Genomic DNA, 56,164 nt, shown 5'->3' on the forward strand with positions numbered 1-56,164 from the left:
GGACGCCGTCGCCCAGCTTGGGGGTGCCCTCGAAGGCGGTCAGCACGGGCACGTCCATCACCTGGACGCGCAGCATGCGACCGGTCGACGTGACCGCGCCGATCTCCCCGCGGGCGGTGGCCCGCACCGCCGAGACCAGGGCGTCGTGCTTGATCCGCCGCGGCGGGTCCACCAGCGGCGCCTGGGAGGGGGTGCGGGCGAGCTGGCCCGAGGTGGACAGGAAGACCCAGCACGGGTCGTCGGCGATCTCGAGGGAGAGCCCGCCCCCCGGGGCCTTCCCCGGGGCGGGGGCCGCCGCCGCGGCGACCGGCGCCGGCAGCGCCTCCGACTCGAGCAGCTCGGTGCGCCGGTCGTCGCCGTGGACCTCGGCGATCTCCGCGAGCTCCGCCGAGACCAGGGCCCGCAGCCGGGAGTCGGAGGCGAGGGTCTCCTCGAGCTCGGCGATCTCCCGGCGCAGCTCCTCCTGCTCCTTCTCGAGCTCGATCCGCGAGTACTTGGTCAGCTGGCGCAGGCGCAGCTCGAGGATGTGGTCGGCCTGCACGCGGCTGAGGTCGTAGACGGCCATGAGCCGTTCCCGGGCCACGGCCGTCTCGTCGGACGAGCGGATGATCTGGATGACCTCGTCGATGTCGACGATGGCCACGAGCAGGCCCTCGACCAGGTGCAGCCGGTCGCGCCGCCTGCCCAGGCGGAACCCGGTGCGCCGCCGGACCACCGACAGCCGGTGCTCCACGTACACCCGCAGCAGCTCGAGCAGGCCCATGGTGCGGGGCCGTCCGTCCACGAGCGCCACGTTGTTGATCCCGAAGGAGTCCTCCATGGGCGTGTACTTGTACAGCTGCTGCAGGACCGCCTGCGGGTTGAAGCCGTTCTTGACCTCGATGACGAGGCGCATGCCGTTCTTGCGGTCGGTCAGGTCCACGACGTCGGAGACGCCCTGCAGCTTCTTGGCCTGCGCCGCCTCCTTGATCTTCTCGGTGACCTTCTCGGGCCCCACCATGTAGGGCAGCTGGGTGACGACGATGCCCTGCTTGCGCGGGGAGACCTGCTCGATCGAGACCTTCGCGCGGGTCTTGAACGAGCCCCGCCCGGTCCGGTAGGCGTCCCGGATCCCGTCGAGGCCCACGATCCGCCCGCCCGAGGGCAGGTCCGGGCCGGGGACGAAGCGCATGAGCTCCTCGAGCGTGGCCTCGGGGTGCTCCACGAGGTGGCGGGCGCCCGCCACGACCTCCCGCAGGTTGTGCGGGGCCATGTTCGTGGCCATCCCCACCGCGATCCCGGAGGAGCCGTTGACCAGCAGGTTCGGGAACGCCGCGGGCAGCACGCCCGGCTGGGTGAACTGGTTGTCGTAGTTGGGCACGAAGTCGACGACGTCCTCGTCGAGGTCGGCCGTGAGCGCCAGGGCGGCCGGGGCCATCCGGGCCTCGGTGTAGCGGGAGGCCGCGGGGCCGTCGTCGAGGGAGCCGAAGTTGCCGTGCCCGTCCACGAGCGGCAGGCGCATCGCGAAGGACTGGGCGAGGCGGACCATCGCGTCGTAGATCGCGGAGTCGCCGTGCGGATGCAGCTTGCCCATCACCTCCCCGACGACGCGCGCGCTCTTGACGTGACCGCGGTCGGGGCGCAGGCCCATCTGGTTCATCATGAACAGGATGCGGCGCTGGACGGGCTTGAGCCCGTCCCGGGCGTCGGGCAGGGCGCGGGAGTAGATGACGGAGTACGAGTACTCGAGGAAGCTCGTCTCCATCTCGGAGGTCACGTCGATGTCGACGATGTTCTCCCGGAAGTCGGCGGGCAGCTCGTCCTCGGCGGACGGACGGGAGGGCGCACGGCGGCGAGCCATCACAGCGGGGGGTCCTTCGGTCGTGGGTCGGTCCGGTGCGGCCCCCGCGGCTCGGCGTTGCAGAACGTCGGGGGACGCACCGGGACGCACCGTTGACGGTGCGGGTTTGTCTACTAGCCTGAAGTCTATGGTTCCAGAGACCGCGGACACGGACGAAGCCGGACAGTACCCCGAGTACTGGGAGGCCGACGTGATCCTGCGCGACGGCGCCACGGCGCAGCTGCGCCCCATCTCCCCGGAGGACCGGGACGCGCTCCTGGCCTTCCACCGGTCGCAGTCCGAGAACTCCATCTACCTGCGCTTCTTCTCCTACAAGCCGACGCTCTCCGCCCGCGAGCTGGACCGGTTCACCCGCGTGGACCACCGGGACCGCGTCTGCTTCGTGCTGCTGCTGGGCGAGCAGATCATCGGGGTCGGCCGCTACGACCGCACGGACGACCCGCAGGACGCCGAGGTCGCGTTCATGATCTCCGACGCCCACCAGGGGCGGGGGATCGGCTCGATCCTGCTCGAGCACCTCGCCGCCGCCGCGCGGGAGAACGGGATCGACCACTTCTCCGCGGAGGTCCTGCCCGAGAACCGCAAGATGCTCCGCGTGTTCGCCGAGGCCGGCTACGAGCTCACCCGCAAGTTCGACGACGGCGTGGTGGTGGTGGGCTTCGACATCGACCCGACCGAGAAGTCGCTGGCCGTGATGGCCGCGCGGGAGCACCGGGCCGAGGCCCTGTCCATGGCCGACCTCCTCTCCCCGTCCTCCATCGCCGTGATCGGGGCGTCGCGGGACCCCGGCCACGCCGGGCACGCGCTGGTCGAGCACCTCGTCGCCTCCGGGTTCGCCGGCCGGCTCAGCGGCGTGAGCCCCACGCCGTTCGAGCGGGAGGGGATGACCCACGCCACCTCCATCGGCGAGGTCCCCGAGCGCGTGGACCTCGCCGTGATCGCCGTGCCCGTGGACCAGGTCGTCGACGTCGTGGACCAGTGCGGCGCTGCGGGCGTGCGCGCCGTCGTGGTGGTCACGGGCGGCTACGCCGAGGCCGGCGCGGCGGGCCGGGCCCGGCAGACCGAGCTCGTCCGCCGTGCCCGCTCGCACGGGATGCGCGTGGTCGGCCCCGCGAGCCTCGGGCTCTACAACACGGCCCCGGAGTCCCGCTTCAACGCCTCGATCCTGCCGACGGTGCCGCGCGAGGGCCCCCTGGGACTGTTCAGCCAGTCGGGGGCCATCGGCATGATGCTCAACGCCGCCGCGCTGCGCCACAACGTGGGGGTCTCCACCTACCTCTCCGCCGGCAACCGCGCGGACGTCTCCGGCAACGACATGATGCAGTACTGGGAGGACGACGCCGCGACCCGCGCGTGCGGGCTCTACCTGCAGTCCGTGGGCAACCCCCGCAAGTTCTCCCGCATCGCCCGCCGGCTGTCCCTGAACAAGCCCGTGATCGTGGCCAAGAGCGAGGTCACCGGGCTGCGGCTGCCGCCCGGCCACACCGGGCGCACCACCCAGGCGCCGCCGGGGGCCCTGGACGCGATGTTCCGCCAGGCCGGGGTGATCCGCGCGGACACGAGCGAGCACCTGATGGACGTGGCCGGGATCCTCGCCGGCCAGCCCCTGCCCGCGGGCGGCCGCACGGCCCTCGTCTCGAACGCGCTGGCCCTGGGCCAGCTCATGGAGGACCGCTGCATGCAGCTGGGGCTGGAGGTCGCGGTGACCCAGGCGGGGGTCCGGACCACGGACGGCGGGCAGGAGGCCCTCGGGCAGCTGCGGGCGGCCGTCGACAGCTGCCTCGGCGCCGAGGGCGTCGACACCGCCGTGGTCACGCTGATGCCGGTCCCGGACACCACGCCGGAGGCCGTGGCCGAGCTCGTGGGCCGCGTGGGGCGCGAGCACGGCAAGACCGTGGTGGTCGTCTTCACGGGCAGCACCGAGCCGGGTGCGGTCTCCGCCCTGCACCACGCCGACGACGGCCTGGACGTGCCCTGCTTCGACTCCCCGGGCGCGGCCCTGCGCGCGCTCGCCAAGGTGGTGGACTACACCCGCTGGCGCGCCCAGGACCAGGGCCGGCACGCCGAGCCGAAGGGCATCGACGCGGAGGCGGCCGAGACCTTCGTGGAGACGGTGCTGCCCGGGGTCTCCGGCGACGAGCTGCGGGAGCTGGACGCCGACCAGGCGCGGACGCTGCTGGCGACCTACGGCATCGGCCTGCTGCCCAGCGAGCGGTTCACGGATCCCGCGGACGCGCCGGCCGCCGCGGAGCGGCTCGGCTACCCGGTGGCCCTGAAGACCACGGACCCCAACCTCCGGCACCGCCTGGACCTGGGCGGCGTGCAGCTCAACATCCAGGACGACGGGCAGCTGCGCACGGCCATCGAGACCATGCACCGCGCGCTCGCCCCCTTCGGCACCTTCGACCTCGAGGTGCAGTCCATGGCGCCCACCGGCCAGGCCGTGGTGCTCCGGGCCATCGAGGACCCCCTCATCGGCCCCGTGCTCTCGTTCGGGATGGCGGGGGACGCCGTGAACCTCCTCGAGGACTGGGCCCACCGGGTCCCGCCGCTGACCGACCAGGACGTGCGGCGGATGGTCCGCGAGCCCAAGGCCTCCCGCAAGCTGTTCGGCCACCAGGGGGTGCCGGCCGCGGACGTGGACCGGCTGGAGGACCTCGTCTCCCGGGTGGCGCTGCTCAAGGACCGGCACCCGGAGATCGCCCGCGTGGAGCTGAACCCGGTGCTCGTCTCCAGCGGCTCCCTGACCGTGCTCGGGGCCTCGGTCGGGATCGGCAACGCCCGGCAGCGGACGGACAGCGCGCGCCGGGCCATGCGCAGCTAGGCGGGTCCGGACCTCGTGGCGGACACCATAGCCGGCCGGTACACCCTCATCGACCCCATCGCGCGCGGCGGCAGCGGGTCCGTGTGGCGGGCCTGGGACGGCCGGCTCCAGCAGCTGTGCGCGGCCAAGGTGCTGCGCCAGCGCGACTCAGCGGACCTGCTGCGCTTCGCGCGGGAGCAGTCGGTGAAGCTGGAGCACCCGCACGTGCTCGCCCCGTACGGGTGGGCCGCGGAGGACGCGCACGTGGTCATCGCGATGCCGCTCGTCCACGGGGGGACCCTGGAGTCCGCGCTGCTGGACAACGGGGCGGCCTCGGCGGAGCTCACGGAGGAGGTCCTGGCCCAGCTGCTCCAGGCGCTGCAGTTCGTGCACGCCCAGGGCTGGGTGCACCGGGACGTGAAGCCGGGCAACCTCATGCTGGACAGCACCGGGACCGGCCGGCCCCACGTCCTCCTCTCCGACTTCGGCATCGCCGTGCGCGTCCAGGACGCCCGGCTGACCCGGACGGGCACGGTGGTGGGCACCCCCGGCTACCTGCCCCCGGAGGCGTACGCGCTCACCGACCCGAGCCCCGCGCAGGACCTCTACGCCGCGGGGATCACCGCGCTGCGGATGCTGGACCCCTCGCTGGAGCCCCAGGAGAGCCTCGGGCCCAACGACGCGCGGGCGGTGGTGGGGGAGCAGGGCGACCTCGCGGAGCACCTCGCGGCGCTGCTCACCCCGGACCCCGCGCTGCGCCGGGACGCGGCCGTGGCCGTGCTGCACGAGCTCACCGCGGGCGCGGCACGGCGGCGCTTCGACCCGGCGCGCACGCGGGACGGGGAGCCGTTCGAGGTCTTCGACGTCCTCGACCCCCTGCCCGAGCCGTGGGCGAGCCGGGTGCTGACCGGATGGGACGGCACGGACGCCCCGGAGCGTCCGGCGGACCCGGCCGGTGCGGGGCCCGGCGCCGGAGCGGCCGGAACGCGGGGGGAGCGCACCGGCGACCCGTTCCCGGACGGACCGGACACGGTGGACACCGGTGCCGCCGGCGCCGATGCCGATGCCTCGGGGGCCAGGGCGGCCGGCGCCGCGGTCGGCGGTACCGCTCTTCCCGGCGCCGGGCGTGCCGGCAACGGGAGTACCGGCACCGGGAAGGACGGCTCCGCGGCGACCGGCTCCGGGGGGAACGGCTCCGGGGGGAACGACGCCGGGGAGAGCGACAGCGGGCCGAGCAGCACCGGGGCGAACGGCGGCAGGCCGGGTGGGACGGGAGCGGCCGACCCGGAAGTACCGGGCGGGACCGAGCCCGGGCACGGCGGGCCCGGGCGGTCCCGACCGGGCGGATCCGGGCGGGACACGCCGGGGCCCGCCGACGCCGGAGCACCCGTCCCGGTCCCGCATCGGGACGGAGCGGGCCACCGGCCGGCCGGGGGGCGGCGGACGAGGGCGTTCACGCCGACGGCGCGGCCCGGGCGCCGGCGCCGCAACAGCGCCGTGACGGGCGTGTTCGTGGTCCTGGTGGGGATGACGGCGCTGCTGAGCGGCTACCTGCTGCTCGACCCGCTGGGCTCCGCGGAGCAGGTCCCCGCTCCCGGTCCGACGCCCACGGCCACCCGCAGCGCGCCGACACCCCCCGGCCCGGCGCCGGAGGAGACCCCCGTGGTGCTGGAACGGGTCTGCGAGGACCAGGGCGGCGGGGAGGAGCGATGCTACTTCCGCGTGCCCTGAGGGCCCGTGTTGGGCGCGGGCGCGCGCGTGGGGGAAAATGTCCTCCATGACGTATTCAGGTGAGCGCGGCCAGCGGCTGGTCGAGGACATCAACAAGGCCGGCTTCTATCCGCAACTGGTGATCGACGTGGTCCAGGACTCCCTGGACGGCCGGTCCCCGGTGTCCCACCTCGTGCAGCTGGAGACCCACATCGACCGGACGGAGGTGCACCGCCACACCACCGTGCTGGTGCTCGCCGAGGACGTGCTCCACGTGACGCACGTGGACGACGAGGAGTTCGACGAGAGCGGCCGTGACGTGGTGGCCCGCGTCTCCACCGAGACGGTGGGGATCTCGCAGATCCGCTCCGTGACGCTCAGCTACTCCTACTACCAGCCGGCCAACTACCGGCCGGACAGCCCCATCTCCGAGGTGACCCTCGCCATCGCGTGGACGGGCACCCTGCACGTGGACCTGGCGCCCGCGCTGTGCGAGGACCCCCAGTGCCAGGCCGACCACGGCTACACCGGCACCGCGGCCCGCGAGGACATCGTGCTGCGGATCAGCGCGGAGGCCGACGGCCCGGCCGCTGTCGAGGGGGCGCGGGAGTTCGCGCGCACGCTGCGCCGGGCCAACCTCTCCCCCCTGACTGACGGCGCGCAGATCGCCCAGCCGGCCCACGGCCGCACGCCCGCCCTGCGGCGGACGGCCGCGGCCACCCCGCGCACCCGGTTCACCGACCGGTTCACCGGCCGGGACGGCGGCGCCGCCCGATGAGGGCGGTGCAGGAGGTCCTCCCCGCGCTGCCCGCCGACCTGCCGGGCCCGCCCCGCTACGGCAGCCGATCGGTCGCGGAGGTCATGTCCTCGGCCGCGGCGTCCCTGGGCGTGCCCGGCTTCCGGGACGTGCTGGGCCTGCCCGCCGCCCGCCGGGTCGTCGTCGTCATGGTGGACGGGCTGGGGCGTGCGCAGCTGCGGGCCCGCGCCGGGCACGCCCCCGTGCTGGCCGGCGCCCGGAGCCTGTCCACCCTGGACGCCGCGTTCCCCACGACGACGGCGGCCTCACTGGCGTCCCTCGGCACCGGCGCAGCCCCAGGAGCGCACGGACTGGTGGGCTACGACGTGCTGGACCCCGCCCGGGACCGGGTCGTGAACCAGCTCGGGGGCTGGGACGCCGCCGTGGACCCGCGCACGTGGCAGCCGCTGCCCACGGTGTTCGAGCGCGCCGCCGAGCACCTCGACGTGATCACGGTCAGCCGGGGCAAGTTCGCCGGCTCCGGGCTCACCGAGGCCGCCCTGCGCGGAGGCCGGTTCGTCGCCGCGGAGGGACCGGCGGCGCGCGTCGGCACCGCGCTCGACCAGCTCGCCGCGGGCCGGGACGCCCTCATGTACTTCTACTGGGACGAGCTCGACCGCACCGGGCACGCGCGGGGCTGGGAGTCCTGGGAGTGGACGGCCCAGCTCGAGGAGCTCGACGGGGCCCTGCGCCGGCTGGTCGCCCGGGTCCCGGCCGGCACCACCGTGCTGGTGACCGGTGACCACGGCATGGTGGACGTCCCCCGGGACGCCCGCGTCGACTTCTCCGGGCTGCCGGGTCTGCTGGACGGCGTCCGGCACACGGCGGGGGAGCCGCGGGCGGTGCAGCTGCACCTGGAGCAGGACGCCACGGCCGGGGACGTCAGGGCGCTCGTGGCCGCCTGGCGCGAGCAGTTCGGCTCCCGGGTGTGGCTGCTCTCCCGGGAGGCCGCCCTCGAGGCCGGCTACTTCGGGCCGCCGGAGCTCGTGCGCGAGGCGGTGCGCGGGCGGATCGGCGACCTCCTGGTGCTGGCGCGGGACCCGATCGCACTGTTCGACCTGGGCCGGCTCCGGCCCAGCGTCCTGTCCATGGTGGGTCAGCACGGTTCGCTCACCCGCGCCGAGCGGGAGGTCCCGCTGCTGCGCCTGGCCTGACCGCCCGCCGGCGGGCCGGGCCCGGTCGCTCCGTGCTCAGGGCGGCGCCGGGGTCTCCCCGCTCAGGGCGCCGCCGGGGTCTCCCCGCCGGCCTCGTCGGCGGTTCCGTCCTCGACGGATCCCTCCCCGGCGGCGGCGGGTTCGGCGCGCTCCTCCTCGACGGGGTCCTCCTCGTCCGGACCCTCTTCGGCCGGGCCTTCCTCGGCCGGGCCTTCCTCGTCCTCCGCGGGCCTCTCGGGCGACGCGGGTCCGGGCTCGGGCGGGGCCGGCTGCGGCGCGGGAGGAGCGGGTGCCGGGGCGGGCACCACCGGCTGCGGCGGGACGGGCGCGGGGACGACGGGCTCGGGCGCGACCGGGGCGGGAGGCACGGGCGCCGGCGCGGGGACCACGGGGGCCGGCGGCACCGGCTCCGGGGCGGGCGGCGGCGGGGCGGGGGCCTCGGGCGAGGGGCTCGGCGTCGGGGAGGGTGTGGGGGAGGGCGTGCGGGTGCGGGTGGGCGTCGGCGAGGCGGTGGCCGACGGGGACGTGGTCATCGAGGGGGCGGGGATGAACTCCGCCTGCTGACCGCTGCCGAAGAGACTGCGCCCCACCCCGCCCAGGTAGAGCGCCCCGACGCCGGCGAGCACCACGAGCACGACCGCGCCCAGGACCAGCCCGGCGACGAACCGCCCCGGTCCGGAGCCCTGGACGAGCTCGGCCGGTCCCGCCGGCGCGGCGGAGGCGCCGGGGGTGGCGGCCTCCGCGGTGGCGGCGTCGCGCTCGTCGTCCCCGAAGAGATCGTCCTCGATGGAATTGCCCATGTCGTGCTGCCCCTGACGTGGTGTCGTCCGTCCGGGCCGAGCGCGGGATGGGGGAGCGCGCGGACCCGGAGGAACGGCGCGGAGCCGTCCCCTGCTGCGTGCACTCTAACCCGTGCCGGGCCGCGGGTGCCGGACGGCACGCATCGGGGCTCAGTCGGGGGAGCTGCCGAAGACGATCTCGTCCCAGCTGGGCACCGAGGACCGCGCGGAGCGCCGTGCCTTCGCCGTCTTGTTGCGCGGACGGGGCCGTTCCGGTGCGGACTCCTCCTCGGCGGTGGAGTCCTCGGCGCCCTCTCGCGCGGCCGGAGCGGTGCTGTCGGCGGGGTCCTCGCCCGGCGGGTCCTCGGACGGGGACGTCCCGATTCCGGAGGCCCCGGTCCGGGGCGTCACCGGTCCGGGCGTCTCGGTTCCGGAGGGGCCAGTCCCGTCGGTCCCGGACGCCTCGGCACCGGAGGAGTCCGCGGCGGGCGCGGCCCCGTCGTCGCGCCCGGTGCGCTCCGGCCCGGGCTGCCGCGCCCGCTCCGGGGAGCTCGCGGGCGCGCCGTCCCGGGCGGGGGGCTCCTCGGCGGGCTCGGCCGGCGCGCCGGTGGCATCCTCCGCCCACTGCGCGTCCGGGCCGCCGGCGGGCGCCCCGGCCCGGCCCGGGGCGGGCTCCGGGGCGGCGTCGGGCTCGGGGAACTGCGTGGCGGGCTGGAAGGGCCGGTCGAAGACGGAGCTGTCCTCGGGGGCGGCGAGCGGGCGCGGCCGCCGCTCCACGTGGCCCATGCCACGGCCCAGGATCTCGGCGAGGGCGTCGTCCCCGTCGGCGTCCTCGCCGATGCGCTGCCCGCGGCGGGCCTGCAGCACGTCGAGCAGGTCGTCGGCCTCCACGGCCGAGCGGCGCAGTTGCGTGAGCTCGGGGTCGAGGCCGCCGTCCAGGACGCCGAGCCCCGTGCCGAGGGGCGTGTCCGGGGGGCCGGGCTCGGTGAGGGACTCCGCCCACGGGTTCGCCGGCCGCACGCTCTGGTTCGCGGGGTTGTACAGCCACTCGGCCAGCGGCTCGTCGTGGGCGGGGGCGGCCGAGGGATCCACCACCGAGAACCGGGCGACCACCGCCCACAGGTGGTCCTCCCGCTGCCACGAGTCCCACTCGAGGGAGGAGGGGTCCACGCCGAGGTCGGCGGCCCGGTGGGCGACGGCACGGCCGAGGGTGAGGGGCTCGCCCTCGAAGACGGAGTGGTAGCCGCGGTGGGCGGAGCGGTCCTCGATCTGGACCTTCTGCGCCTCGGCCGCGACGTGGGCCCGCTCGGCGAGGATCGGCCACTCGTAGCGGCGGACGCGCGCGGACTCCCAGCCGCTCTCGGCCACGATCTCCTCGACCGTGGCCCCGGCGCGGAACCGGGCCTGGATCTCGCGGGGCCCGAACTGGCCCGTGCCGCGCTGGCGGGCGCCGGGCAGGCGCCGGGCGCGCTGGACGGCCAGGCGCAGCTCCTGGTCGATCCGCAACAGGTGGCGGGTGCCTGCCTCGTCCTCGACGACCAGGTGCTCACCGTCGTCGTGCACACCTGCCAGGCGCAACTGCTCCATGCTGTCATTCCTCCGGGATGGTTCTCGGGTGCGCTCGGGGTCGTCGAGCGGGCGCTGCGGGGCGGGTCCGTCGGTCGCGGCCGACGTGCCGGCCCGGTCCCGCCCCCCAATCCTACTGGCCGTCGCACGACCCCGGCCGGAGGCCGTCCGCGGAGGACCTCCGCCGCGTGTTCGCGGGCCCGTGCAGGTTGGATTTTTGCCCCCGGATGGTGAACAATCTACGCGACACAGAGCCCGGTGGGCGGCGGCGAGCCGTGCCCGAGCCCGCCCTCGGACCGCATGGGAGCGAAGACCCGACATGGCCACTGATTACGACGCGCCGCGCAAGCAGGACGACGAGCTCAAGGAGGACTCGATCGAGGAGCTGCAGACGCGTCGCAGCGACCCGCAGTCCGGCGCCGTGGACGAGGACGAGGCCGCCGCGGCGGAGAGCTTCGAGCTGCCGGGCGCGGACCTCTCCAACGAGGAGCTGTCCGTCGTCGTGCTGCCGGCCCAGGAGGACGAGTTCACCTGCGGCTCCTGCTTCCTGGTGCGCCACCGCTCCCAGATCGCCGAGGAGCGCAACGGCGTCAAGCACTGCGTCGAGTGCGTGGGCTGAGCCCCGCCGGTCCGGGCTCGTCCGAGCAGCGCGGAGAACCCCGCCGCGACGTCCGTCGCGGCGGGGTTCTTCCGTGTCCCGGCCGTGCTCACGGGCGCCCGGACAGCACCTCGACGACGCGCTCGGGGTGCCGGGTGGAGGTGAGCCAGTAGGGGGTGGGGTCGACGGGGTCGGTGATCCGGATCCGCACCACCGGCCCCACGGACGCCCGGAAGTTCATGTAGGCCCGTCCGTCGAGCTCGGGCCCCCGGACCAGGCGGACGTCGTCGCCGCGGAAGGCCTCGGCCTCGCCCACGAACCGGCGCTCGATGCGGGCCCGGCCGACCTGCAGGAACTCGTCGGTCACGACGATCCTGGTGCTGGAGGCGACGAGGGCCACGGCGGTGCCGCCGCCGACCACGAGGGCCGCGGCGCCGGCCACCCAGAGGTCGATGGGGGCGAGCGCGATCAGGGCGACGAGGCCCGCGAAGAGCACGAGGAGCCACATCCACCACGCGGGGGTGAGCTTCTCCTCGTAGAGGATCTCGGCGCCGGGCCGCTCGGAGGAGGGCCGGCGGGGGCCGTCGGCCGGGGACGCACTGGAGGAAGCAGGGTCGGACATGGCTCTAGCGTCTCACGACCGCGCCCGTGGTCCGGCGCGTTAGAGTGGGGCACTGTGAACGACCAGTCGACAGGCCACCGGCCGCCGTCGGGCCACGGGCGCCCGCTCAGCATCGCGCTGCAGGCCCTCGACCCGGACCTCCCGCCGCCCGTGTACGCCAAGCCCGGGGACGCCGGCGCGGACCTGCGCTCCCGCGAGGACGTGGTCCTCGGCCCCGGGCAGCGGGCCCTCGTGCCCACGGGCGTGGCGATCGCGCTGCCCGAGGGGTACGCGGGATTCGTGCACCCCCGCTCGGGTCTGGCCGCCCGGCACGGCATCACGGTGGTCAACGCCCCGGGCACCGTCGACTCCGGCTACCGCGGCGAGATCATGGTCACCCTGCTCAACACGGACGGCACCGAGTCCTTCACGGTCCGCCGCGGGGACCGCATCGCCCAGCTCGTCGTCCAGCGCGTCGAGCAGGCCGTCTTCGAGGTCGTCGACGTCCTGCCCGGCTCGGCCCGCGGCGGCACGGGCTTCGGCTCGAGCGGCACCGCCTGACCCCGAGCCGCCCCCCACGAGCTCACGCCACGAGCCGGCCCGCGGGCCGGCGGAGGAGAACGAGAACATGTTCGGTCGCAAGAAGAAGCAGCCCCCGGCGCAGGACGCCGCCCCGCAGCCGCCGGAGGCCGTCCCGAGCGCCGAGGACGCCGCGGCGGCGCGGCGCCGGGAGCCGCAGGGCCCCCTCGACGTCTCGCAGATCGACGGCCGCGACGGCTACCTCGACCTCGGTGCCGTGCTCGTGCGCCCGCGCTCCGGGCTGGGCGTGCGGCTCGAGGTCGACGAGCGCACGCAGCGCCCCCGCGCGGTCGCCCTGGACCTCGGGAGCGGGTCCGTCCAGGTCCAGGCGTTCGCCGCGCCCCGCTCCGAGGGGCTGTGGGACGAGGTCCGCCGCGAGCTGGTGCAGTCGCTGCGCACGGGCAACGGCGAGCCGACGGTCGAGGAGGGCCCGTTCGGGCTCCAGGTCGTCGCCCGCTTCCCCGCCACGGCCTCCGACGGCACCCAGGGCTTCCGCCTCGCCCGCTTCGTGGGCGTCGACGGGCCGCGCTGGTTCGTGCGCGCGGTCTTCACGGGCACCGCCGCGGTGACCGCCGAGTCGGCCGCCGCCCTCGACGAGGTCGTGCGCGAGCTCGTGGTGGTGCGCGGCGACCGCCCCATGCCGCCCCGGGAGCTGCTGACGCTGGTCGTCCCCGAGGACGCGGTGCGCCGCCCCGCCCCGGGGACGGAGCGGGACGCGGAGCAGGAGCCGGACCGGGAGCCCGTCCGGCCGCCGCGGCGCGGCCCCGAGATCACCGAGATCGGCTGAGCCATGACGAGGACGGGGAACGGGCTCACCCGGCCGGCGCCGGGCACCGGAGCCATCGACGTGGTCGCCGAGGCGCCGGTCTGCGCGGGGGACCTCGATCCCTCGACCGCGGCCGGGGGACGCCGCCGGGTGATGGCGACCGGCCTCGTGGTGGAGGTCACCGTGCCGCCGGTGACGGGCGCGCAGAACTTCACCGCGCTGCTCGTGCCGGACTGCCCCCGGGCGGAGGGGGAGCAGGACCCGGCGGCCCCCCGGCCCCTGCGCCTCGTGTGGCACGGCCAACGCAGCGTGCCGGGCGTCACCGCGGGGACGCGGCTGCGCTGCGCGGGCGTGGTCAGCTTCCGGGACGGGCGTCCCTCGATGTTCAACCCGCGCTACGAGATCATCGCGAAGCAGGTCAGCCGATGACGGGCACCCAGGAGCCCGGGAGCACGGCGGGCGGGCCCGGGCGCGACGACGTGGAGCGCTCGATGGCCGCCTACGCCGCGCGCTCGGGCATGCGGCGCAAGGACAACGGCCAGCTCGACGTGCTGCACGCCGTCGGCGGCTGGCGCGGACTCGCCGAGACGATCCTGCCGGGCTTCGTGTTCCTCGCCGTGCTGCTCGTCGGCAACACGCTCGGGGTGGCGCTCATCGCGTCCCTGGGCGCGGCCGCGCTCTTCACCGTGCTGCGCCTCGTCCAGCGCCAGAGCCTCGTGCAGGCCGTCTCCGGCTTCGTGGGGGTGGGCGTCTGCGCGCTGTTCGCGCGCGCCACCGGCGAGGCGCTGGACTACTACGTCCCCGGCTTCTGGATCAACGCGGCCTGGTTCGGCGGGCTCGGGCTGTCCCTGCTCGCCCGCTGGCCGCTGCTCGGCGTCTTCTACGGCTACATCCGCGGGGAGGGCACCCAGTGGCGGGAGGTCCCGGTGCGCCGCCGCGCGTACCAGGTGGCCACGGTCATGCTCATGGCCATGTTCGCCGCCCGCCTGCTCGTGCAGGTGCCCCTGTACCTCGCGGAGAACCTCACCGGGCTCGGCGTGGCGCGCCTGGTCATGGGCGTGCCCCTGTACGCGCTGACCCTGTGGCTCGCGTGGCTCGTGTCCCGGCCCCCGGAGCAGATCGCCGCCGAGGAGCAGGACACCCCCTGAGCCCGTCCGCCGGGCTCAGTCCCGGTGGGGCTCGTGCCGGCCCGCGGTGGTGAACATCGCGCGCAGCTGCGCCTCGCCCTCCGTGGTGGAGACGAAGAAGAGCTGGTCGGCGCCCTCGACCACGTCGTCCCCCGAGGGGGTGATGGGCACGCCGTCGCGCAGGATGGCCACGAGCGCCACGTCCGGCGGCCACGGCACCTGGGAGACCATCGTGGCGATGATCGGGTGCTCGTGGGGCACCGTGTAGGCCGAGAGGGTGGCCCCGCCCGTCTGCAGGGTCAGCAGCCGCACCACGTCGCCGACCTCGACGGCCTCCTCCACGAGCGCGGTCATCAGCCGCGGCGTGGACACGGCCACGTCCACGCCCCAGGCGTCGTCGAAGAGCCACTCGTTCTTGGGGTTGTTGACCCGGCCCACCGTGCGGGGCACGCCGAACTCGCTGCGCGCCAGGAGCGAGACCACGAGGTTCGCCTTATCGTCGCCCGTGGCGGCGACGACGACGTCCGTGTCCTCGAGCCCGCCCTCCCGCAGGGTGGAGAGCTCGCAGGCGTCCCCGATGATCCACTGGGCGCCGCGCAGGTCCGAGCGGCCGATCACCTCGGGCTTCTCGTCGAAGATCACGACCTCGTGCTGGTGGGAGAGCAGCTCCCGGGCGATCGAGGCGCCCACGGCGCCCGCGCCCACGATGACCACGCGCATCAGGCTCCTCCCCGCGAGGTGTCGTCGGATCCGGGCGCGTCCTCGGACTCCCGGCGCAGGGAGTTGGCGAAGTCGAGCACGTCCGGTCCGGGCCGGCGGGACAGCACGCGGGACACGGCCTCGACGTCGTCGGTGCGCATCATGGCGTGCACCACGTCCCCCTGCTGGTAGCTCATGTCCGGACCGGGCAGGACGCCCTCCCCGAAGCGGGTCACGAACGCGATCCGCACCCCCGTGGCCTCCTCGATGGCGTCCAGGTGCAGGCCGGACCAGGAGTCGTCCAGGGACAGCTCGCCCAGCTGCAGCCGTCCCGAGGCCTCGCGGAAGTCGGCCGTGATGGTCTGCTCGGGCAGGATCCGGCGCAGCGCCTGGTCGGCGCTCCAGCGCACGGCGGCGACGGTGGGGATCCCCAGCCGCTGGTAGAACTCCGCCCGGGAGGGGTCGTAGATGCGGGCCACGACGTGGCGGACCTTGAACGTCTCGCGCGCCACCCGGGCCGCGATGATGTTGGAGTTGTCCCCGCTCGAGACGGCCGCGAAGGCGTAGGCCTCCTCGATCCCGGCCCGGCGCAGCACCTCCTGGTCGAAGCCGAGGCCGGTGACCTTCTTGCCCTCGAAGGACTTGCGCAGCCTCCGGAAGGCGCGGTCGTCCTGGTCGATCACCGCCACGGTGTGCCCGGAGTCCTCGAGGGTGTGGGCGACCATCACGCCGACGCGCCCCACCCCCATGATCACGAAATGCGCCATGCCCCTCAGCCTAGGTCACGCCCGGGCGCGCGGCGGGCAGCCGGTGCGGCGGACAATCGGTGCGGGACGGACTACCGTGGGGAGCCGTGCAGAGCATTCCCCGGGCCGTGCGGCGCGCACTCGTCGGCAAGCCCATCCACAACGAGCGGTTTGTCGACGCCGTGCTGCCCAAGCGCACGGCGCTGCCGGTCTTCTCGGCGGACGCCCTCTCCTCGGTGGCCTACGCCCCGGACGAGATCATCCTCACGCTCGCGCTCGCGGGGACCACGGCCGTGGCGGTCTCCCCCTGGGTGGGCCTGGCCGTGCTGGTGGTGCTCGCCGTGGTGATCACCGCCTACCGGCAGAACGTGCGCGCCTACCCCTCCGGCGGCGGCGACTACGAGATCGTCTCCAAGAACCTCGGCCGCACCGCGGGGGTGGGCGTGGGCGCGGCTCTGATGGCCGACTACTCCCTCGTCGTGGCGGTGTCCATGGCCACCGCCGCGCAGTACGTCTCCGCGGCGCTGCCCGCGCTCATCGGCTGGCGGGTGGAGCTGGCCGTGGCCGGGATCCTGTTCGTGGGCCTGCTCAACCTCCGCGGCCTGAAGTTCATGGGCCGGGCCGCGGCCGTGCCCACCTACTTCTTCCTCGCCGTCCTGGCCGCGCTGCTGCTCGTGGGCCTGGGCCAGGACCTCACCGGCTCCCTCGGCGACGCCCCCAGCGCGGACCGGGAGGTCCTGCCCGCCGCGGGCTTCGACGCCGGGCTGGCCGGTCTGGCGGGCGCCCTGGTGGTGCTGCGGGCCTTCTCCTCCGGGGCCGTGGCGCTGACCGGCGTGGAGACCATCACCAACTCGGTGCCGTACTTCCGCAAGCCCCGCGCGGCCAACGCGGCGGCCACGCTGGGGGTGCTCGGCGCCCTCGCGGCGGCCCTGCTGGCCGGCGTGATGTACCTCGCGGACCGCACGGACGTGGTGGTCGTGGGCGACCCGGAGGAGCAGCTGCTAGTGGACGGCCGGCTCCCCGGGCCCGACTTCTTCCAGGACCCCGTGCTGGGCCAGCTCGCCAAGACCGTCTTCGGCACCGACTCCCTGTGGTTCTTCGTGCTCGTCGCCGCGACCGTGGGCGTGCTGGTTCTCGCCGCGAACACCGCCTTCTCCGGCTTCCCCACGCTCGCCTCCCGGCTGGCGCGGGACGCCTTCCTGCCCCGGCAGCTGCAGGCGCGCGGGGACCGCTTCGCGTTCACCAACGGCATCCTGCTGCTGCTGCTCGTCGCCGTGGTCCTCACCGTGGCGTTCGGGGCCAACGTCAACAGCCTCATCCAGCTCTACATCGTGGGCGTGTTCGTCTCCTTCACGCTCACGCAGGCCGGCATGGTGCGGCACTGGGCGCGGGTGCGGCGGATGCGCCCGCACCCGGGGGTCCGCCGCGAGCTGTTCGTCCGCCGGGCCGTGGCCCTGGTCGCCTTCGTCCTGTGCGCGGCGGTGCTCGTGGTCGTGCTCGTGACGAAGCTCACGCAGGGCGCGTGGATCACCATCGTGGCCATCGCCGTCCTCAGCGCGGTCATGGCGGGCGTCCGCCGGCACTACGACGCCGTGGACGCCGAGCTCGCGCTGCAGCCCGACTCCCCGGTCCGGGCCCTGCCCTCGCGGGTGCACGCCATCATCTACGTCTCCTCCGTGCGCAAGCCGCTCATGCGCGCCCTGGCCTACGCCCGGGCGTCCCGGCCCTCGACCCTCGAGGCCGTCGTCGTGGACACGAACGCCTCGGCCACCGCCCGGATCCTCGCCGAGTGGCAGCGCCTCGAGATCCCGGTGCCCGTCACGGTCCTGCACGCGCCCTACCGGGACACCATCGGCCCGGTCCTCGACCACGTGCGCGGGGTGCGCCGCAAGTCCCCCCGGGACCTGGTCGTGGTGTACCTGCCCGAGTACGTGGTGCGGCACCGGTGGGAGCGGCTGCTGCACAACCAGGCCATCCGGCCGCTGCGGGCCCGCCTGCACCAGGAGCGCGGGGTCATGACGGCCTCCGTGCCCTGGCACCTGTCCTCCGCCTCCGGCGAGGACACGGGCCCCGAGTCCGCCCCCGAGCAGAGAGCGTCCCAGCCGTGATCCCGTCCCGCCCCCCGGTCCCCGCCGGGTCCACAGAATCCGCAGGGTCCGCCGAGCCCGCCGAGCTCGAGCTGCGCCTGGGCCCCGTGGCCCACGGCGGGCACACCGTGGCCCGCACCGGCGAGGGCCGCGTGGTCTTCGTCCGCCACGGCCTGCCCGGCGAGCTGGTCCGCGTCCGCCTCACCGACAGCGGCCCCGCGGCCCGGTTCTGGCGGGGCGACGTCGTGGCCGTCCTCGAGGGGGACCCCGGCCGGCGGACCGAGCACGTGTGGGCCCCGGCCGACCCCCTGCTGACCTGGCGGCGCGGGGAGCCGCCCGTGGGCGGCGCGGAGTTCGGCCACGCCGAGCTGCCGGCCCAGCGCGCCCTCAAGGCCGCCGTGGTCACCGAGCAGCTCTCCCGTCTGGCCGGGCTCGAGGCCCGGGTCACCGTCGAGGCCATGCCGGGGGAGGACCCGCAGGGCCGCGGCTGGCGCACTCGCGCGCACTTCGCCGTCGACCCCGCGGGCCGGATCGGGATGCACCCCCACCGCAGCGCCGCCGTGGTGCCGGTGGACTCCTTCCCGCTCGTCGTCCCCGCCATCGACGGGCTGCGGCTCGGGCGGCTCGACCTGCGCGGGGCGGAGCGGGTCGACGTCGCGGCCCCCGCCGACGGCGGGACGCCGCTGGTGCACCTGAGCCTCGCCCCCGGGGCCGACCGGGAGCGGCTGCGCCACGAGCTGGCGCGCCTCACCGCGGACCGGGACGTCTCCGTCACCGCCCGCGCCGATGGTCAGCGGCGGCCCGAGACCTGGGCGGGACGGCCGTCCGTCGTCGAGCACGCGGGCCCGCACCGCTGGGAGGTCTCCGCGGAGGGGTTCTGGCAGATCCACCGGGCCGCCCCCGGGCTGCTGCACGGTGCGGTGCCCGCGGCCGCCGGGGCCCGCCCGGGGGAGCACGCCCTCGACCTCTACGCGGGTGCGGGCCTGTTCACGGCCGCGCTCGCGGACGCCGTGGGGGAGACGGGCACCGTCCTGGCGGTCGAGGGCTCGCCCGTCACCAGCGCGGACGCCCGGCGCACCCTCGCCGGCCGGCCGGGGGTGCGGGTGGAGCGCGGGAGCGTCGACAAGGTGCTGGCCCGGACGTGGCCGGAGGCGGCACCCGCGCGCGGCCGGCGCCGCCCGGCCCGGGGCGGCGCCGTGCCCCGCCCCGACGTCGTGGTCCTGGACCCGCCCCGGGCTGGCGCCGGGCGGGCCGTCGTGGACCGGCTCGTGGCGCTCGCGCCGCGCCGGATCGCGTACCTCGCGTGCGACCCGGCCACGCTGGCCCGGGACCTCGGCCGGTTCCGCCGCGCCGGGTGGCACGTGCGGGAGGTGCGCGCGTTCGACATGTACCCGAACACCCACCACGTCGAGACGCTGGCGGTCCTCGAGCCCTGACGGCCGCCGCCCGCTGCGTGACGGCGGCCTCCGGGGAGGTTCGGGGTCACGGGGCTCACACGGGCTACACTGACAGTGACTGTTCACGGGAGAACGCCCGGCCATGTGCCGGTGTCCTCCCGCGGGCGTTTCCATGACGGTGGCGAGAGGAGTTCCACGCATATGAGCACGGTGGACAGCTTCGGGGCCAAGGGCGTTCTCGACGTCAAAGGCACCGAGTACGAGATTTTCCGACTGAACACGCTGGAGGGCGCGCAGAAGCTCCCGTACAGCCTGAAGGTTCTGCTCGAGAACCTGTTGCGCACCGAGGACGGCGCCAACATCACCTCCGAGCACATCGAGGCCCTGGCCAACTGGGATCCCACGGCCGAGCCCAGCATCGAGATCCAGTTCACCCCGGGCCGGGTGATCATGCAGGACTTCACCGGTGTGCCCTGCATCGTGGACCTCGCGACCATGCGCGAGGCCATCGCGGACCTCGGCGGCGATCCCGCCCGCGTGAACCCGCTCGCCCCGGCCGAGCTCGTGATCGACCACTCCGTGCAGATCGACTCCTTCGGGACCTCGGACTCCATCGGGATCAACATGGACATCGAGTACGAGCGCAACGGGGAGCGCTACCAGTTCCTGCGCTGGGGCCAGACCGCGTTCGACGACTTCAAGGTCGTGCCCCCGGGCATGGGCATCGTCCACCAGGTCAACATCGAGAACCTCGCCCGCGTGGTCATGACCCGCGAGGTCGACGGCGCGCTGCGCGCCTACCCGGACACCTGCGTGGGCACCGACTCGCACACGACCATGGAGAACGGCCTGGGCGTGCTCGGCTGGGGCGTGGGCGGCATCGAGGCCGAGGCCGCGATGCTCGGCCAGCCCATCTCCATGCTCATCCCGCGCGTGGTCGGCTTCAAGCTGACCGGCCAGATCCCGGCCGGCGCCACCGCCACCGACGTGGTGCTGACCATCACCGAGATGCTCCGCGACCACGGCGTGGTCGGCAAGTTCGTCGAGTTCTACGGCGAGGGCGTCGGAGCCGTGCCCCTGGCCAACCGCGCCACCATCGGCAACATGAGCCCCGAGTTCGGCTCCACCGCCGCGATCTTCCCGATCGACGACGTCACCCTGGAGTACCTGCGCCTGACCGGGCGCTCCGACGAGCAGATCGACCTCGTCGAGGCGTACGTCAAGGAACAGGGCATGTGGCACGACCCCTCCGAGGAGATCACCTTCTCGGAGTACCTCGAGCTGGACCTCTCCACCGTGGTGCCCTCGATCTCCGGGCCGAAGCGGCCGCAGGACCGCATCTCGCTCACCGACGCGAAGGCGCAGTTCCACGAGGACATCAAGAACTACGCCACGCACGTCGACGACGCCGCCTCCGGCGACAGCGTGGACGACGTCGCGGCGCAGTCCTTCCCTGCCTCGGACGCCCCCGGCTACACCGCGGACGACCACCAGTCCGAGGCGGACCGCCCCCGCGAGCACCACGCCTACGCCGAGGACGGCCGCCCCACCAAGCAGGTGCCGGTGACCATGCCCGACGGCCGCGAGTTCGAGCTCGACCACGGCGCGGTCTCGATCGCCTCGATCACCTCGTGCACCAACACCTCGAACCCGTCGGTCATGATGGCCGCGGCGGTGCTGGCGCGCAACGCCGTCGAGAAGGGGCTCAAGGCCAAGCCGTGGGTCAAGACCTCGATCGCCCCGGGCTCGAAGGTCGTCACCGACTACTACGAGAAGTCCGGTCTGGTCCCGGCCCTGGAGGAGCTCGGCTTCTTCATCGTGGGCTACGGCTGCACCACCTGCATCGGCAACTCCGGTCCCCTCGAGGACGAGATCTCCCAGGCCATCCAGGACAACGACCTGGCCGTGACCTCGGTGCTCTCGGGCAACCGCAACTTCGAGGGCCGGATCAACCCGGACGTGAAGATGAACTACCTGGCGTCCCCGCCGCTGGTCATCGCCTACGCCCTGGCCGGCAACATGGACTTCGACTTCGACAGCGAGCCCCTGGGCCAGGACGCCGACGGCAACGAGGTGTACCTCAAGGACATCTGGCCGGACCCGGCCGAGGTGCAGAAGATCATCGACGCGTCCATCGACACGGAGATGTTCACCCGCGAGTACGGCACCATCTTCGACGGCGACGAGCGCTGGCAGAACCTGGACACCCCCACCGGCAAGACGTTCGAGTGGAACCCGCAGTCCACCTACGTCCGCAAGCCCCCGTACTTCGAGGGCATGACGATGGAGACGACCCCGGTCGAGGACATCTCGGGCGCCCGCGTGCTGCTGAAGCTGGGCGACTCGGTCACGACCGACCACATCTCCCCGGCGGGCTCGTTCAAGTCCGACACCCCGGCCGGCAGGTACCTCATCGAGAACGGGGTCCAGCGCAAGGACTTCAACTCCTACGGTTCGCGCCGCGGCAACCACGAGGTCATGATCCGCGGGACCTTCGCCAACATCCGGATCAAGAACCAGCTCCTGGACGGCGTGGAGGGCGGCTACACCCGCGACTTCACGCAGGAGGGCGGCCCGCAGGCCGCCGTCTACGACGCCGCGATGAACTACCAGGAGGCGGGCGTCCCGCTGGTCGTGCTGGGCGGCAAGGAGTACGGCTCCGGGTCCTCGCGCGACTGGGCCGCGAAGGGCACCTCCCTGCTGGGCGTCAAGGCGGTCGTCGCCCAGAGCTACGAGCGCATCCACCGCTCGAACCTCATCGGCATGGGCGTGCTCCCGCTGCAGTTCCCGGCCGGGGAGTCCGCGGACTCCCTCGGCCTGGACGGCACGGAGACCTTCGACATCCAGGGGGTGACCGGGCTCAACGAGGGCAGCATCCCGAAGACGCTCAAGGTCACCGCCACGAAGGAGGACGGCTCCACCGTCGAGTTCGACGCGGACCTGCGCATCGACACGCCGGGCGAGGCCGACTACTACCGCAACGGCGGCATCCTGCAGTACGTGCTCCGGCAGATCGCCCAGTAGGGGTCCCCGTGCGCGCGCCGGCGCGCGCGGGGAGGAGCCGGCGATCGATCGCCGGCTCCTGATCCCAGGGCGTGCACAGCGCGCAGGGGCCCGGTCCTGGAACGGACCGGGCCCCTGCGCGCTGACGGCCCTGTCGGAACGACCGAGTAGGATCGGGGGAGCGCGCCGCCCCGGTCCCTCCGGGAGACGGCGCCACCGACCACGACGCCGAGGACTGCGGGAGAAACCATGAGCGTGCTGGAGCGGGTGTCCGGGCCCGAGGACCTCGCGGGGCTGAGCCGTGCGGAGCTGGGCCGGCTGGCCGAGGAGATCCGCGAGTTCCTCGTCACCCACGTCTCCGCGACGGGCGGTCACCTGGGGCCGAACCTGGGAGTCGTCGAGCTGACGCTCGGGGTGCACCGGGTCTTCGACTCGCCCAAGGACTCCGTGGTCTTCGACACCGGGCACCAGTCCTACGTGCACAAGCTGCTCACCGGCCGCCGGAACTTCGAGACCCTGCGCCAGGAGGGCGGCCTCGCGGGCTACCCGGACCGCCGGGAGTCCGAGCACGACATCGTCGAGTCCTCGCACGCCTCCTCGTCGCTGTCCTGGGCCGACGGCATCTCGCGCGGCTACGCCATGACCGGCCGGCACGACCGGCACACGGTCGTGCTGGTCGGGGACGGGGCGCTGACCGGCGGGATGGCGTGGGAGGCCGTCAACAACATCGCCTCCGACCGCGACCGCAAGGTCGTCATCGTGGTCAACGACAACGGCCGGTCCTACGCCCCCACCGTGGGCGGCTTCGCCAACCACCTCGCGGAGCTCCAGGCCAGCGTGCAGCAGGGCGTGGACGCCGTGCGCACCGACCGCCGCTACGAGCAGACCCTCGAGACCGTGAAGGACCTGCTGAAGCACTCCGGCCCGGTGGGCGAGATGCTCTACCGGGGCCTGCACGGGATGAAGCAGGGCATCAAGGACGTCGTGGTGCCCCAGGGCATCTTCGAGGACCTGGGCATGAAGTACGTCGGCCCCGTCGACGGGCACGACCTCGAGGCCGTCGAGCAGGCCCTGAGCAACGCCAAGAACTACGGCGGGCCGGTCATCGTGCACGCGATCACCGAGAAGGGCCACGGCTACGGGCCCGCGACCGCCAACGAGGACGACCAGTTCCACGCCGTGGGCGTCATCGACCCCGTCACCGGCCGCTCCACGGCGACGAGCTCCGAGCGCAGCTGGACGGCGGTGTTCTGCGACGAGATCGCCCGGATCGCCGACGAGCGCGAGGACGTCGTGGGCATCACCGGCGCCATGCTCATTCCCGTGGGGCTGCAGAAGATGCAGGCGGCCCACCCCGACCGCGTCGTGGACGTGGGCATCGCCGAGCAGCACGCCATCGCCATGGCCGCCGGCATGGCCTACGGCGGGCTGCACCCCGTGGTGGCCCTCTACGCCACGTTCCTCAACCGTGGCTTCGACCAGCTCCTCATGGACGTGGCGCTGCACCGCGCCGGCGTCACGGTGGTCCTCGACCGGGCCGGGGTCACCGGCCCGGACGGCCCCAGCCACCACGGCATGTGGGACCTGGCCCTGCTGCAGATCGTCCCCGGCCTCCACCTGGCCGCCCCGCGCGACGAGCCGACCCTCGTCGAGGAGCTGCGCGAGGCGGTGGCCGTCGACGACGCCCCCACCGTCATCCGCTATCCCAAGGGCGCCGTGGGCGCCCCGGTGCCGGCCGTCGAGCGGCTGACGGACGGGGTCGACGTGCTCGCGCGCCGCGGCGGGGAGAGCGGGACGGTCGGCGCCCGCCGGGACGTCCTGCTCGTGTCCGTCGGCGCCATGAGCGGCCTGGCGCTGGACGTGGCCGAACGGCTCGAGGCCCACGGCGTCTCCGCCACGGTGGTCGACCCTCGGTGGGTGCTGCCCGTGCCGGCCTCGGTCATCGAGCTCGCGGCTCAGCACCGGATCGTGGTCGTCGTCGAGGACGGCGTGCGCGCCGGCGGGATCGGCTCCCGGATCCGCCAGGAGATGCGGGCGGCGGGGGTCGACACCGCCCTCAACGAGGTGGGCCTGCCCACGGAGTTCCTGCTGCACGGCTCCCGCTCCCAGGTCCTGGCCCGGGTGGGCCTGACGGCCCAGCGCGTCGCCCAGGACACGCTGGCGTCCGTGCTGGGGACCCGCGTTCCCTACGCCCGCCCGGTGCCGGGCGAGGACCCCGCCGGGCAGGACGCCGTGCCGGAGACCGCCGAGGACGCCGGCGGGGCCTCGCTGCCGCGCTCGCGCCGGGGCTGAGCCCGCTCTAGCCGAGCAGGATGCGGCCGCCTTCCACGCTCGCGGGGTACGGCTCCAGCCCGGTCTCGGCGGGACCGGCCAGCACCTCGCCCGTCGTGAGGTCGAACTGCGACGAGTGGCACGGGCAGACGTAGAGCTCCTCCCGCGGGGTCACCATGCAGCCCTGGTGCGGGCACACGGGGGAGAACGCGACGACCCTGTCCGGCCCCGGCCGGCTCACGACGGCCTGCACGCCGTCCCGGTCGACCTTCACGGCCGAGCCGACCGGCAGGTCCTCCACGGGGCCTGCGTCCACGGGGGCCGCGCCGCCGGTGCCGCCCGTGCCCCCGCCCGCCGGCGGGTCCTGCCCGGCGCACCCGGCGAGCAGCGCGCCGGACCCGGCCAGGCCGAGGACGGCGCGCCGGGAGGGCGCGGACGGAGGGGGCGGGAGCTCGGCCATGACGGTCCTTCCGGGCGGGGATCTCGGGGTGCGCCGCCAGTCTAGGCGGCGGACCCCTGAGTTCGCCCGGTCCCCGGTGCGGCTCCCCGGGTGATCGCTGTGAGCGGAGCAGCACGGCCCCGGTGTCCGCCGAGCCGGTTCGTCAGTAGGATGATGAAGACATCAGTCAGCGGGACGAGCCGTGCACCACCGGCTCCGCCCCGGACCCGGCCGCCGCGCCGGGACCGACGGAAGGACAGCACCATGATCAAGCGACTCATCTTCGTCACCGGTTTCGGGGTCGGCTTCGTGGTCGGCTCGGCCTCGGGCCGCAAGAGCTACGAGGCCCTGAAGCAGAACGCCGTGAAGACCTGGCAGGACCCGAAGGTCCAGGAGAAGGTCTCCGAGGGCACCGACTGGGTCAAGTCCGAGGTGCCGGTGGTCGGCGGCAAGCTGGCCGACAGCGCGAAGAAGGCGGCCGACACCGTGGGCACCAAGGCCTCCGACGCGTCCTCGTCCGTCAAGGAGAAGGTCTCCGGCTCCTCCGCGGGATCCGGCTCCTCCGAGGGCACCGCCTCCAGCACGACCGCCTCGAGCGCGGGGACCGCGAGCACCGGCTACACGGACCTGCAGGACGCGAAGCCGGTCACCCCGGAGAGCCCCCTGGACCCGGCCGAGCCGCACCCGGCCCCCGGCGACCCGCAGAACTGACCCCCGGGCGCACCGCCTCCGAGGGGGCCGTGCGCCAGGACGCCCACGACGACGGGTCCCGGCCGGACGGCCGGGACCCGTCGTCGTCGGCGCCCGGGGCCCGCCGGTGCCGGAAGGAGCGGACCCGGGAACGGCTCAGGCGGCCGGCGTGTCCTCGCTGCCGGCCGGCGGCTGGTCGCGCTCCGCCTGACGGGCGGCGCGCTTGCGGGCCCGCAGCTCCCGCCAGGCCGGGCCGAGGACCGGCGCCGTCAGCTCGACCTGCCACCGGCGCGCCCCGAGATCCCGCAGCCGGTCCGCCACCGCCTGATCGGTGGTGCTCTTCGGCGGCTGCCAGCAGAAGCGCCGCAGGTGCTCCGGGGTGAGCAGGTTCTCGGTGGGCAGCTCGTGCGCCTCGGCGAGCTCCGCCACGAGCGGCTTCAGGACCTTCAGCCGTGCCGCGGCCTCGGGCCGCTTGACCTCCCACGCCTTCACGGGCGGCAGGGCGTCGGACTTCACGGTGAAGGGGACCAGCTCGGTGGCGTTGCGGGCCTCGGCGATCGCCCGCAGCCAGCGGGGGGCCTCCCGAGCCGCGAGCCGGCCGTGGAAGCCGGGAGTGGCCAGGAGCTGCGGCACGGTGCGCGGCATCGCCGTCGCGGCCGCGACCAGGGCGGCGTCGGGCAGCAGCCGGCCGGGGGCGACGTCCTTGTACTGGGCGAGCCGCTCCCGCTCCTCCCACAGACCGCGCAGGGCGGTGAGCTGGCGCCGGCCCTTCACCTTGTTGATCCCGGACGTCCTGCGCCACGGGTCCTGGCGCGGCGGGGCCGGCTCGGCGGTCCGCACCGCCTCGAACTCCTCCAGCGCCCACTCGAGCTTGCCCTTCTCCCGCAGCAGCTCCTCCATGGCCCAGCGCAGCTGGATGAGCATCTCCACGTCCAGCGCGGCGTAGTTCAGCCAGTCCCGGGGCAGCGGCCGTCTCGACCAGTCCACGGCGGAGTGCTCCTTGGCGAGCGTGTAGCCCAGCAGCTCCTCCGTCTCCGCGGCCAGGCCCACGCGCCGGAGCCCCGCGATGCGGCCGCCCAGCTCGGTGTCGAAGAGCCGGTCCGGCTCCATGCCGAGCGCGCGCAGGGAGGGCAGGTCCTGGGTGGCCGCGTGCAGCACCCACTCCACGCCGGAGAGCGCCTCGCCCAGGACGGCCAGGGACCCGGTGGCCTCCGGGTCGATCAGGACGGTGCCCACGCCCTCGCGCCGCAGCTGCACCAGGAAGGCGCGCTGCCCGTAGCGGAAGCCGGACGCCCGCTCGGTGTCGATCGCCGCCGGGCCGGAGCCCTCGGCGACGGCGGCGGCGGCCCGTTCCAGGCCCGCCACGGTGTCGATCACGGGCGGGATCCCGTCGAAGGGCGCCGCGAGGTGGACGCTGTCGGGGATCTCGAAGTCCTCGAAACCGGCGACCACGGGGGTCGAGGGCTCGTCGGGCGCGGATCGGCGGTCGGCTGGGCTGGTCAAGGAGCGTCTTCGATTCTGTGTCGGCCCCGGCGGGGCGCGTGCGGTTCGGTGGTCAGCGGCGCGGGTGCAGCACGGTCACGCCCGGCGGATAGGGCGGCAGCCCCGCGAACGTGCAGACCGTGTCCGCCCAGGCCGCGAGGTGCGGAGCCACGTCGGATCCCTCGGGCGTCCAGGAGGCCCGCAGCTCGACGTCGGCTCCCTCCTCCTGGTCGCCGAGCAGGCCGAAGCCCTCGGCGAGGACCCGGGACGCGGTGCCGCCCTCCCGAGAATATCCGGCCCGGTGGCGTTCCAGGGCCTCGAGGAGCCAGGTCCAGGCGATCGCGCCCGCCGTGTCGTCGCAGCCGATCTCACGGCCCGCGGCCGCCCGTGCCCAGGTGACGATCCGGAACGCCCCGCCCCACGCGGCGGGCTCGGACGGGTCGTGCAGGAGCACGAAGCGCCCCGTGGCCAGTTCGTCGCCCGCGGCGCCGGCCGGCAGGCCCAGGTCCGCCGCGCTCGGGGTGCCCGCCGGCCGGGCCCCGGGACCGGCGGGAAGGAGCGCGCCGCGGAGCCGGACGGGCGGGGTCCGCACCTCGGCGCGCACCGCGGCGGCGAACGGGGCGAGGTGCGTGGGAGCGGGGATCGCGGTGAGCTCGACGCCCTCCCGGCGGCCGGTGCGGCGCAGCTGCTCGAGGGCGTCCTGGAACCCCTCGTACACCTCGGACAGGCCGTTCACCGCGCTCACACTGGAAGGGTAGGCCGTCCGGGCGTCCCGGCCGGCCGTGCCACGCCGCGAGCGCGCGACCGGCATGGCACGGGTCACGTCCGCCGCCCCGGGCGGGCGCGGTCAGGAGGCGGCGGGCACGAGGCGGACGGAGACGGAGTTGATGCAGTACCGCAGGTCGGTGGGGGTCGGGAAGCCCTCTCCGCCGAAGACGTGGCCCATGTGCGAGTCGCAGGCGGCGCACCGGACCTCCACCCGCTCCATGCCCAGGGCGGTGTCCTTGATGTAGCGGACGCGGTCCTCGGCCAGCGGGGCGTAGAAGGAGGGCCAGCCGCAGTGCGCGTCGAACTTGGTCTCGGAGCGGAACAGCTCCGCCCCGCACGCGCGGCACTGGTAGACGCCCTCGGTCCTCGTGTCCCAGTACTCGCCGGTGAAGGGCCGCTCCGTGCCGGCCTCGCGCAGCACGTGGTACTCCTCGGGGGACAGGATCGTGCGCCAGTCCTCCTCGCTGCGTCCGGTGCTGCCGGGGTGGTCGCCGTGGCTGGTGGTCTCGCTCATGGTGTCGTCCTCCGGGACGGGGTCGGTGCTCCGGGGAGCGGGCTCCGTGCGGGCCCGCCCGGCGGTCCGCACGGGGCGGCTCGGCGCCGCGGGGGCGCGGACCGCCCGGCCAGCACAACCACGCGTCCCTCCCGGTTATGCCCGTGCCGCGTGGAAGACTGGGGGCATGCCACGTCGCTCCCCGCCGGTCCCCGCCGCCCCCGAGCCCCCCTCCGCGACGCAGTGGGCGCGCGGGGCCGTGGTGGGCGCCGCCGTCACCGTGGGGGCGGCGTCCCTGTCCTTCGGGCTCTCGAGCGCGGCGGCCGCCTACTTCGCGCGGCAGGTGGTGGTGCCCCCGAAGTACCGCTCCGAGGACCTGCAGATCCTCGGCGTCACCCGCACCGGCGAGGACGGCGATCCGTCCGCGACGACGCTCGTGCGGCTCCCGGCCACGGTGGACACGACGGTCGCGGGGACCTACAGCCTGCGCTTCGACGCGGGCCGCGGGCACGCCCGGATCGGCGCCATCCGCTCCTACTCGCCCCAGGAGGGGACCGTGACCCGGGTGGTCGAGGAGGTCTACTCGGGAGACCTCCTCCGGGCGACCCGCGGCTTCTGGTCCGGGACGGTCTACCCGGACCCCGGGGCGGCGGGCCTGCCGTTCGAGGAGGTGGAGATCCCGATCGAGGTGGGGCCGGCGCCCTGCTGGGTGGTCCCCGCGGAGGGCGGGCCGACCCCGGAGGGCGAGCGGCCCCGGGTGCTCCCGGGGCCGTGGGCGATCATGGTGCACGGGCGCGGCGCCAACCGGATGGAGACGGTCCGCGCTGTGCCGGTGGCCCGGGAGCTCGGCCTGACCTCCCTGCTGATCTCCTACCGCAACGACCGGGAGGCGCCGCCCACGCACGACTTCCGCTACGGGCTGGGCTTCACGGAGTGGAAGGACGTGCAGACGGCCATCAGCTACGCGAAGTCCCGCGGCGCCACGCAGATCGTGCTCTTCGGCTGGTCCATGGGCGGGGCGATCGCGCTGCAGACGGCGGACCTGTCCTTCTACCGCGACGACATCGCGGCCCTCGTGCTCACCGGGCCGGTGGTGGACTGGTTCGAGCTGATCGCCCACCACTCCCGCACCCGTCGCATCCCCTCCGGGATCGGCCGGCTGGCCACGAACCTGATCTCCCACCCGGCCGGGCGGATGCTGACGGGTCTGGCCGCGCCGGTGGACCTCCGGGCCCTGGACTGGCTCTCCCGGTCCGAGCATCTGCGCACGCCCACCCTGGTGCTGCACTCCGTGGACGACGAGTTCGTCCCGGCCGCCAGCTCCCGCCGGCTGGCGGAGCTCAATCGGCTCGTGGAGTTCGTGCCCTTCGCCCGCGCCCGGCACACCAAGGAGTGGAACGTGGACCCGCGGCGCTGGGAGGACGCGGTGCGGCGCTGGCTGCCGGCCCGGCTCGCCCAGGACGCCCGGTCCCTCGGGGCCGCCCGGGTCCGGGCCCGCTGAGCCCGCTCAGGACCGCAGCGCGGCGGTGCGCCCGCCGGTGAGCCGCAGCAGCTCGCCCGGCGGCAGCTCGATCTCGAGCCCCCGCCGCCCGCCGGAGACGAGGACCGTGGCCCACGCCGCGGCGGAGTCGTCGAGCAGGGTGGGGGAGGGCGTCCGCTGCCCGAGGGGCGAGATCCCGCCCACCACGTAGCCGGTGCGCCGCTCCGCCGAGCGGGGCTCGGCGAGGGCCGCCCGCTTCCAGCCCAGCGCGGCCGCGGCCGCGCGCAGGGACAGCCGCGCGGACACGGGCAGCACCGCGACCGCCCACTCCCGCTCGTGCACGACCAGAAGGGTCTTGAGCACCTGCTCCGGGTCGCGCCCCAGCGCGGCGGCGGCCTCCCGGCCGAAGGACGCCGCCGCGGGGTCGTGGGCGTACTCGTGCACCGTGAAGGCCACGCGCTCGCGCGCCAGCAGCGCGACGGCCGCGGTGGGGCCCGCGCCGCGGGACGCCTTGGCCATGCCGGTGCCCGGGGCCCTCAGGCGTCCTGGAGCTCGCGGACCCGCCGCTTGATCCGGGCGAGCATCGCGGACATCCCGCGCATCCGCAGGGGGGACACGAGCTGGGTCAGCCCGAAGCGCTCCGGCAGGTCGTCGGGGACGTCGAGGACCTCCTGGGCCGGGAGCCCGTCGAGCCCCTCGTGCAGGATCGAGGCGAAGCCGCGGGTGGTCGGGGCCTCCGCCGGGGCGGAGAAGAACAGCCGCACCGGGGCGCCGGGGCCGGGGGAGGCGCCCTCGTCCCACTCGACCGTCAGGAACAGCGGCGACTGGCACTCGACGACCTGCTCGAGCTCCTCCGGGTGCTCGCCCAGGCGGTCCGGCAGCGCCGGCAGCGAGCGGGAGAAGTCGAGCAGCAGCTCCAGCTTGTCCTCCTGCGGCACCGCCGTGAAGTCCGCGACGAGCTCCTCGAGCTGGGCGGGCAGGGCGCCGCTCATCGGGCCGACCCCGGGACCTCGCCGGGTGCCTCGCCGAGGACGATCGGCACGCGCACCGAGTTGCCCCACTCGGTCCAGGACCCGTCGTAGTTGCGGACCCGCTCGAAGCCCAGCAGGTGCTTCAGCACGAACCACGTGTGGCTGGAGCGCTCGCCGATGCGGCAGTACGCGATGATGTCGTCGTCGTCGGAGAGCCCGACCTCGTCGCGGTAGATCGCCTCGAGCTCCGCGCGCGGTCGGAAGGTGGCGTCCTCGGCGGCGGCCCGGGCCCACGGCACGGACGCCGCGGTCGGGATGTGCCCCCCGCGAAGCGTGCCCTCCTGCGGGTAGTCGGGCATGTGCGTGCGCTCGCCGGTGTACTCCGGCAGGGACCGGACGTCGATCAGCGGCTGCTCGCCCAGGTGCGCCAGCACGTCCTCCTGGTAGGCCCGGATCGGGGCGTCGTCGCGCTCGACCACGGGGTAGTCGGCGCGCTCGGGCACGACCTTCTCGGTGGACAGCTCCCGACCCTCGGCGACCCACTTGTCCCGCCCGCCGTTCATGAGCCGGACGTCCGGGTGGCCGAACAGCTCGAACACCCACAGGGCGTACGCGGCCCACCAGTTGGACTTGTCCCCGTAGACCACGATCGTGGTGTCGCGGGAGATCCCCTTGCGCGCCATCAGCTCGGCGAACTCCTCCGCGTCGACGTAGTCGCGGGTGTCGGGGCGGTTGAGGTCGGTGTGCCAGTCGATCTTGACGGAGCCGGGCACGTGGCCGGTCTCGTAGAGCAGGACGTCCTCGTCCGACTCGACCACGACGACTCCCGGGTCGTCCAGGTGCTCGGCCACCCACTGGGTGGACACGAGGCGCTCGGGGTGCGCGTACTGCGCGAAATCTGGGTTGTTCTCCACGGCGACGCCCATGGGGACTCCTTCCGGGGTGGGGTTGCGGGGCACGGGTCCTTCCGGACCTTCTTCATCCTCCAGGGTAGTGGTCCCGGCGGCGCCCGTTCCCGCCGGGACGCCGCCGGGGCCGTGCCGGGGGCCGGATTTCGCGGCGGGCGCATCCCGGGCGGCGGCCAGCCGGTAAAATCGCCGGAGCACGCGCGTGCGCCGCTCGGCGCGCCGAACCAGCGAACCGCCGGGCACGGCGGACAGAGAGGTCTCCCACGTGAGCATCCAGATCGAACACCTCACCGAGCGGCGCCCCCAGGTGTCGGCGGACGAACTGCTGGCGGCGTTCCGGCCCTCGGAGCGTTTTGGGGAGGTCTCGTTCGACACGTACCGTCCCGACCCGCAGCAGCCGTCCCAGGCGGAGGCGGTGCGGGAGCTGCGCAAGTTCGCGGACTCCGTCAACCGCTCGACCGGCTCCGGCGGCGGGTTCTTCAGCAAGCTCTTCGGCGGGGGCCAGCCCAAGGACGCGATGCGGACGGGGATCTACCTCGACGGCGGGTTCGGCGTGGGCAAGACCCACCTGCTCGCCTCGCTGTGGCACGCCGTGCCCGGGCCCAAGGCGTTCGGCACCTTCGTGGAGTACACCAACCTCGTGGGGGCCCTGACGTTCCGCAAGGCCGTCGACGCCCTGAGCACCTACAACCTGGTGTGCATCGACGAGTTCGAGCTCGACGACCCCGGCGACACGGTCCTGATGTCCCGGCTGATGCGCGAGCTCGCGGACTCAGGCGTGCGGATCGCGGCGACCTCCAACACGCTGCCCGGCTCGCTCGGCGAGGGCCGCTTCGCCGCCCAGGACTTCCAGCGGGAGATCCAGGTGCTGGCCGACCAGTTCGAGGTGCTGCGCATCGACGGCGAGGACTTCCGCCACCGGGGCCTGCCGCAGGCCCCGGCGCCGCTGTCCGAGGCCGAGCTCGAGCGCGCCGTGGAGGAGCACTTCCCGGACCGGGTGGTGGCCGCGGACCGGTTCGCCGACCTCGTGGAGCACCTCGCGGGCGTGCACCCCTCCCGGTACCGCAAGCTCCTCGAGGGGATCGACGCCGTGGTCTGGCAGGACGTGCACACCATCGAGCAGCAGGCCGTGGCCCTGCGCTTCGTGGTGCTGGCGGACCGGCTCTACGACAAGAACCTGCCGATCATCGCCTCCGGCAGGCCCTTCGACGAGGTCTTCACCGAGGAGATGATGGCCGGCGGCTACCAGAAGAAGTACTTCCGCGCCGTGTCCCGGCTCACCGCCCTGGCCCGCGAGGGCATCCTCGGGGACGTCTCCGCGGTCTGACCGGGCGCGTCCGCCGGCCGGGGCCGCGGCGGGCGGCCCGGCCCGCGCGGGCCGGGGGCGCGGCAGGACGACGAAAGAGGGGCAGGACGACGACAGAGGGCCCCGGCTGATCTCCAGCCGGGGCCCTCTGTGGTGCTGCTCGTGCGCGATACTGGGTTCGAACCAGTGACCTCTTCGGTGTGAACGAAGCGCGCTACCACTGCGCCAATCGCGCTCACTGCTCGAAAACCATAACCCAGATCCCCGCCGTGGGCCAATTCGGGCCCCGGCGCGGCCCGCCGGCCGCGTCCCGCCGCGGGATCGCGGGGAATTTGGCGTTTCGGAAATCCGTCCCGTACAGTCTTTCCCTGTCAGGAACACCGACGGGCTCCTGCGGACGGAGCGGCTGGAAGGCCGCCCCGGCTCGTGCTCCCGCCGGTTCCGGCACGCCCCGGACCGGCGCGAGGAGCACCGGAACGGGTTGTGCTAGAGTTCCTGATCGGAAGATCGAGAGATCGGCCGAAGCAAGACATGCGGACGTAGCTCAGCTGGTAGAGCACCACCTTGCCATGGTGGATGTCGCGGGTTCGACTCCCGTCGTCCGCTCGCAGTGATCGGCATGAAACGATGTCGTGACCGACGGCCCTGTCCGTGAGGACCAGGTCCCGGTGGGGTGGCCGAGTGGTTAGGCAGCGGCCTGCAAAGCCGTCTACGCGGGTTCGAATCCCGTCTCCACCTCGGTGCACACCCACCACGCTCGACGATCTCCTCCGGAGACCGCCGGTAGAGCGCGATTGGCGCAGCGGTAGCGCGCTTCCCTGACACGGAAGAGGTCACTGGTTCGATCCCAGTATCGCGCACCACCAGGAAGGCCCCGGCTCCCACGAGCCGGGGCCTTCGTTGTGCCCGGCCCCCGGGCGGGCGGGTGCGGGACCCACGGCGGGTGCCGCCGGTCCCGTGTCCGAGGCGGTCGGTAGCCTGCGGGCCAGGGCCCGGAGCACCGGGCCCGCCCCGGGACCCGGGGACGCGAGGGAGAGGCGACGAGCAGCGTGACACAGCCCAGGCTGGCGGAACAGACCGAGTACGGACGGATGTACGCGAGGTCCGTGGCGGACCAGGCGACCGTCCCCTCCATCACCACGGTCCTCTCCCGGGCCGCCACGGACCTGGACGGCTGGTACGGCTACTCCGCCGCGCAGGCCGCGGTGCGGGACGACCGGCTGCGCGCGGCCCTGGGCTCACCGGCCCAGCTGCGCGCCGTCGTGCGCGACGCGGCCAAGGCCGCCGAACGGCACCGCGACGAGGCCGCGGCGCGCGGGGACCGCGTGCACACCTACGCCGAGCAGATCGCCCTGCGCGCCCTCGGCCGGCCCCACCGGGCGGCCGAGGCGCGCGCCGCCCTGGCGGAGCGCGGCGAGGAGCGCTTCGCCTCCCGCTTCGACGAGTGGTGGGACCTCTACACCCCCGAGCCGCTCGCGGTGGAGGTCACGGTCTGGAACTCCACCGTGGGCTACGCGGGCACCCTCGACCTCGTGGCCCGGATCGCGGGCAAGGTGTGCTTGATCGACTACAAGACCAAGGGCACGGACCGGGACGGACGCGTGAAGTCCCTCGACCCCAAGGTCGTGACCCAGCTCGTGGCCGGGCTGAAGGCGGAGGAGTCCCTCGTGGACGCGGACGCCGGCACCTGGGAGCCGTGGGCCTACGGCGGCGCCGACCTGCTGCTGGGCGTGGCGGTGGGCGAGACGGAGGTCGTGCCCGTGCAGGCCGTCCCGGCGGTCCTCGAGCAGCACTGGTACAAGTTCTGCGCGCTGCACCGCGTGTGGACCCAGGAGACGGCCCTCGCCGCGGCGGGCCCGGCCCTGCGCCCCGTGCCGCCGCCCCCGCTGCGCGAGCAGCCGTAGCGCCCGGCGCACCCCGCGTGCCGGCGGGGACGGGACGGCCCGTAGACTTGTCGGGTCGAGAGCGAGGTCCCTCCATGTCCGTCCTGCCCATCCGCACCATCGGTGATCCCGTCCTGCGCACCCGCGCCGAGGAGGTCACGGTGTTCGACGACGCCCTGCGCCGCCTCGTGGCGGACATGCACGAGACGATGCTGGACGTCGGGGGCGTCGGCCTCGCCGCGCCCCAGGTGGGGGTGAGCGTGCGGCTGTTCACCTGGGCGGTCGAGGGCAGCGAGGGCCACGTGGTCAACCCGGTCCTGGAGGTGGGCGAGGAGCCCCAGGAGGGCGGCGAGGGCTGCCTGTCCGTGCCGGGGCTCGGCTTCGACACCCCCCGCCGGAACTGGGCCCGCGTCACCGGCCTCGACCAGCACGGCGGTCCCGTGGCCGTCGAGGGCACCGGTCTGCTGGCGCGCTGCCTGCAGCACGAGACCGACCACCTGGACGGGCGGCTCTACGTCGACCGGCTGGTGGGCGCCGCCAAGAAGGAGGCGATGCGGGCCATCCGCGCCGCCGACTACGACGGGGTGGTGCGCGGCGTGGCCGGGCAGCGCGCCGCGCACGTGGGCTCGTCCTTCGGTGCCGGCTCGTCCTTCGGTGCCGGGTCCTCCTTCGGTGCGGGGTCCTCGCCCGGCGCCGGCCCGTCCCGCCTCGCCTGAGCCCCGCCCCGCCCGAGCCACCCGCCCCGCCGCCACCCGTCAGGAGAGCCGTGAAGATCCTCTACGCCGGCACGCCGTCCGTCGCCGTGCCGTCCCTGGTCCACCTGGCCGAGTGGCCCGACGTCGAGGTCGTGGCCGTGCTGACCCGCACCGACGCCCCCGTGGGGCGCAAGAAGGTGCTCACGCCCTCGCCCGTGGCCGAGGAGGCGGGGCGGCGCGGCATCCCCGTGCTCAAGGCCAACCGGGTGGACGCGGAGCTGACCGAGCGGATCCGGGGACTGGGGGCGGACGTCGCCGCCGTCGTGGCCTACGGGGCCCTGGTCCCGCAGGCCGCCCTGGACGCCGTGCCGCACGGCTGGATCAACCTGCACTTCTCCCTGCTGCCGCAGTGGCGCGGCGCCGCGCCCGTGCAGCGCGCCCTCATGGCCGGGGACACGGTGGTCGGCGCCAGCACCTTCCTGCTGGAGGCCGGTCTGGACACGGGGCCCGTCCTCGGCACCATGACCGACGTGGTCCGCCCCGAGGACACCGCCGGGACGGTGCTGGAGCGCCTGTCCCGCACCGCCGCACCGCTGCTCGCGGACTCCCTGCGCGCCGTGGTCGACGGCTCCGCCCGCCCGGCCCCGCAGCAGGGCGAGGTGACCCACGCCCCCAAGCTCACCGCCGAGGACGGGCGGGTCCGCTGGACGGAGCCCGCCGTGGCCGTGGCGCACCGGGTGCGCGGGGCGACCCCCGAGCCCGGGGCGTGGACCCGGCTGGAGGACCGCAGGCTCAAGCTCGACCGCGTGGTGCCGCGGCCCGACGTCCGGGGGCTGGCCCCGGGGCGGTGCGTGCTGCGCGGGGACGCCGTGCTCGTGGGCACGGGATCGTACGCGGTCCAGCTCACCCGGGTGCAGCCGGCGGGGAAGAAGACCATGGAGGCCACCGCCTGGGCGCGGGGCCGCAGCACGGAGGACGAGGTGGTGTTCGAGTGAGCGAGCGCGAGGACCGGCAGCACGGCGCCCGGCGGGGCGAGCGCGACCGGCGGCCCGGGGGCCCGCGGCGCAGCGCCGGGGGACGCGAGCGCAACCGGCCCGCGCAGGCCGACCGGAGCTTCTCCGCCGCGGCGCCCGCGCGGCGGACCCGGCGGGCCGATCCGGCCCGGCTGGCCGCGTTCGAGACCCTGCGCGCGGTGTCCGAGGAGGGCGCCTACGGCAACCTCGTGCTGCCGAAGCTCGTCCGGGCCCACCGCCTGGACCGGCGGGACGCGGGCTTCGCCACGGAGCTGGCCTACGGGGCGCTGCGCTGGCAGGGCACCTGGGACGCCGTGCTGGCCCGGTGCGTCGACCGTCCCCTCGGCGCGCTCGACGGCGCGGTCCTGGACGCCCTGCGCCTGGGCACCCACCAGCTGCTGGCCATGCGCGTGCCCGACCACGCCGCCCTGGACCAGACGGTGGGCCTCGTCCGGGCCGTCGTCGGGGCGGGCCCCGGCGGGCTCGTCAACGCCGTGCTGCGCAAGGTCGCGGCCCGGGGCCTGCCGGCCTGGATCGCGGAGCTGACCGCCGACGCCGCGGACGAGACCGCCCGCCTCGGGCTGGCCCACGCCCACCCCGCGTGGGTGGTCCGGGCGCTGCGCCAGGCGCTGACCGCCCACGGGCGGGACGCCGCCGAGATCGAGGCCCTGCTCGAGGCGGACAACGCCGCCCCCGTGGTCAACCTCGTGGCCCTGCCGGGCCTCGGCGACCTCACCGAGGCTCTCGCCGCGGGCGCCGAGCAGGGGAGCCTCGTCCCGGACTCGGCGCTGAGCAGCGGCGGTGACCTGCACCGGCTGGCGTCCGTCCGCGGGGGCGGGGTCCGCGTCCAGGACGCCGGGTCCCAGCTCGTGGCCCGCGCCCTGGTCGCCGCCGGGCAGGGCCCCGGCGGCGACCGGGGCGGTCCCGGCAGCGCGGAGGGCGAGCGCTGGCTGGACCTGTGCGCCGGCCCGGGCGGGAAGGCCGCCCTGCTCGCGGCGCTCGCCGACCGGCGCGGGGCGCACCTGACGGCCAACGAGGTGGCCCCGCACCGGGCCGAGCTCGTGCGCCGGGCCCTGCGACCGGTCCCGGAGCGGGCCTGGTCGGTGCGCACGGGGGACGGCCGCCACGTCGAGGAGCTGCTCGACGGCCGCACCGCGGAGCAGGCCGGCTTCGACCGGGTGCTCGTCGACGCCCCGTGCACCGGGCTCGGGGCGCTGCGCCGCCGCCCGGAGGCGCGCTGGCGGCGCAGCCCCCGCGACCTGGCCGAGCTCGGGCCGCTGCAGCGGGAGCTGCTGCACGCCGCCCTGGACGTGGCCCGCCCCGGCGGCCTGGTCGCCTACGCCACCTGCTCCCCGCACGCCGCCGAGACCCTCGCCGTCGTCCAGGACGTGCTGGCCGGGCGCCGGGACGCCGAGCCGGCCGACGCCCTGGAGCCGGTCCGCGCCGCAGCCCTGCCCGGCAGCCTCGAGGGGGACCGCGACCCGTCCCGCCCGTGGGAGGGCGGCTCCGGCGCGGTGACCGTCCAGCTGTGGCCGCACGTGCACGGCACGGACGCGATGTTCCTGGCCCTGCTGCGCAAGCGCTGACGCCCCGACCGACCGACCACCTCCAGGAGTCCCCGTGTCCCGAACCTGCATCCACCCCTCGATCCTCTCCGCCGACTTCGTCAACCTCGAGGCGGAGCTCGGCCGGATCAGCACCGCCGACGCCGTGCACGTGGACGTCATGGACAACCACTTCGTCCCGAACCTGACGCTGGGCATGCCCCTCGTGGAGCGGATCCTCGCGGTCAGCCCCCTCCCGCTGGACGTGCACCTGATGATCGAGGACGCGGACCGCTGGGCCGCCGGCTACGCCGAGCTCGGCTGCGAGTCGGTGACCTTCCACGCCGAGGCGGCGCGCGCCCCGCTGAAGCTGGCCCGCGAGCTGCGCGCCCACGGTGCCCGGGCCGGGATGGCCCTGCGCCCCGCGACCCCCGTGGAGCCGTACCTCGACCTGCTGCCGGAGCTGGACATGCTGCTGGTCATGACGGTGGAGCCGGGCTTCGGCGGGCAGGCCTTCCTCGACGTCACCCTGCCGAAGATCCGGCGGGCCGCCGAGGCGATCCGGGCGGGCGGGGGCCGGGTGGCCCTGCAGGTGGACGGCGGGATCACGGAGGAGACCATCGTGCGGGCCGCGGAGGCCGGGGCCGACACGTTCGTGGCCGGCTCCGCCGTCTACGGCGCGGGGGACCCCGAGGCCGCGATCACCGCGCTGCGCGGGGCGGCCCGCGCGGCCCAGGACTGAGCCGGCGGCCCGCCGCGCCCCGGCGGGCCGCCGGCGGCACCCCCTGTGACATAATCGAGGCACGAACAACGTGTTCCGGGGTCGGTGCAAGTCCGAACCGGCGGTCACAGTCCGCGAACCGGACGACCACGTCCGTGCAGGCGCCCAGCGCCCGCACCGGCGGGTCGCCCGGCCGAACCGGTGGAACTCCGGTACCGACAGTCACAGTCTGGATGGAAGGCAACACGTTCAACGGCTCCCGTGCCGTGCCGTCCACGGCACCGGCCACGGCGCCGTCCGGACCCGCGGGTCCGGCCGGCCGCACCGTTGTCCTGCGCCCCGGAACCGACCCGGGAAAGGACGACGTGATGGACCCGCAGCACCGGAGCGGCGACGACGCCGAGCGGTCGGTCATGCGGACCGCCCTGCACGCGGCGGCGCGCGGCCCGCGCGGGGCCAATCCGCTCGTGGGTGCCGTCCTCGTCGACGCCGGGGGCCGGGTCCTGCACGTCGGCCACCACCGCGGGGCGGGCACCGTCCACGCCGAGGTCGACGTCCTGGAGCGCGCCGCGGCCGCCGGCACCGACCTGCGCGGGACCACCATGTACGTGACCCTCGAGCCGTGCAACCACTGGGGCCGCACCGGCCCGTGCGCCCAGGCGATCATCGCGGCGGGCGTGCCCCGGGTGGTCTACGGCGCCCCCGACCGCACGCTCGCCGCCGCCGGCGGCGCCGCCACCCTGCGGGCCGCGGGGGTCGAGGTCCGGGGAGGGGTGCTGGCCGGAGAGGCGGAGGCCCTCAACGACCGCTGGGGCGAGACGATGCGCGCCCAGCGGCCGTTCGTGACGCTGAAGGTCGCCCAGAGCCTCGACGCCCGGATCGCCGCCGCGGACGGGACCAGCCGGTGGATCACGTCCTCGTCCGCCCGCGAGCACGGCCACGACCTGCGGGCCCGCGCCGACGCCGTCCTCGTGGGCAGCGGCACGGTCCTCGCCGACGACCCCCGCCTCACCGCCCGCACCGGCGACGGCGGCGCCGTGCCGCGGCAGCCCCTGCGCGTGGTCATGGGCCTGCGCCCGGTGCCGCCGGACGCCGCGATCCGCGGGACCGACGGGCGCTTCCGGCACGTCGCGACCCGCGACCCGCACTCCGCCCTGGCCGAGCTCTACGACGCCGGCGTGCGCCACGTGCTGATCGAGGGCGGGGCCACCGTGGCCGCGGGATTCCTGCGCGCGGGGCTCGTCGACGAGCTGAGTCTCTACCAGGCGCCCCTCGTGCTCGGGGCCGGACGGCCCGCCTTCGAGGAGCTGGGCGTGGGCACCCTCGCGGACGCCTCCCGGTGGCGGCTCGACCCCACCGGTGGTGGGCCCGTGCAGCAGCTCGGCCCGGACCTGTGGATCCACCTGCGGCCCGTGCCGCCGGACTGAGCGGCACCCGGTCCGGGGCCACCGCGCCGGGCCGCGGGCGCGGCCGGCACGGGCCCGGGACGAAGAGACCGAAGACCGACAGACAGCAGACCGACGGGCTGCAGACCGAGAGACAGAGGAAGCACCGCATGTTCACAGGAATCGTCGCCGGCCAGGGCACCGTGCGCTCGGTCGACCCCGGCCCGGACGGCACGAGCGCCCGCCTCCTCGTGGACGCCGGGCCCCTCGTCGCGGACCTGCCGCACGGCGGCTCCCTCGCCGTCAACGGCGTCTGCCTCACGGCCACCCGCACCGCGGAGATCGGTCCCGGTCAGTTCCTGGCCGACGTCATCGGCGAGACGCTCGTGCGCACCACCCTCGGAGCGCTGGCCGCGGGCGACAGCGTGAACCTGGAGCGCTGCGTGCCCGCCGGGGGGCGGCTCGACGGTCACGTGGTCCAGGGCCACGTGGACGGCACGGGCACCGTCTCGGCCCGGGAGGACCTCGGGGAGTGGGAGCGGGTCCGGGTCGCCGTGCCCGCCGAGCTGGCCCCGTTCGTCGCCGAGAAGGGCTCGGTCGCCGTCGACGGCGTGTCCCTCACCGTGACGGCCGTCAGCGCGCCCGGGGCCGCGGAGCACTGGTTCGAGGTCGGGCTCATCCCGGCGACCCTGGCGGAGACCACCCTCGGACGCCGCCCCGTCGGCGCGTCCGTCAACCTCGAGGTCGACGTCCTCGCGAAGTACGCCCAGCGCCTGCTGGCCTTCGCCCGGACCGACAGCACCCCGGCGCCGGGAACGGCCCGGACCACGGCAGGAGAAGGAGCATGATGCGGACCAGCAGCACCCACGAGGGAACGGGCCGCGGCGGGGACGGGACGACCGGGCAGATCCGGCTCGACCCCGTGGGCGCGGCCGTCGAGGCCATGGCCCAGGGCCGGCCCGTCGTCGTGGTGGACGACGCCGACCGGGAGAACGAGGGCGACATCGTGTTCGCCGCCGAGCACGCGACGCCCGCGCTGATGGGCTTCACGATCCGGCACACCTCCGGGGTCGTGTGCGTGCCCATGACCGGGGCCCGGGCGGACGCGATGCGGCTGCCCCCGATGGTCGACGTCAACGAGGACTCGAAGGGCACCGCCTACACCGTCACGTGCGACGCCCGCGACGGGGTGAGCACCGGCATCAGCGCCGCCGACCGCGCGCTCACCGCACGGGTGCTCGCCGACCCCGCGGCCGGACCGGGGGACATCACCCGGCCCGGGCACGTGCTGCCCCTGCGCGCCGCGGACGGCGGGGTCGCCGTCCGCCGGGGGCACACCGAGGCCGCCGTCGAGCTGTGCTCCCTCGCGGGCCTCGAACCCGTGGGCGTGATCGCCGAGCTCGTCCACGACGAGGGCTCGATGATGCGCCTGCCCGCCCTGCGCGCCTTCGCCGACCGGCACGGCATCCCGCTCGTGAGCATCGAGGACCTGGCGGCGCAGCTGCAGGAGGACCGCCGATGAGGCCGGACGCCCCCCTGGTCAGCTCCGAGCCCGTGGTCGTGCCCACGCCCGAGGGCCGGTTCGAGGTCATCGGCTGGCAGCTGCCGGGCGGGCCCGGGAACGCGGTCGCCGAGCACCTCAGCCTCACCGCGCCGTCCCCGGGCCGCGTGCCCGTGGGCCGCCCCCCGCTGGTGCGGCTGCACTCCGAGTGCCTGACGGGGGACGTCTTCGGCTCCTTCCGCTGCGACTGCGGACCCCAGCTGCACCTGGCGCTGCGGCGGATCGCCGAGGACGGCGGCACCCTGCTCTACCTGCGCAACCACGAGGGCCGGGGGATCGGCCTGGTCAACAAGCTGCGCGCCTACAAGCTCCAGGACGGCGGCGCGGACACGGTCGAGGCCAACGAGCTGCTCGGCCTGCCCGCCGACGCCCGGGACTACTCCGCGGCGGCGGCCATCCTGCACCGGCTCGGGCTGAGCCGGATCCGGCTGCTGAGCAACAACCCCGCCAAGGCCGAGCGCCTGGCCGACCTGGGCATCGACGTCGTCGCGATGGTGCCCAACGAGGTGCCGGCCCGCCCGGAGAACCACGACTACCTCGTGACCAAGCGCGACCGCATGCGGCACCGCCTGCGCCACGTCGACGACACCACCGCCCCCCGCCGCGGCGCGCCGGAGCCCGCGGACCGGACCGGCGGCACCGCCCACAGCACGTTCGACAGCACCCTCGACAGCACCTTCGACAACGATCTCGACAGCACAGGAGACCTCACCCCATGAGCGGACACGGCGCCCCCGACATCGACCTCAGCACCGCCGACGCGAGCGGCCTGCGCGTGGCCGTCATCGCCTCGAGCTGGCACACGGTGATCATGGACGGGCTGCTCGACGGCGCCCGCCGCGCGCTCGCCGACGCCGGCGTGCGGGACGCGCCGGTGGTGCGCGTGCCCGGCAGCTTCGAGCTGCCCGTCGCCGCCGCGCGCCTGGCCCCGGGCCTGGACGCCGTGGTGGCCCTCGGGGTGGTGGTGCGCGGCGGCACCCCGCACTTCGACTACGTGTGCTCGGCGGCCACGCAGGGACTCACGGACGTGTCGGTGCGCACCGGCGTGCCCGTGGGCTTCGGGGTGCTCACCTGCGACACCGAGCAGCAGGGCCTGGACCGTGCCGGGCTCGAGGGCTCCCAGGAGGACAAGGGCTACGAGGCCACGGCCGCCGCGGTGCGGACCGCGCTGCTGCTGCGCTCCCTCGGCGTCTGAGCCCCGCACCGCGGGCCGTCCGGTGCGCTGCCGGTCGGGAGGCCCCCGCGGACCCATTACCCTGGTAGTCGTGAAAACCTTCGAGACCCTCTTCGCCGAGATCAGCGACAAAGCCGCGACCCGCCCGGAAGGCTCGGGCACGGTCCGCGAGCTCGACACCGGCGTGCACGGCATCGGCAAGAAGGTCGTCGAGGAGGCCGCCGAGGTCTGGATGGCCTGCGAGTACGAGACCTCGGAGCAGGCCGCGGAGGAGATCTCGCAGCTGCTCTACCACCTGCAGGTGATGATGGTCGCCAAGGGCCTGCGGCTCGAGGACGTCTACCGCCACCTTTGAGCGCCCCGCCGCACCGGCGTCCCCGCCCCACCGAAGCCCCGAAGCCGAGAAGGAACCCCATGCTGCGTGTCGCAGTGCCCAACAAGGGCGCCCTGTCCGAATCCTCCGTCACGATGCTCAAGGAGGCCGGCTACCGGCAGCGCCGGGACTCCCGCGAGCTGGTGCTCGTGGACCCCGAGAACAACGTCGAGTTCTTCTACCTGCGCCCCCGGGACATCGCCGTGTACGTGGGCGGGGGCATCCTCGACGTGGGGATCACCGGCCGGGACCTGCTCCTGGACTCCGGCGCCCACGCCGACGAGGACCTGGGACTGGACTTCGCCCGGTCCACGTTCCGCTTCGCGGGGCCCGCGGGCGAGTTCTCCTCGATCGCCGAGCTGGCGGGCCGGCGGATCGCCACGAGCTACGACGGCCTGCTGCGCGACCACCTCGCCGAGCGCGGGGTGGACGCCTCCGTGGTCCGTCTCGACGGGGCCGTGGAGTCCTCGATCCGGCTGGGCGTGGCCGACGCGATCGCCGACGTCGTGGAGACCGGCAACACCCTGCGCGCCGCGGGCCTGCAGGTCTTCGGCGAGCCCATCATGACCTCCGAGGCGCTGCTCATCCGCAGCCGTGCCGCCACCGAGCCCGAGGGCCTGGCCGTGCTGCGCCGCCGCCTGCAGGGGGTGCTCGTGGCCCGGCAGTACGTGATGATGGACTACGACGTCGCCGAGGAGTACGTCGAGGCCGCCACCCGGATCACCCCCGGCATGGAGGGGCCCACCATCTCCCGGCTCGGCCGCGGCAACGCCTGGGCCGTGCGCGCCATGGTCCCCAAGTCGGAGACCAACAAGGTCATGGACGCCCTCTACGACGTCGGGGCGCGCGCCATCCTGGTCTCCCCGATCCAGGCCGCCCGGATCTGAGTCCTGCCCACCCGCCCGTTCCCGCAGCCGAGGAGGTGCCGCCAGTGGGCGTTGCCGTACGTGTCATCCCGTGCCTGGACGTCGACGCCGGTCGAGTCGTCAAGGGCGTGAACTTCGAGAACCTGCGCGACGCCGGTGACCCGGTCGAGCTCGCCAAGCGCTACAACGAGGCCGGCGCGGACGAGCTGACCTTCCTCGACGTCACGGCGTCCTCGGCGGCCCGGGCGACGACCTTCGACGTGGTCTCCCGCACCGCGGAGCAGGTCTTCATCCCCCTCACCGTGGGCGGCGGCGTCCGCGCGGTCGCCGACGTGGACCGGCTGCTGCGCTGCGGCGCGGACAAGGCCTCCATCAACACCGCCGCGGTCGCCCGTCCGGAGGTGATCGACGAGATCACCGGGCACTTCGGCAGCCAGGTGCTCGTCCTGTCCCTCGACGCCCGCCGCACGGGCAACACCGCCTCGGGCTTCGAGGTCACCACCCACGGGGGGCGCACGCTGACCGGCCTCGACGCCCTCGACTGGGCGCGGGAGGCCGAGGACCGCGGGGTGGGGGAGATCCTGCTCAACTCCATGGACGCGGACGGCACGCAGGAGGGCTTCGACCTGGAGATGATCCGGGCCGTGCGCGCCCGGGTGCACGTGCCCCTGATCGCCTCCGGCGGCGCGGGCGCCCCCGAGCACTTCCCGCCGGCCGTGGACGCGGGCGCCGACGCCGTGCTCGCCGCCTCGATCTTCCACTTCGGTCCCGTGCACGCGATCGCCGAGGTCAAGGACGCGCTGCGCGCGGCCGGCCACGAGGTGCGCTGAACGACCCGTGGCCCGGGACGTCCTGCGGGCGTAGAGTCGGCAGTGAGCTGACGACAGTCGCTCGACAGGCCGACGACGAAGGAGTCCACCGTGGGACTGAACAGCATCATCAGGAGCTTCACCGGGCGATCCGGCGGGACGACCGCCGGGCGCGCCGCCGGCGGCCGCCGGGGCACCCGCGGAATGAACGCCGCCGGCCAGGCCGGCGCGGGCCGGTCCGGCCGCGGTCTCGGCGGCAAGCTGCGCGGCCTCCTCAACCGCCGATAGCGCACCGTGCGGCAGCGGCCCCGCCCCGGGGCCGCTGCCGCACGCGCGGAGGAGACCGATGAGCACGTCCGAGAGCTCCGGGGCGGGGGAGGACCCCCGCGCCCCGGGCGGCCCGCTCCGGCGGACGTCGTTCTCCACCCGCGACCCCGACCGGGGCATCGAGGCCATGTCCGAGCTCTACACGGGCCTCGGCATGCGGGCGCCGGCCGACGGCTCGTTCGAGCTGCGGATGGCGGCGGCCTCGACGGGCCCCCTCCTGGCGCACCGGTTCCGGCTGGCCACCTCGGAGTCCTCGGGCACGGGCGACGTCTCGGGCACGTACTCCGTGGTGCACGTGCTGACCGGGCGGCTGACGGTCAGCGCCGGGAGGGAGCAGATCAGCACGGCCCTGCCGTTCCTGCTGCCGCAGGGGCTGTACGGTGGCCGGTGGGACGGGCTGCTGGAACTGGGCACCGTGGTCCTGGACGCGGACGCCGTCCAGGACCTCGCGCGCGGCCTGCTGGGCGAGCCGGCCTTCGGACTGCGCTTCACGGGCAGCACGCCGGTGTCCCCGCAGCTGACGCAGTACTGGCTCTCCGAGGTCCGGCACTTCCACCAGGACCTGCTGCCCAACGCCGAGGCGCTGAGCACCCCGCTGGTGCGGGCCGAGGCGTTCCGGGCGCTGGCCACGGCGCTGCTGCACTGCTTCCCGAACACCTTCCTCGCGCAGCCGGCGCCGTCCGCGGGCGCACCGGCGCTGCCCGCCCAGCTGCGCCGGGCGGTGGCGTTCGTCGAGGAGCACCTGCACGAGGACATCGGCCTCGCCGAGATCGCCGCGGCGGCGCGGATGAGCCCGCGGGGGCTGCAGGCCGCGTTCCGCCGGGAGCTCGGCCGCACGCCCGTCGGCCACCTGCGGGAGGCCCGCCTGGACGCCGCCCGCCGCGACCTGCTCCGCGCCGACCCGGTCGCGGACGAGACGGTCGCCGCCGTCGCGGCGCGCTGGGGCTTCGCCCACCCCGGGCGCTTCGCGACCGCCTACCGGAGCCGGTTCGGCGAGGCGCCCAGCGCCACGCTGCACCGCTGAGCCCGCCGGCTCAGGACCCGCCCCGGCAGGTCTCGTCCAGCCACTCCCGCACGGGGGCGAGCGCCTCGTCGAGCGCCTGCCCGTCGAAGCCGGCCGAGGGGTCCTCCGCCAGCTCCTCGCCGTAGGAGTCGACCAGCAGCTGCACCCGCGCGAGGTCCGCGGCCAGCGCCGGCGGAGCCGCGTCCCGCACGGCCTCCACCTCGTCCTCGACGTCCTGGACGTCCGCCACGGTCGGCCCGGCCGAGAGCCCGGCCGGCAGCAGGGCGAGCGCCAGGAGGTCGTCGGCGACCGCCGCGCACGCCTCCCTCCGGTCCGGGTACGCACCCCACGGGCCGGACGGGGCCGGCGCGGGCGTCCCGGCGGGGGAGGTCGCCGGCGCGGCCGTGGCGCCGGGGGAGGCGCCGGGGGGGCCCGGCGCGCCGGGGTCCCCGCACCCGCCCACCAGCGCGACGGCGAGAACGGCCGCCACCGCGCCGGGGGCCGCACGCCACCGCCCCGCCACCGTCGTGGATCGCATCGTCCTCGTGCCCCGTCCGCCGCCGATCTGGTCCTGCTCCCACCATAGGTGCCACCGCCCGGCCCGGGCAGGGCCCCGGCGCGGACGGATCCCCGCCGCCGGGACTCCTATCCTGGAGCCCGGAGGGCCGGGAGGAGGTCGAACGTGCGAGTCGTCGTCGTCGCCGCCCGGGCCTGCGCCCTGGCGGTCGCGGTCTGGGCCCTGGTCTCCCGGTCCGAGTGCGCCTTCGTGACGCGCACCTGCCTGGGCTCCAACCTGTTCAGCTACTTCACGATCCACAGCGCCCTCCTGCTGGTGGTGGCCCTGCTGCTGGCTTCGCTGCACACCGCCGCCGGGGCCGAGGAGCCGGGCTGGCTGACCGGGCTCCGGGCGATGGCCACCACCTACACCGTGGTCTCCGGGACGGTCTTCGGGGTGCTGCTCGCCAACGCGGAGCTGTTCGGCCACCTCTTCCTCGTCCCGCTGTCCTCGCAGGTGCTGCACTTCGTGCTGCCCGTCTACGCCGTGGCCGACTTCCTGCTGGGCCCCGGCCGCCGGCGGCTGCGCTGGGCCGCGACCTGGGCGTCCACCGTGTTCCCGGCCCTGTGGGCCGTCTACACCCTGGTCCGGGGGCAGATGGTGGGCTGGTACCCGTACTTCTTCCTCGACCCGGCCCTCGTGGGCGGCTACCGGGCGGTGGGCACCTACGCCCTCGGGCTGTCCGTGCTCATCCTCGCGGTGTCCTTCCTGACCGTCGCCGCCACCCGGCTGCCCACCGTCCCGCCGGACCCGCGCAGGAGCTCCTGAGCGCCCCGGGCCGCTCCCGCCGGCCCCCGCCGGACGGTCCCGGCCCGTGGCGTGCGGCCGGGTCGATAGGATGGGTGGCGATGAGCGAGCAGACCCCCGACACCGGAACCGACGTCCTCGACCCCGCCGTGGCCCGGCGGCTCAAGCGCGACCCCCAGGGCCTCGTGGCCGCCGTGGTGCAGCAGCACGACACCCACGAGGTGCTGATGCTGGGCTGGATGGACGACGAGGCCCTGCGCCGGACCCTGACGGAGGGGCGCGTGACGTTCTGGTCCCGCTCCCGCCAGGAGTACTGGCGCAAGGGCGACACCTCCGGGCACGTCCAGGCGGTGCACAGCGTCAGCCTCGACTGCGACGGCGACGCGCTGCTCGTGCAGGTCGACCAGACCGGCGCGGCCTGCCACACCGGCACCCGCAGCTGCTTCGACGGCCGCGACCTCGGCGCCGTCTCCGCCGTCTGACCCGCCCACCCCCGTACTCCCGTCCGCCACCAGGAAGTCAGGTCGAGACCCATGCAGGACCTGGGCACCATCAGCCCCACGCTCGAGGAGTTCCGCGCGCTCGCCGCGGAGCGCCGCGTCATCCCCGTCCGCGTCAAGATCCTCGCGGACGCCATGACCCCGATCGGGCTCTACCGGGCGCTCGCGCTCGAGGACGGGGCGGCCCGGCCGGGCACGTTCCTGCTCGAGTCCGCGGCCGAGGGCGGGGTGTGGTCCCGGTACTCGTTCATCGGCGCGAACTCCCGGGCCACCCTCACGGCCCGGGACGGCGAGGCGCACTGGATCGGGCAGGCCCCGGCCGGCGCCCCCACCGGCGGCAACCCGGTCGAGGCGCTGCGGGACACCATGGCGCTGCTGCACACGGAGCGCTTCGAGGACGTCCCGCCGCTGACCTCGGGGCTCGTGGGCTTCGTGGGCTGGGAGGCCGTGCGCCGCTGGGAGAAGCTCCCGCACCCGCCCGAGGACGACCTGCGGATCCCCGAGCTGGCCATGAACCTGGTCTCGGACATCGCGATCCACGACAACACGGACGGCACCGTGATGCTCGTGGCCAACGCCGTCAACTTCGACGACACCGACGAGCGCGTCGACGAGGCCTGGGCCGACGCGGTGGACCGGGTGCACGCGATGCTGGAGAAGCTCGCCCGGCCCCTCGGCCACGCCACGGCCTCGACGCTCACCGGCACCGACGAGATCCGCGGCGACCTGGAGTCCAAGGTCGACCAGAGCTGGGACCGCACCCTGTTCATGAACTCCATCGTGGAGGGCAAGAAGGCCATCGTGGACGGGGACATCTTCCAGGTCGTCGTCTCCCGCCGCTTCGAGACCGAGTGCACGGCCGACTCCCTCGACGTGTACCGCATGCTGCGCGCCATCAACCCCAGCCCGTACATGTACCTGTACAGCTTCGAGGACGCCGGCGGCCGTCCCTTCGCCGTCGTGGGCTCCTCCCCGGAGGCGCTCGTGACCGTCACCGGCGACCAGGCCGTGACCCACCCCATCGCCGGCTCCCGCCCGCGCGGGCGCACGGTCGAGGAGGACGTGGCGCTGGAGCGGGACCTGCTCCAGGACGAGAAGGAGCGCTCCGAGCACCTCATGCTCGTGGACCTCGCCCGCAACGACATCTCCAAGATCGCCGTCCCGGGCTCGGTGGAGGTCACGGAGTTCATGGAGGTGGAGCGCTTCAGCCACATCATGCACCTGTGCTCCAACGTGGTGGGCCGGATGCGCCCGGACGCCACGGCCTACGACGTGCTCGCCGCGACGTTCCCCGCCGGGACCCTCTCGGGGGCGCCCAAGCCGAGGGCCCTGCGCCTGCTCGACGAGTACGAGCCCCTGCGCCGCGCCGTCTACGGCGGCGTGGTCGGCTACCTCGACTTCGCGGGGGACATGGACATGGCCATCGCCATCCGCACCGCCCTGCTCGTCGACGGCAAGGCCTACGTGCAGGCCGGCGGCGGGATCGTCGCCGACTCGGACCCCGAGACCGAGGCCCTGGAGTCCCTCAACAAGGCCACCGCGCCGCTGCGGGCGGTCATGCTCGCCGAGCGGCTGGAGGCCCTGGACCTCGACCGCGTGGCCGTGCCGGGAACCGGTGCCGGGCGTGCCTGAGGCCCGCGCGTCCCTGCCGGCGGCGCTGTCCCGGCGGTCCACGGTGGTGCTCGCCACGCTGGTGGCCGCCCTGGCCGTGTTCGCCTGCTCGGCCGCCACGTGGGTCTCCGCCACGGTGCAGACCACGCTGCAGCCTGTGACCGTGGACGTCGCCGGGTCCGACGCCGCCCCGGCCGTCACCGCCCTCGGTCTCGTCGCCGCCGCCGGCGCCCTCACCACGGCGATCTCCGGGCGGGTGCTGCGCGCCGTGGTGTCCTCGGTGGTGCTGCTCGCCGGGCTCGGCGCCCTCGCGGCGTCCGTGGCGGTGCTCGCGGACCCGGCCGGCGCGGCGCAGACGGCCGTGGGGGAGGCCACCGGCATGATCAACGCCGGCGGCGACTTCGCCGTGACTCTCTGGCCGTGGCTCGCCGCGGCCGCCGCGGGTCTCGTGGCGCTGTGCGGCGGCTGGGCCCTGGTCGCGGGGCGGTCGTGGACCGCGGCCCGCCGCTACGAGCGCTCCGGGCCGGACGGGCCCCCGGCCGGGACGGCCCGTCGCGGGGACGAGATCGACTCGTGGGACGCCCTCACCGAGGGCCGCGACCCCACCGCCTGAGCTCCCCGCCCGCCCCGGGCACGGGCCCGCCGCCGCGGGAGGCCGGACGCCCGGGAGTCCCGTCGGGCGTGCGCGGGCGCGGCCCCGGGGGTGGCACAATGGGGCGGGACAGACTGTCAGCAACCGCCGCGCCCCGCCGGGGCCGTGCGAGCCGAGCCGGCCGGCTCCGGCAGGGAAATCGGGAGTGCAACAACATGGCAAACGGAAACGAGATCGTCCTCGACCACACCGGCTTCGTGGGGCACGGCAACACGCTGGCCGCGTGGGTGACCATCGGCATCATGTCGCTGGGCGTCATCGTCGGCGTGGTGGGCTTCACGGTGGGCAGCACGGCCGTGCTGATCGTGGGCATCGTGCTGGTCGCCGTCGGGCTCGTGGCCGGTGCCGTGCTCCGCTCCATGGGCCACGGCAGCGGCTCCGAGCAGCGCAAGCACGAGGCCCGCAACCACCAGGGCTGAGACCGGGCCGGCGCGAGCCGGCCACGGGGGCGCGGCACGCGCCCGGATCGGCCGGCTCCCGTCGGGAGCCGGCCGCCGTCCCGCCCGGCCCGCACCCCACGAACGCACCAGGGCGGCCCGCGCCGCCGAGAGGACAGGAAACCATGTCGCAACAGAGCACCGGGACGGTCCTGGACGCCATCATCGAGGGCGTCCGGGCGGACCTGGCCGAGCGCCGCGCGCAGGTCGGCCTCGACGAGCTCCGCCGCGCGGCCGCCCAGCGGCCTCCGGCCCTGGACGCCGAGTCGGCGCTGCGGGGACCCAGCGCGGACGCCGTGCAGGTCATCGCCGAGGTCAAGCGCTCCAGCCCCTCCAAGGGCGCGCTGGCCCCGATCGACGATCCCGCCCGCCTGGCCGCGGCCTACGAGCACGGCGGCGCCTCGGTGATCTCCGTGCTGACCGAGCAGCGGCGCTTCAACGGCTCCCTGGCCGACCTCGACGCCGTGCGCGCGGCCGTGGGCGTGCCCGTGCTGCGCAAGGACTTCACGGTGGACGAGTACCAGATCTGGGAGGCGCGGGCCCACGGGGCGGACCTCGTGCTGCTGATCGTCGCCGCGCTCTCCGACGACGAGCTGCGCCGCTTCCTCGCGCTGACCCACGAGCTGGGCATGCACGCGCTGGTCGAGACGCACACCCCGGAGGAGATCGAGCGCGCGGTCGCCGTGGGCGCCCGCATCGTGGGCGTCAACGTCCGCAACCTCAAGACGCTCGACACCGACGTCGAGACCTTCGGCCGGCTCGCCGGGCTCCTGCCCCAGGACGCGGTGATCGTGGCCGAGTCCGGGGTCGAGGGCGAGGAGCAGATCGCCCTCTACGCCTCGCACGGGGCCAAGGCCGTCCTGGTGGGGGAGACCCTCGTGCGCAGCGCCGAGCCGGCCGCGACCATCACGAGCTTCCGCGCGGCCGGCGCCGCCGCGCGGGCCGCCCGGCGCGTCCCCGAGGCCGAGGCGGAGGCCGTCGCCGCGGAGGCGTCCTCCCTGCGCGGGGCCCCCGGGCCGTACTTCGGGGACTTCGGGGGCCGGTGGATGCCGGAGTCCCTCATCGCCGCCCTCGACGAGCTGACGGACGTCTTCGAGAAGGCGAAGGCCGACCCGGAGTTCATCGCCGAGTTCCAGCGGCTCTCCCGCGACTACTCGAACCGGCCCTCCCTGCTCACCGAGGCCCAGCGCTTCGCCGCCGAGGCCGGGTGCCGGGTCTTCCTCAAGCGGGAGGACCTCAACCACACCGGCTCGCACAAGATCAACAACGTGCTCGGCCAGGCGCTGCTCGCGCGGCGGATGGGCAAGACGCGGCTGATCGCCGAGACCGGCGCCGGCCAGCACGGCGTGGCCTCGGCCACCGCGGCCGCGCTGTTCGGGATGGAGTGCGTGGTCTACATGGGCGAGGAGGACACCCGGCGGCAGGCCCTCAACGTCGCGCGGATGGAGCTGCTGGGCGCCACCGTGGTGCCCGTGACCAACGGCTCCCGCACGCTCAAGGACGCGATCAACGAGGCGCTGCGGGACTGGGTCGCCTCCGTCGAGCACACCCACTACCTGCTGGGCACCGCGGCGGGGCCCTACCCGTTCCCCGCGATGGTCCGCTACTTCCACGAGCAGATCGGCGAGGAGACCCGCGAGCAGGTCCTGGCGCAGACCGGGCGGCTCCCGGACGCCGTGGCGGCCTGCGTGGGCGGCGGCTCCAACGCGATCGGGATCTTCCACGGCTTCCTGGACGACCCCTCGGTGGAGCTGTACGGCCTCGAGGCCGGCGGGGACGGCGTGGAGTCCGGACGCCACGCCGCCACGATCTCCCTGGGCCGGCCCGGGGTGCTGCACGGCGCCCGGACCTACCTCATGCAGGACGAGGACGGGCAGACCCTCGAGTCCCACTCGATCTCCGCGGGCCTGGACTACCCGGCCGTGGGCCCCGAGCACTCGTACCTGCACGACATCGGGAGGGCCCGCTACGAGGCGATCACCGACTCGGAGGCGATGGAGGCCTTCCGGCTGCTGTGCCGGACCGAGGGCATCATCCCCGCGATCGAGACCTCCCACGCCCTGGCCGGGGCGCTGAAGATCGGCCGCCGCTGGGTCGAGGAGCTCGGGCCGGAGGCGGCCGCGGAGAAGGTCGTCGTCGTCTCCCTCTCGGGGCGCGGCGACAAGGACGTGGCGACCGCCGCGGAATGGTTCGGGATGCTCCCGGACGACAGCGCCGAGGCTGAGCTCGGCGAGAAGGGCGAGCGACTGTGAGCACCACCCGACACGAGACCTCCGGGGCGGACCTCGCCTCCCGCATCCTGCCGCCGGGCCTGCGCGCCGACCCGGACTCGCGGCTCTCCGCCCGCCTCGCCGAGTGCCGCGCGCAGGGCCGGCCGGCCCTGGTGGGCTACCTCCCGGCGGGCTTCCCGACCGTGGAGGAGTCCATCGAGGCGGCCGTGGCCCTCGGCACCAACGGCGCGGACGTCATCGAGATCGGCATCCCGTACTCGGACCCCGTCATGGACGGGCCGGTCATCCAGCACGCGACGACGACGGCCCTGGCCAACGGCTTCCGGGTGGCCGACGTGTTCCGGGTGGTCCGCGCCGTGGCCGAGCGCACCGACGCGGTGCCCGTGGTGATGACCTACTGGAACCCGGTCCTGCAGATGGGCGTGGACACCTTCGCCCGGCGGCTCGCCGAGGCCGGGGGAGCGGGCATGATCACTCCGGACCTGATCCCGGACGAGGCCGCCGAGTGGTTCGCCGCGTCCCGGGCCCACGGCCTGGACCGGATCTTCCTGGTGGCGCCCTCCTCCTCCCGGGAACGCCTCGACCTGGTGGTCAAGGCCGCGAGCGGCTTCGTCTACGCGGTCTCCGTGATGGGTGTCACGGGAGCCCGGGACGCCGTCTCCGACGTCGCCGAGCAGCTCGTCGCCGACACGCGCGCGGCCGGCGCCCAGCACGTCTGCGTGGGCCTGGGCGTCTCCCGCCGGGAGCACGTCGAGGAGATCGGCGCGTACGCGGACGGTGTCATCGTGGGCACCGCGCTCGTGCAGGCGCTGGCCGACGGCGGCCCCGAGGCCGTGGGCGCCCTGACCCGGGAACTGGCCGGGCGCGCCTGATAGCGTGACCGGGCGGCCCCGCCCCCGCGCGGGCCGGGCCGCCCGTCCCGACGACCCCACGAGCCGAGGCCCCACCGCATGCTGCTGAGCGCCGTTCCCCCCGTGCCCGCCCTGATGAGCGCCCCGCTCCGGCAGGGCATCCCCTCCCCGGACTGGTCCGGGTTCTCGGTCGGCCCGCTGACCGTGCACGCCTACGCGCTGTGCATCCTGGCGGGCATCGCGGCCGCGCTGTGGCTGACCACGCGCCGCTGGGCGGCCCGGGGCCTGGACCCGGAGATCGTGTGGGACATCGTGATGTGGGCCGTGCCCGCCGGGATCGTGGGCGCCCGGGCCTACCACGTGCTCGTCACCGACCCGGCCGGCTACTTCGGACCGGGCGCCGACCCCCTCGACGCGCTGCGGATCTGGGAGGGCGGCCTCGGGATCATGGGGGCCGTGGCGTTCGGGGCCCTGGCCGCGTGGTGGGTCTGCCGCCGGCACGGGATCTCCCTGGCGGTCTTCGCCGACGCCGCCGCCCCCGGGCTGCTGCTCGCCCAGGCGATCGGCCGCTGGGGCAACTGGTTCAACCAGGAGCTGTTCGGGCGGCCCACCACCCTGCCGTGGGGGCTGGAGATCGACCCCTCCAGTGCGAACTTCCCCGCCGGGCTGCCGGCGGACACGCTCTTCCACCCCACGTTCCTCTACGAGTCCCTGTGGAACCTGGCCGGGGTGGTGCTGCTGCTGGCGCTGGACCGGAGGTTCCGTCTGGACGGGGGCCGTCTGTTCGCCCTCTACCTGGTGCACTACGGCCTCGGGCGGATGCTCATCGAGCTGTTCCTGCGGATCGACCCGGCCCTGATGGTGCTGGGCCTGCGGGTGCACGTGTGGACGTCCCTGGGGCTGGTCCTGCTCGGGCTGGCCCTGTTCGCGGCGGTCGTGCTCCGCCGACGCCGGTCCCGCGGGGCCGTGGCGGCCGAGCACGCCTGAACACCGCACCGGGAGCCGGGATCCAGTGCCTGGCCCCGGAGTTTTCAGAGCTGTAACATCTGAGTGCTAGATTTCTCTGGCGCCTGACCGGCGGACGGGTGAACCACGTCCGCCGCCTCCGGTGCACGCCACGATCGTCCATCGCCGGACCTTCCTGGAACGGGGCCCTTCCGCCGCCCGGCACCTCCACGACCACTGCTCGAGGACGCCGGGGGCAGCTCACGATCCGGCGGCACCTCCCGACCGGAGCCCTGCCGCGGGGGCCGCTCCTGTTGACCGCATCCCATGGTGAGGAGACGTCAGTCATGACCTCTACCCCGGCCGGCACCCCCGGTGACAATTCTGCCCAGGACGGCACGGACCCCCGTCCGGCCGCTCCCGCCGAGACCGCTCCTGCCGAGACCGCTCAGGAGCAGGCGACGTCCCCGTTCGAGCAGTTCTCGAACGCGCCCGAGGAACAGGGCCTCTACCACCCGGACGAGGAGAAGGACGCCTGCGGCCTGGCCGTGGTCGCGACCCTCAACGGCACCCCCAGCCACGAGATCGTCGACGCCGCGCTGACGGCGCTGCGCAACCTCGAGCACCGCGGCGCCGTGGGCGGCGACGAGGGCACCGGTGACGGCGCCGGGCTGCTGACGCAGCTGCCGGACGCGTTCTTCCGCGCCGTGCTGGACTTCGAGCTGCCGCCCCTGGGCGGCTACGCCGTGGGCACCGCCTTCCTCCCGCACGGCGGGGAGAACGCGGAGCGGGTCCAGGCCGCCCTCGAGGAGCTCGCGCGCTCCGAGGAGCTGCAGGTCCTCGGCTGGCGGCCCGTCCCCGTGGCCGAGTCCGTGGTGGGCCGGTCCGCGCTCGAGGTGATGCCGTACTTCGTGCAGCTCTTCGTGGCGGAGCCCGCGCCGGAGCCCGCGGACGAGGCCGCCCGGCGGCGCCTGGACCAGAAGGCGTTCCGGCTGCGCAAGCGCGCCCAGAACCGGGCCGGCGTGTACTTCCCCTCGCTGTCCTCCCGCACCATCGTCTACAAGGGCATGCTGACCACCCAGCAGCTCGAGCCCTTCTACCCGGACCTCTCCGACGACCGGTTCAGCACCGAGCTCGCGATCGTGCACTCCCGGTTCTCCACCAACACCTTCCCCTCGTGGCCCCTGGCCCAGCCCATGCGCACGCTCGCGCACAACGGCG

The 56,164-nt window shown here is 74.9% G+C and carries 54 protein-coding genes, 4 tRNA genes and 1 riboswitch (2 of these 59 only partly in view); of the genes, 43 read left to right on the top strand and 15 right to left on the bottom strand.

The window, feature by feature from the left end; translation table 11 throughout:
- On the bottom strand, positions 1-1,840 hold the 5' portion of the coding sequence (locus RCG67_RS11810) for a DNA gyrase/topoisomerase IV subunit A (RefSeq protein WP_368826446.1). The gene continues 659 nt to the left of window position 1, outside the view; only the first 1,840 of its 2,499 coding nucleotides appear in the window; its start codon is at positions 1,838-1,840; its stop codon lies off the left edge, out of view.
- A 127-nt stretch (positions 1,841-1,967) separates the two neighbouring features.
- Here RCG67_RS11810 and RCG67_RS11815 point away from each other — a divergent pair, with 127 nt between their 5' ends.
- The 4 genes from RCG67_RS11815 to RCG67_RS11830 are packed head-to-tail and all read left to right on the top strand — an operon-like array spanning position 1,968 to position 8,303.
- A complete protein-coding gene (locus tag RCG67_RS11815) occupies positions 1,968-4,664 on the top strand; it encodes a bifunctional acetate--CoA ligase family protein/GNAT family N-acetyltransferase (protein ID WP_368826448.1) in 2,697 nt (898 codons plus the stop codon).
- Positions 4,665-4,679: 15 nt separating this feature from the next.
- The gene (locus RCG67_RS11820; RefSeq protein WP_368826450.1) at positions 4,680-6,374 is read left to right on the top strand and encodes a serine/threonine-protein kinase; all 1,695 of its coding nucleotides are present in this window, start codon (positions 4,680-4,682) and stop codon (positions 6,372-6,374) included.
- A 46-nt stretch (positions 6,375-6,420) separates the two neighbouring features.
- Positions 6,421-7,131 (top strand): DUF5998 family protein, encoded by a 711-nt coding sequence (locus RCG67_RS11825; protein WP_368826452.1) that lies wholly within the window; start codon positions 6,421-6,423, stop codon positions 7,129-7,131.
- Positions 7,128-8,303 (top strand): alkaline phosphatase family protein, encoded by a 1,176-nt coding sequence (locus RCG67_RS11830; RefSeq protein ID WP_368826454.1) that lies wholly within the window; start codon positions 7,128-7,130, stop codon positions 8,301-8,303. The genes RCG67_RS11825 and RCG67_RS11830 overlap by 4 nt, the downstream gene beginning before the upstream one ends.
- Positions 8,304-8,365: 62 nt before the next feature.
- Here the strand turns inward: RCG67_RS11830 and RCG67_RS11835 are convergent, their stop codons facing one another.
- Positions 8,366-9,103 (bottom strand): hypothetical protein, encoded by a 738-nt coding sequence (locus RCG67_RS11835; protein WP_368826456.1) that lies wholly within the window; start codon positions 9,101-9,103, stop codon positions 8,366-8,368.
- Positions 9,104-9,253: 150 nt separating this feature from the next.
- The gene (gene sepH / locus RCG67_RS11840; protein WP_368826458.1) at positions 9,254-10,669 is read right to left on the bottom strand and encodes a septation protein SepH; all 1,416 of its coding nucleotides are present in this window, start codon (positions 10,667-10,669) and stop codon (positions 9,254-9,256) included.
- 298 nt (positions 10,670-10,967) lie between these two features.
- On the opposite strand from sepH, the gene RCG67_RS11845 reads away from it, so the two are divergent.
- On the top strand, positions 10,968-11,267 hold the full coding sequence (locus RCG67_RS11845; protein WP_058873676.1) for a DUF4193 domain-containing protein: 300 nt from the start codon (positions 10,968-10,970) through the stop codon (positions 11,265-11,267).
- Between the two features lie 88 nt (positions 11,268-11,355).
- Here RCG67_RS11845 and RCG67_RS11850 read toward each other — a convergent pair whose 3' ends face one another.
- Positions 11,356-11,868 (bottom strand): DUF3093 domain-containing protein, encoded by a 513-nt coding sequence (locus RCG67_RS11850; RefSeq protein ID WP_368826461.1) that lies wholly within the window; start codon positions 11,866-11,868, stop codon positions 11,356-11,358.
- A gap of 111 nt (positions 11,869-11,979) precedes the next feature.
- On the opposite strand from RCG67_RS11850, the gene dut reads away from it, so the two are divergent.
- The 4 genes from dut to RCG67_RS11870 all read left to right on the top strand — a co-directional run bounded on the left by dut (position 11,980) and on the right by RCG67_RS11870 (position 14,340).
- Entirely contained in the window at positions 11,980-12,408 is a 429-nt protein-coding gene (dut, locus tag RCG67_RS11855; RefSeq protein WP_408669415.1) for a dUTP diphosphatase, read from the top strand.
- Positions 12,409-12,475: 67 nt separating this feature from the next.
- Complete coding sequence (locus RCG67_RS11860) at positions 12,476-13,213, top strand: DUF3710 domain-containing protein (RefSeq protein ID WP_368826463.1); 738 nt, start codon at positions 12,476-12,478, stop codon at positions 13,211-13,213.
- 3 nt (positions 13,214-13,216) lie between these two features.
- A complete protein-coding gene (locus tag RCG67_RS11865; RefSeq protein ID WP_368826465.1) occupies positions 13,217-13,621 on the top strand; it encodes a single stranded DNA-binding domain-containing protein in 405 nt (134 codons plus the stop codon).
- Positions 13,618-14,340 (top strand): DUF3159 domain-containing protein, encoded by a 723-nt coding sequence (locus RCG67_RS11870; RefSeq protein WP_368826467.1) that lies wholly within the window; start codon positions 13,618-13,620, stop codon positions 14,338-14,340. The genes RCG67_RS11865 and RCG67_RS11870 overlap by 4 nt, the downstream gene beginning before the upstream one ends.
- 15 nt (positions 14,341-14,355) lie before the next feature.
- On the opposite strand, the gene RCG67_RS11875 is transcribed toward RCG67_RS11870, so the two are convergent.
- The gene (locus RCG67_RS11875) at positions 14,356-15,039 is read right to left on the bottom strand and encodes a potassium channel family protein (protein ID WP_058873671.1); all 684 of its coding nucleotides are present in this window, start codon (positions 15,037-15,039) and stop codon (positions 14,356-14,358) included.
- Complete coding sequence (locus tag RCG67_RS11880; protein ID WP_368826470.1) at positions 15,039-15,785, bottom strand: potassium channel family protein; 747 nt, start codon at positions 15,783-15,785, stop codon at positions 15,039-15,041. The genes RCG67_RS11875 and RCG67_RS11880 overlap by 1 nt, the downstream gene beginning before the upstream one ends.
- Positions 15,786-15,871: 86 nt before the next feature.
- On the opposite strand from RCG67_RS11880, the gene RCG67_RS11885 reads away from it, so the two are divergent.
- From RCG67_RS11885 to dxs, 4 genes are all read left to right on the top strand, one after another.
- Positions 15,872-17,872, top strand: coding sequence for an APC family permease (locus RCG67_RS11885; RefSeq protein WP_368826472.1), 2,001 nt, complete (start codon positions 15,872-15,874; stop codon positions 17,870-17,872).
- Positions 17,869-19,287: a class I SAM-dependent RNA methyltransferase gene (locus tag RCG67_RS11890; RefSeq protein ID WP_368826474.1), complete on the top strand. Its 1,419-nt coding sequence runs from the start codon at positions 17,869-17,871 to the stop codon at positions 19,285-19,287. Before RCG67_RS11885 ends, RCG67_RS11890 begins: the two co-directional genes overlap by 4 nt.
- Positions 19,288-19,449: 162 nt before the next feature.
- Positions 19,450-22,272: an aconitate hydratase gene (locus tag RCG67_RS11895; protein WP_368826476.1), complete on the top strand. Its 2,823-nt coding sequence runs from the start codon at positions 19,450-19,452 to the stop codon at positions 22,270-22,272.
- 228 nt (positions 22,273-22,500) lie between these two features.
- Positions 22,501-24,543 carry a 1-deoxy-D-xylulose-5-phosphate synthase gene (dxs, locus tag RCG67_RS11900; protein WP_368826478.1) on the top strand — a complete coding sequence of 681 codons (2,043 nt, stop codon included), beginning with the start codon at positions 22,501-22,503 and terminating at the stop codon, positions 24,541-24,543.
- A 7-nt stretch (positions 24,544-24,550) separates the two neighbouring features.
- Here the strand turns inward: dxs and RCG67_RS11905 are convergent, their stop codons facing one another.
- On the bottom strand, positions 24,551-24,982 hold the full coding sequence (locus RCG67_RS11905; RefSeq protein WP_368826480.1) for a Rieske (2Fe-2S) protein: 432 nt from the start codon (positions 24,980-24,982) through the stop codon (positions 24,551-24,553).
- A 243-nt stretch (positions 24,983-25,225) separates the two neighbouring features.
- Here RCG67_RS11905 and RCG67_RS11910 point away from each other — a divergent pair, with 243 nt between their 5' ends.
- The gene (locus tag RCG67_RS11910; RefSeq protein ID WP_368826482.1) at positions 25,226-25,672 is read left to right on the top strand and encodes a hypothetical protein; all 447 of its coding nucleotides are present in this window, start codon (positions 25,226-25,228) and stop codon (positions 25,670-25,672) included.
- 135 nt (positions 25,673-25,807) lie between these two features.
- On the opposite strand, the gene RCG67_RS11915 is transcribed toward RCG67_RS11910, so the two are convergent.
- The 3 genes from RCG67_RS11915 to msrB form a co-directional block, all read right to left on the bottom strand.
- Complete coding sequence (locus RCG67_RS11915) at positions 25,808-27,154, bottom strand: HRDC domain-containing protein (RefSeq protein WP_438612666.1); 1,347 nt, start codon at positions 27,152-27,154, stop codon at positions 25,808-25,810.
- 52 nt (positions 27,155-27,206) lie between these two features.
- A complete protein-coding gene (locus RCG67_RS11920; RefSeq protein ID WP_368826484.1) occupies positions 27,207-27,878 on the bottom strand; it encodes a DUF3000 family protein in 672 nt (223 codons plus the stop codon).
- Positions 27,879-27,980: 102 nt separating this feature from the next.
- Positions 27,981-28,415, bottom strand: a complete 435-nt coding sequence (msrB, locus tag RCG67_RS11925) for a peptide-methionine (R)-S-oxide reductase MsrB (protein ID WP_368826486.1) — start codon at positions 28,413-28,415, stop codon at positions 27,981-27,983.
- Positions 28,416-28,581: 166 nt separating this feature from the next.
- Here msrB and RCG67_RS11930 point away from each other — a divergent pair, with 166 nt between their 5' ends.
- Complete coding sequence (locus RCG67_RS11930) at positions 28,582-29,895, top strand: alpha/beta hydrolase family protein (RefSeq protein WP_368826488.1); 1,314 nt, start codon at positions 28,582-28,584, stop codon at positions 29,893-29,895.
- 6 nt (positions 29,896-29,901) lie between these two features.
- Here the strand turns inward: RCG67_RS11930 and ybaK are convergent, their stop codons facing one another.
- The 3 genes from ybaK to RCG67_RS11945 are packed head-to-tail and all read right to left on the bottom strand — an operon-like array spanning position 29,902 to position 31,771.
- A complete protein-coding gene (gene ybaK / locus RCG67_RS11935) occupies positions 29,902-30,393 on the bottom strand; it encodes a Cys-tRNA(Pro) deacylase (protein WP_368826490.1) in 492 nt (163 codons plus the stop codon).
- Between the two features lie 17 nt (positions 30,394-30,410).
- Positions 30,411-30,866: a SufE family protein gene (locus RCG67_RS11940; protein WP_058873659.1), complete on the bottom strand. Its 456-nt coding sequence runs from the start codon at positions 30,864-30,866 to the stop codon at positions 30,411-30,413.
- The gene (locus RCG67_RS11945) at positions 30,863-31,771 is read right to left on the bottom strand and encodes a sulfurtransferase (RefSeq protein ID WP_368826493.1); all 909 of its coding nucleotides are present in this window, start codon (positions 31,769-31,771) and stop codon (positions 30,863-30,865) included. The genes RCG67_RS11940 and RCG67_RS11945 overlap by 4 nt, the downstream gene beginning before the upstream one ends.
- 247 nt (positions 31,772-32,018) lie before the next feature.
- Between RCG67_RS11945 and zapE the strand changes: the two genes are divergently transcribed.
- Positions 32,019-33,080, top strand: coding sequence for a cell division protein ZapE (zapE, locus tag RCG67_RS11950; protein ID WP_368826495.1), 1,062 nt, complete (start codon positions 32,019-32,021; stop codon positions 33,078-33,080).
- 142 nt (positions 33,081-33,222) lie between these two features.
- Here the strand turns inward: zapE and RCG67_RS11955 are convergent.
- Positions 33,223-33,294: transfer RNA gene (locus RCG67_RS11955), tRNA-Val, on the bottom strand.
- Positions 33,295-33,592: 298 nt separating this feature from the next.
- Between RCG67_RS11955 and RCG67_RS11960 the strand changes: the two genes are divergently transcribed.
- From RCG67_RS11960 to RCG67_RS12045, 18 genes are all read left to right on the top strand, one after another.
- Positions 33,593-33,665, top strand: a tRNA-Gly gene (locus RCG67_RS11960).
- A gap of 61 nt (positions 33,666-33,726) precedes the next feature.
- Positions 33,727-33,797: transfer RNA gene (locus RCG67_RS11965), tRNA-Cys, on the top strand.
- Between the two features lie 50 nt (positions 33,798-33,847).
- A tRNA-Val gene (locus RCG67_RS11970) sits at positions 33,848-33,922 on the top strand.
- Positions 33,923-34,108: 186 nt separating this feature from the next.
- Positions 34,109-34,963: a cytochrome gene (locus tag RCG67_RS11975; RefSeq protein ID WP_368826497.1), complete on the top strand. Its 855-nt coding sequence runs from the start codon at positions 34,109-34,111 to the stop codon at positions 34,961-34,963.
- Between the two features lie 74 nt (positions 34,964-35,037).
- Positions 35,038-35,658, top strand: a complete 621-nt coding sequence (gene def, locus RCG67_RS11980) for a peptide deformylase (protein ID WP_368826499.1) — start codon at positions 35,038-35,040, stop codon at positions 35,656-35,658.
- Positions 35,659-35,708: 50 nt separating this feature from the next.
- Positions 35,709-36,632, top strand: coding sequence for a methionyl-tRNA formyltransferase (gene fmt / locus RCG67_RS11985; RefSeq protein ID WP_368826501.1), 924 nt, complete (start codon positions 35,709-35,711; stop codon positions 36,630-36,632).
- Positions 36,629-38,236 carry an RsmB/NOP family class I SAM-dependent RNA methyltransferase gene (locus RCG67_RS11990; protein ID WP_368826503.1) on the top strand — a complete coding sequence of 536 codons (1,608 nt, stop codon included), beginning with the start codon at positions 36,629-36,631 and terminating at the stop codon, positions 38,234-38,236. The genes fmt and RCG67_RS11990 overlap by 4 nt, the downstream gene beginning before the upstream one ends.
- A gap of 34 nt (positions 38,237-38,270) precedes the next feature.
- Entirely contained in the window at positions 38,271-38,936 is a 666-nt protein-coding gene (gene rpe, locus RCG67_RS11995; protein ID WP_368826505.1) for a ribulose-phosphate 3-epimerase, read from the top strand.
- Between the two features lie 66 nt (positions 38,937-39,002).
- A riboswitch (FMN riboswitch) is annotated at positions 39,003-39,166 on the top strand.
- A 117-nt stretch (positions 39,167-39,283) separates the two neighbouring features.
- A complete protein-coding gene (gene ribD / locus RCG67_RS12000) occupies positions 39,284-40,342 on the top strand; it encodes a bifunctional diaminohydroxyphosphoribosylaminopyrimidine deaminase/5-amino-6-(5-phosphoribosylamino)uracil reductase RibD (protein ID WP_368826507.1) in 1,059 nt (352 codons plus the stop codon).
- Between the two features lie 128 nt (positions 40,343-40,470).
- Positions 40,471-41,148: a riboflavin synthase gene (locus RCG67_RS12005; RefSeq protein WP_368826509.1), complete on the top strand. Its 678-nt coding sequence runs from the start codon at positions 40,471-40,473 to the stop codon at positions 41,146-41,148.
- Entirely contained in the window at positions 41,148-41,822 is a 675-nt protein-coding gene (gene ribB / locus RCG67_RS12010; RefSeq protein WP_082697015.1) for a 3,4-dihydroxy-2-butanone-4-phosphate synthase, read from the top strand. Before RCG67_RS12005 ends, ribB begins: the two co-directional genes overlap by 1 nt.
- Positions 41,819-42,580, top strand: coding sequence for a GTP cyclohydrolase II (locus tag RCG67_RS12015; RefSeq protein WP_368826511.1), 762 nt, complete (start codon positions 41,819-41,821; stop codon positions 42,578-42,580). Before ribB ends, RCG67_RS12015 begins: the two co-directional genes overlap by 4 nt.
- Entirely contained in the window at positions 42,577-43,056 is a 480-nt protein-coding gene (gene ribH, locus RCG67_RS12020) for a 6,7-dimethyl-8-ribityllumazine synthase (RefSeq protein ID WP_058873648.1), read from the top strand. The genes RCG67_RS12015 and ribH overlap by 4 nt, the downstream gene beginning before the upstream one ends.
- A gap of 70 nt (positions 43,057-43,126) precedes the next feature.
- Positions 43,127-43,390, top strand: a complete 264-nt coding sequence (locus tag RCG67_RS12025) for a phosphoribosyl-ATP diphosphatase (protein ID WP_058873647.1) — start codon at positions 43,127-43,129, stop codon at positions 43,388-43,390.
- Positions 43,391-43,449: 59 nt separating this feature from the next.
- Entirely contained in the window at positions 43,450-44,295 is an 846-nt protein-coding gene (gene hisG / locus RCG67_RS12030; RefSeq protein ID WP_368826514.1) for an ATP phosphoribosyltransferase, read from the top strand.
- A gap of 44 nt (positions 44,296-44,339) precedes the next feature.
- Complete coding sequence (hisF, locus tag RCG67_RS12035) at positions 44,340-45,104, top strand: imidazole glycerol phosphate synthase subunit HisF (protein WP_058873645.1); 765 nt, start codon at positions 44,340-44,342, stop codon at positions 45,102-45,104.
- A gap of 90 nt (positions 45,105-45,194) precedes the next feature.
- Complete coding sequence (locus tag RCG67_RS12040) at positions 45,195-45,371, top strand: hypothetical protein (RefSeq protein WP_368826517.1); 177 nt, start codon at positions 45,195-45,197, stop codon at positions 45,369-45,371.
- 58 nt (positions 45,372-45,429) lie between these two features.
- On the top strand, positions 45,430-46,434 hold the full coding sequence (locus tag RCG67_RS12045; protein WP_368826519.1) for a helix-turn-helix transcriptional regulator: 1,005 nt from the start codon (positions 45,430-45,432) through the stop codon (positions 46,432-46,434).
- Positions 46,435-46,444: 10 nt separating this feature from the next.
- Here RCG67_RS12045 and RCG67_RS12050 read toward each other — a convergent pair whose 3' ends face one another.
- Positions 46,445-46,951, bottom strand: a complete 507-nt coding sequence (locus RCG67_RS12050) for a hypothetical protein (RefSeq protein WP_368826521.1) — start codon at positions 46,949-46,951, stop codon at positions 46,445-46,447.
- Between the two features lie 144 nt (positions 46,952-47,095).
- On the opposite strand from RCG67_RS12050, the gene RCG67_RS12055 reads away from it, so the two are divergent.
- The 9 genes from RCG67_RS12055 to gltB all read left to right on the top strand — a co-directional run.
- Entirely contained in the window at positions 47,096-47,737 is a 642-nt protein-coding gene (locus RCG67_RS12055; RefSeq protein ID WP_368826523.1) for a Pr6Pr family membrane protein, read from the top strand.
- Positions 47,738-47,817: 80 nt separating this feature from the next.
- The gene (hisI, locus tag RCG67_RS12060; protein WP_368826525.1) at positions 47,818-48,198 is read left to right on the top strand and encodes a phosphoribosyl-AMP cyclohydrolase; all 381 of its coding nucleotides are present in this window, start codon (positions 47,818-47,820) and stop codon (positions 48,196-48,198) included.
- Positions 48,199-48,249: 51 nt separating this feature from the next.
- Positions 48,250-49,848 (top strand): anthranilate synthase component I, encoded by a 1,599-nt coding sequence (locus RCG67_RS12065; protein ID WP_368826526.1) that lies wholly within the window; start codon positions 48,250-48,252, stop codon positions 49,846-49,848.
- Positions 49,841-50,440: a Trp biosynthesis-associated membrane protein gene (locus tag RCG67_RS12070; RefSeq protein WP_368826528.1), complete on the top strand. Its 600-nt coding sequence runs from the start codon at positions 49,841-49,843 to the stop codon at positions 50,438-50,440. Before RCG67_RS12065 ends, RCG67_RS12070 begins: the two co-directional genes overlap by 8 nt.
- A gap of 194 nt (positions 50,441-50,634) precedes the next feature.
- Positions 50,635-50,898 carry an HGxxPAAW family protein gene (locus RCG67_RS12075; protein WP_368826530.1) on the top strand — a complete coding sequence of 88 codons (264 nt, stop codon included), beginning with the start codon at positions 50,635-50,637 and terminating at the stop codon, positions 50,896-50,898.
- Positions 50,899-51,041: 143 nt separating this feature from the next.
- Entirely contained in the window at positions 51,042-53,168 is a 2,127-nt protein-coding gene (trpB, locus tag RCG67_RS12080) for a tryptophan synthase subunit beta (protein WP_368826532.1), read from the top strand.
- 44 nt (positions 53,169-53,212) lie between these two features.
- Positions 53,213-54,019 carry a tryptophan synthase subunit alpha gene (gene trpA / locus RCG67_RS12085; protein WP_438612667.1) on the top strand — a complete coding sequence of 269 codons (807 nt, stop codon included), beginning with the start codon at positions 53,213-53,215 and terminating at the stop codon, positions 54,017-54,019.
- Positions 54,020-54,097: 78 nt separating this feature from the next.
- On the top strand, positions 54,098-54,985 hold the full coding sequence (lgt, locus tag RCG67_RS12090) for a prolipoprotein diacylglyceryl transferase (RefSeq protein ID WP_368826534.1): 888 nt from the start codon (positions 54,098-54,100) through the stop codon (positions 54,983-54,985).
- Between the two features lie 305 nt (positions 54,986-55,290).
- Positions 55,291-56,164, top strand: the start of a protein-coding gene (gene gltB / locus RCG67_RS12095) for a glutamate synthase large subunit (protein WP_368826536.1). 3,812 nt of this gene lie beyond the right edge of the window; 874 of the gene's 4,686 nt are visible here — the first part of the coding sequence; it begins with the start codon at positions 55,291-55,293; its stop codon lies off the right edge, out of view.

This window comes from Kocuria cellulosilytica (assembly GCF_040981245.1).
Lineage (GTDB): Bacteria > Actinomycetota > Actinomycetes > Actinomycetales > Micrococcaceae > Kocuria > Kocuria cellulosilytica.

Coding starts and splice junctions, on each gene's coding strand:
- RCG67_RS11815 (WP_368826448.1), top strand. CDS start 1,968: ATGGTTCCAGAGACCGCGGACACGGACGAAGCCGGACAGTACCCCGAG.
- RCG67_RS12015 (WP_368826511.1), top strand. CDS start 41,819: ATGAGGCCGGACGCCCCCCTGGTCAGCTCCGAGCCCGTGGTCGTGCCC.
- RCG67_RS11905 (WP_368826480.1), bottom strand. CDS start 24,982: ATGGCCGAGCTCCCGCCCCCTCCGTCCGCGCCCTCCCGGCGCGCCGTC.
- RCG67_RS11880 (WP_368826470.1), bottom strand. CDS start 15,785: ATGGCGCATTTCGTGATCATGGGGGTGGGGCGCGTCGGCGTGATGGTC.
- ribB (WP_082697015.1), top strand. CDS start 41,148: ATGCGGACCAGCAGCACCCACGAGGGAACGGGCCGCGGCGGGGACGGG.
- RCG67_RS11845 (WP_058873676.1), top strand. CDS start 10,968: ATGGCCACTGATTACGACGCGCCGCGCAAGCAGGACGACGAGCTCAAG.
- def (WP_368826499.1), top strand. CDS start 35,038: ATGTCCGTCCTGCCCATCCGCACCATCGGTGATCCCGTCCTGCGCACC.
- RCG67_RS11940 (WP_058873659.1), bottom strand. CDS start 30,866: ATGAGCGGCGCCCTGCCCGCCCAGCTCGAGGAGCTCGTCGCGGACTTC.
- RCG67_RS12045 (WP_368826519.1), top strand. CDS start 45,430: ATGAGCACGTCCGAGAGCTCCGGGGCGGGGGAGGACCCCCGCGCCCCG.
- RCG67_RS12075 (WP_368826530.1), top strand. CDS start 50,635: ATGGCAAACGGAAACGAGATCGTCCTCGACCACACCGGCTTCGTGGGG.
- dxs (WP_368826478.1), top strand. CDS start 22,501: ATGAGCGTGCTGGAGCGGGTGTCCGGGCCCGAGGACCTCGCGGGGCTG.
- RCG67_RS11930 (WP_368826488.1), top strand. CDS start 28,582: ATGCCACGTCGCTCCCCGCCGGTCCCCGCCGCCCCCGAGCCCCCCTCC.
- RCG67_RS11860 (WP_368826463.1), top strand. CDS start 12,476: ATGTTCGGTCGCAAGAAGAAGCAGCCCCCGGCGCAGGACGCCGCCCCG.
- hisI (WP_368826525.1), top strand. CDS start 47,818: ATGAGCGAGCAGACCCCCGACACCGGAACCGACGTCCTCGACCCCGCC.
- sepH (WP_368826458.1), bottom strand. CDS start 10,669: ATGGAGCAGTTGCGCCTGGCAGGTGTGCACGACGACGGTGAGCACCTG.
- RCG67_RS11835 (WP_368826456.1), bottom strand. CDS start 9,103: ATGGGCAATTCCATCGAGGACGATCTCTTCGGGGACGACGAGCGCGAC.
- RCG67_RS11825 (WP_368826452.1), top strand. CDS start 6,421: ATGACGTATTCAGGTGAGCGCGGCCAGCGGCTGGTCGAGGACATCAAC.
- msrB (WP_368826486.1), bottom strand. CDS start 28,415: ATGAGCGAGACCACCAGCCACGGCGACCACCCCGGCAGCACCGGACGC.
- RCG67_RS12005 (WP_368826509.1), top strand. CDS start 40,471: ATGTTCACAGGAATCGTCGCCGGCCAGGGCACCGTGCGCTCGGTCGAC.
- ribH (WP_058873648.1), top strand. CDS start 42,577: ATGAGCGGACACGGCGCCCCCGACATCGACCTCAGCACCGCCGACGCG.
- RCG67_RS11870 (WP_368826467.1), top strand. CDS start 13,618: ATGACGGGCACCCAGGAGCCCGGGAGCACGGCGGGCGGGCCCGGGCGC.
- hisG (WP_368826514.1), top strand. CDS start 43,450: ATGCTGCGTGTCGCAGTGCCCAACAAGGGCGCCCTGTCCGAATCCTCC.
- lgt (WP_368826534.1), top strand. CDS start 54,098: ATGCTGCTGAGCGCCGTTCCCCCCGTGCCCGCCCTGATGAGCGCCCCG.
- ribD (WP_368826507.1), top strand. CDS start 39,284: ATGGACCCGCAGCACCGGAGCGGCGACGACGCCGAGCGGTCGGTCATG.
- RCG67_RS11875 (WP_058873671.1), bottom strand. CDS start 15,039: ATGCGCGTGGTCATCGTGGGCGCGGGCGCCGTGGGCGCCTCGATCGCC.
- RCG67_RS11945 (WP_368826493.1), bottom strand. CDS start 31,771: ATGGGCGTCGCCGTGGAGAACAACCCAGATTTCGCGCAGTACGCGCAC.
- ybaK (WP_368826490.1), bottom strand. CDS start 30,393: ATGGCCAAGGCGTCCCGCGGCGCGGGCCCCACCGCGGCCGTCGCGCTG.
- RCG67_RS11865 (WP_368826465.1), top strand. CDS start 13,217: ATGACGAGGACGGGGAACGGGCTCACCCGGCCGGCGCCGGGCACCGGA.
- RCG67_RS11830 (WP_368826454.1), top strand. CDS start 7,128: ATGAGGGCGGTGCAGGAGGTCCTCCCCGCGCTGCCCGCCGACCTGCCG.
- RCG67_RS11895 (WP_368826476.1), top strand. CDS start 19,450: ATGAGCACGGTGGACAGCTTCGGGGCCAAGGGCGTTCTCGACGTCAAA.
- RCG67_RS12065 (WP_368826526.1), top strand. CDS start 48,250: ATGCAGGACCTGGGCACCATCAGCCCCACGCTCGAGGAGTTCCGCGCG.
- RCG67_RS12050 (WP_368826521.1), bottom strand. CDS start 46,951: ATGCGATCCACGACGGTGGCGGGGCGGTGGCGTGCGGCCCCCGGCGCG.
- RCG67_RS11910 (WP_368826482.1), top strand. CDS start 25,226: ATGATCAAGCGACTCATCTTCGTCACCGGTTTCGGGGTCGGCTTCGTG.
- RCG67_RS11850 (WP_368826461.1), bottom strand. CDS start 11,868: ATGTCCGACCCTGCTTCCTCCAGTGCGTCCCCGGCCGACGGCCCCCGC.
- trpB (WP_368826532.1), top strand. CDS start 51,042: ATGTCGCAACAGAGCACCGGGACGGTCCTGGACGCCATCATCGAGGGC.